This window comes from Bacillus sp. ISL-75, from assembly GCF_018613095.1.
This window is the reverse complement of record NZ_JAGGQX010000005.1, coordinates 1-46,538: the sequence shown is the minus strand read 5'-3', so window position 1 is coordinate 46,538 and position 46,538 is coordinate 1. Positions and strand designations below refer to the sequence as shown.

The 46,538-nt window shown below is 38.3% G+C and carries 47 protein-coding genes and 3 pseudogenes; 13 read left to right on the top strand and 37 right to left on the bottom strand.

What is annotated here, in order from left to right; genetic code table 11:
• Positions 1 to 92 precede the first annotated feature (92 nt).
• A complete protein-coding gene (locus J7E63_RS01770; protein ID WP_215010016.1) occupies positions 93 to 560 on the top strand; it encodes a phage tail protein in 468 nt (155 codons plus the stop codon).
• A 207-nt stretch (positions 561 to 767) separates the two neighbouring features.
• Here the strand turns inward: J7E63_RS01770 and J7E63_RS01765 are convergent, their stop codons facing one another.
• The 6 genes and pseudogenes from J7E63_RS01765 to J7E63_RS01740 form a co-directional block, all read right to left on the bottom strand.
• Positions 768 to 1,046: a hypothetical protein gene (locus tag J7E63_RS01765; protein ID WP_215010015.1), complete on the bottom strand. Its 279-nt coding sequence runs from the start codon at positions 1,044 to 1,046 to the stop codon at positions 768 to 770.
• 200 nt (positions 1,047 to 1,246) lie between these two features.
• A complete protein-coding gene (locus J7E63_RS01760; RefSeq protein WP_215010014.1) occupies positions 1,247 to 2,158 on the bottom strand; it encodes an AEC family transporter in 912 nt (303 codons plus the stop codon).
• 139 nt (positions 2,159 to 2,297) lie between these two features.
• Complete coding sequence (locus J7E63_RS01755; protein ID WP_215010013.1) at positions 2,298 to 2,738, bottom strand: YaiI/YqxD family protein; 441 nt, start codon at positions 2,736 to 2,738, stop codon at positions 2,298 to 2,300.
• Between the two features lie 359 nt (positions 2,739 to 3,097).
• A complete protein-coding gene (locus J7E63_RS01750) occupies positions 3,098 to 3,325 on the bottom strand; it encodes a hypothetical protein (RefSeq protein ID WP_308161877.1) in 228 nt (75 codons plus the stop codon).
• Between the two features lie 113 nt (positions 3,326 to 3,438).
• Positions 3,439 to 3,876 (bottom strand): annotated as a pseudogene (locus J7E63_RS01745) (aminotransferase class I/II-fold pyridoxal phosphate-dependent enzyme); the annotation flags it as partial.
• A gap of 27 nt (positions 3,877 to 3,903) precedes the next feature.
• Positions 3,904 to 4,950 carry a YeiH family protein gene (locus J7E63_RS01740; RefSeq protein ID WP_215010012.1) on the bottom strand — a complete coding sequence of 349 codons (1,047 nt, stop codon included), beginning with the start codon at positions 4,948 to 4,950 and terminating at the stop codon, positions 3,904 to 3,906.
• 131 nt (positions 4,951 to 5,081) lie between these two features.
• Here J7E63_RS01740 and J7E63_RS01735 point away from each other — a divergent pair, with 131 nt between their 5' ends.
• Positions 5,082 to 5,975: a LysR family transcriptional regulator gene (locus tag J7E63_RS01735; protein WP_215010011.1), complete on the top strand. Its 894-nt coding sequence runs from the start codon at positions 5,082 to 5,084 to the stop codon at positions 5,973 to 5,975.
• Between the two features lie 230 nt (positions 5,976 to 6,205).
• Here the strand turns inward: J7E63_RS01735 and J7E63_RS01730 are convergent, their stop codons facing one another.
• Positions 6,206 to 7,390: a sulfite reductase subunit alpha gene (locus J7E63_RS01730; protein ID WP_215010010.1), complete on the bottom strand. Its 1,185-nt coding sequence runs from the start codon at positions 7,388 to 7,390 to the stop codon at positions 6,206 to 6,208.
• A gap of 146 nt (positions 7,391 to 7,536) precedes the next feature.
• On the opposite strand from J7E63_RS01730, the pseudogene J7E63_RS30450 reads away from it, so the two are divergent.
• A pseudogene (locus J7E63_RS30450) lies at positions 7,537 to 7,677 on the top strand (IS3 family transposase); the annotation flags it as partial.
• A 218-nt stretch (positions 7,678 to 7,895) separates the two neighbouring features.
• On the opposite strand, the pseudogene J7E63_RS01720 reads toward J7E63_RS30450, so the two are convergent.
• The 7 genes and pseudogenes from J7E63_RS01720 to J7E63_RS01690 all read right to left on the bottom strand — a co-directional run.
• Positions 7,896 to 8,387 (bottom strand): annotated as a pseudogene (locus J7E63_RS01720) (sugar ABC transporter substrate-binding protein); the annotation flags it as partial.
• 267 nt (positions 8,388 to 8,654) lie between these two features.
• Positions 8,655 to 8,864 (bottom strand): hypothetical protein, encoded by a 210-nt coding sequence (locus J7E63_RS01715; protein WP_215010009.1) that lies wholly within the window; start codon positions 8,862 to 8,864, stop codon positions 8,655 to 8,657.
• A 633-nt stretch (positions 8,865 to 9,497) separates the two neighbouring features.
• Positions 9,498 to 9,662 (bottom strand): hypothetical protein, encoded by a 165-nt coding sequence (locus tag J7E63_RS01710; protein WP_215010008.1) that lies wholly within the window; start codon positions 9,660 to 9,662, stop codon positions 9,498 to 9,500.
• Between the two features lie 186 nt (positions 9,663 to 9,848).
• Complete coding sequence (rbsK, locus tag J7E63_RS01705; protein ID WP_215010007.1) at positions 9,849 to 10,724, bottom strand: ribokinase; 876 nt, start codon at positions 10,722 to 10,724, stop codon at positions 9,849 to 9,851.
• A 42-nt stretch (positions 10,725 to 10,766) separates the two neighbouring features.
• Positions 10,767 to 11,888: a M20 metallopeptidase family protein gene (locus J7E63_RS01700; protein ID WP_308161876.1), complete on the bottom strand. Its 1,122-nt coding sequence runs from the start codon at positions 11,886 to 11,888 to the stop codon at positions 10,767 to 10,769.
• A 137-nt stretch (positions 11,889 to 12,025) separates the two neighbouring features.
• On the bottom strand, positions 12,026 to 13,207 hold the full coding sequence (locus J7E63_RS01695) for a M20 metallopeptidase family protein (protein ID WP_215010006.1): 1,182 nt from the start codon (positions 13,205 to 13,207) through the stop codon (positions 12,026 to 12,028).
• 26 nt (positions 13,208 to 13,233) lie between these two features.
• Positions 13,234 to 14,493 (bottom strand): MFS transporter, encoded by a 1,260-nt coding sequence (locus J7E63_RS01690; RefSeq protein WP_215010005.1) that lies wholly within the window; start codon positions 14,491 to 14,493, stop codon positions 13,234 to 13,236.
• 1,091 nt (positions 14,494 to 15,584) lie between these two features.
• Here J7E63_RS01690 and J7E63_RS01685 point away from each other — a divergent pair.
• From J7E63_RS01685 to ppnP, 4 genes are all read left to right on the top strand, one after another.
• Positions 15,585 to 16,823, top strand: coding sequence for a saccharopine dehydrogenase family protein (locus tag J7E63_RS01685; RefSeq protein WP_215010004.1), 1,239 nt, complete (start codon positions 15,585 to 15,587; stop codon positions 16,821 to 16,823).
• A gap of 1 nt (position 16,824) precedes the next feature.
• Positions 16,825 to 17,952 carry a carboxynorspermidine decarboxylase gene (gene nspC, locus J7E63_RS01680; RefSeq protein ID WP_215010019.1) on the top strand — a complete coding sequence of 376 codons (1,128 nt, stop codon included), beginning with the start codon at positions 16,825 to 16,827 and terminating at the stop codon, positions 17,950 to 17,952.
• Between the two features lie 200 nt (positions 17,953 to 18,152).
• On the top strand, positions 18,153 to 18,404 hold the full coding sequence (locus tag J7E63_RS01675; RefSeq protein WP_215010003.1) for a DUF2535 family protein: 252 nt from the start codon (positions 18,153 to 18,155) through the stop codon (positions 18,402 to 18,404).
• 53 nt (positions 18,405 to 18,457) lie between these two features.
• Positions 18,458 to 18,772: a pyrimidine/purine nucleoside phosphorylase gene (gene ppnP, locus J7E63_RS01670; protein WP_215010002.1), complete on the top strand. Its 315-nt coding sequence runs from the start codon at positions 18,458 to 18,460 to the stop codon at positions 18,770 to 18,772.
• A gap of 124 nt (positions 18,773 to 18,896) precedes the next feature.
• On the opposite strand, the gene J7E63_RS01665 is transcribed toward ppnP, so the two are convergent.
• The 14 genes from J7E63_RS01665 to J7E63_RS01600 all read right to left on the bottom strand — a co-directional run bounded on the left by J7E63_RS01665 (position 18,897) and on the right by J7E63_RS01600 (position 30,205).
• Positions 18,897 to 19,067 (bottom strand): hypothetical protein, encoded by a 171-nt coding sequence (locus J7E63_RS01665; protein WP_215010001.1) that lies wholly within the window; start codon positions 19,065 to 19,067, stop codon positions 18,897 to 18,899.
• Positions 19,068 to 19,153: 86 nt separating this feature from the next.
• Positions 19,154 to 20,626 carry an alpha-ketoglutaric semialdehyde dehydrogenase GucD gene (gene gucD, locus J7E63_RS01660; RefSeq protein ID WP_215010018.1) on the bottom strand — a complete coding sequence of 491 codons (1,473 nt, stop codon included), beginning with the start codon at positions 20,624 to 20,626 and terminating at the stop codon, positions 19,154 to 19,156.
• Between the two features lie 133 nt (positions 20,627 to 20,759).
• Positions 20,760 to 21,932, bottom strand: a complete 1,173-nt coding sequence (locus J7E63_RS01655; RefSeq protein WP_374193692.1) for a UxaA family hydrolase — start codon at positions 21,930 to 21,932, stop codon at positions 20,760 to 20,762.
• Positions 21,919 to 22,224, bottom strand: a complete 306-nt coding sequence (locus J7E63_RS01650) for a UxaA family hydrolase (RefSeq protein WP_215009999.1) — start codon at positions 22,222 to 22,224, stop codon at positions 21,919 to 21,921. Before J7E63_RS01650 ends, J7E63_RS01655 begins: the two co-directional genes overlap by 14 nt.
• A 26-nt stretch (positions 22,225 to 22,250) precedes the next feature.
• On the bottom strand, positions 22,251 to 23,153 hold the full coding sequence (locus tag J7E63_RS01645; RefSeq protein WP_215009998.1) for a fumarylacetoacetate hydrolase family protein: 903 nt from the start codon (positions 23,151 to 23,153) through the stop codon (positions 22,251 to 22,253).
• Between the two features lie 58 nt (positions 23,154 to 23,211).
• On the bottom strand, positions 23,212 to 24,495 hold the full coding sequence (locus J7E63_RS01640) for a TRAP transporter large permease (protein ID WP_214997785.1): 1,284 nt from the start codon (positions 24,493 to 24,495) through the stop codon (positions 23,212 to 23,214).
• Positions 24,492 to 25,022: a TRAP transporter small permease gene (locus J7E63_RS01635; RefSeq protein WP_215009997.1), complete on the bottom strand. Its 531-nt coding sequence runs from the start codon at positions 25,020 to 25,022 to the stop codon at positions 24,492 to 24,494. Before J7E63_RS01635 ends, J7E63_RS01640 begins: the two co-directional genes overlap by 4 nt.
• A gap of 143 nt (positions 25,023 to 25,165) precedes the next feature.
• A complete protein-coding gene (locus J7E63_RS01630; protein ID WP_215009996.1) occupies positions 25,166 to 26,173 on the bottom strand; it encodes a C4-dicarboxylate TRAP transporter substrate-binding protein in 1,008 nt (335 codons plus the stop codon).
• A gap of 69 nt (positions 26,174 to 26,242) precedes the next feature.
• Entirely contained in the window at positions 26,243 to 27,184 is a 942-nt protein-coding gene (locus tag J7E63_RS01625) for a fumarylacetoacetate hydrolase family protein (RefSeq protein ID WP_215009995.1), read from the bottom strand.
• Positions 27,185 to 27,208: 24 nt separating this feature from the next.
• Positions 27,209 to 27,982, bottom strand: coding sequence for an SDR family NAD(P)-dependent oxidoreductase (locus tag J7E63_RS01620; protein ID WP_215009994.1), 774 nt, complete (start codon positions 27,980 to 27,982; stop codon positions 27,209 to 27,211).
• A 16-nt stretch (positions 27,983 to 27,998) separates the two neighbouring features.
• Positions 27,999 to 28,772, bottom strand: coding sequence for an IclR family transcriptional regulator (locus J7E63_RS01615; protein WP_215009993.1), 774 nt, complete (start codon positions 28,770 to 28,772; stop codon positions 27,999 to 28,001).
• A 354-nt stretch (positions 28,773 to 29,126) separates the two neighbouring features.
• A complete protein-coding gene (locus J7E63_RS01610; protein ID WP_215009992.1) occupies positions 29,127 to 29,693 on the bottom strand; it encodes a glycosyltransferase family protein in 567 nt (188 codons plus the stop codon).
• Between the two features lie 27 nt (positions 29,694 to 29,720).
• Positions 29,721 to 29,993, bottom strand: a complete 273-nt coding sequence (locus J7E63_RS01605; RefSeq protein ID WP_215009991.1) for a glycosyltransferase — start codon at positions 29,991 to 29,993, stop codon at positions 29,721 to 29,723.
• A 14-nt stretch (positions 29,994 to 30,007) separates the two neighbouring features.
• The gene (locus tag J7E63_RS01600; RefSeq protein WP_251033310.1) at positions 30,008 to 30,205 is read right to left on the bottom strand and encodes a phosphodiester glycosidase family protein; all 198 of its coding nucleotides are present in this window, start codon (positions 30,203 to 30,205) and stop codon (positions 30,008 to 30,010) included.
• A 369-nt stretch (positions 30,206 to 30,574) separates the two neighbouring features.
• Here J7E63_RS01600 and J7E63_RS01595 point away from each other — a divergent pair, with 369 nt between their 5' ends.
• Entirely contained in the window at positions 30,575 to 31,738 is a 1,164-nt protein-coding gene (locus J7E63_RS01595; RefSeq protein WP_215009990.1) for a Gfo/Idh/MocA family protein, read from the top strand.
• A 41-nt stretch (positions 31,739 to 31,779) separates the two neighbouring features.
• Here J7E63_RS01595 and J7E63_RS01590 read toward each other — a convergent pair whose 3' ends face one another.
• A complete protein-coding gene (locus tag J7E63_RS01590) occupies positions 31,780 to 32,343 on the bottom strand; it encodes an LOG family protein (RefSeq protein ID WP_215009989.1) in 564 nt (187 codons plus the stop codon).
• Between the two features lie 226 nt (positions 32,344 to 32,569).
• Here J7E63_RS01590 and J7E63_RS01585 point away from each other — a divergent pair, with 226 nt between their 5' ends.
• Positions 32,570 to 33,403 (top strand): RMD1 family protein, encoded by an 834-nt coding sequence (locus J7E63_RS01585; RefSeq protein ID WP_215009988.1) that lies wholly within the window; start codon positions 32,570 to 32,572, stop codon positions 33,401 to 33,403.
• Between the two features lie 73 nt (positions 33,404 to 33,476).
• Here the strand turns inward: J7E63_RS01585 and bioB are convergent, their stop codons facing one another.
• Both bioB and J7E63_RS01575 read right to left on the bottom strand, forming a co-directional pair.
• Positions 33,477 to 34,475 (bottom strand): biotin synthase BioB, encoded by a 999-nt coding sequence (gene bioB, locus J7E63_RS01580; protein ID WP_215009987.1) that lies wholly within the window; start codon positions 34,473 to 34,475, stop codon positions 33,477 to 33,479.
• Positions 34,476 to 34,833: 358 nt separating this feature from the next.
• Positions 34,834 to 35,694 carry an alpha/beta hydrolase gene (locus tag J7E63_RS01575; protein ID WP_215009986.1) on the bottom strand — a complete coding sequence of 287 codons (861 nt, stop codon included), beginning with the start codon at positions 35,692 to 35,694 and terminating at the stop codon, positions 34,834 to 34,836.
• A gap of 333 nt (positions 35,695 to 36,027) precedes the next feature.
• Between J7E63_RS01575 and J7E63_RS01570 the strand changes: the two genes are divergently transcribed.
• Positions 36,028 to 36,423, top strand: a complete 396-nt coding sequence (locus tag J7E63_RS01570) for a hypothetical protein (protein WP_215009985.1) — start codon at positions 36,028 to 36,030, stop codon at positions 36,421 to 36,423.
• 79 nt (positions 36,424 to 36,502) lie between these two features.
• Here J7E63_RS01570 and J7E63_RS01565 read toward each other — a convergent pair whose 3' ends face one another.
• A complete protein-coding gene (locus J7E63_RS01565) occupies positions 36,503 to 36,955 on the bottom strand; it encodes an NUDIX hydrolase (protein WP_215010017.1) in 453 nt (150 codons plus the stop codon).
• 187 nt (positions 36,956 to 37,142) lie between these two features.
• On the opposite strand from J7E63_RS01565, the gene J7E63_RS01560 reads away from it, so the two are divergent.
• Positions 37,143 to 38,093, top strand: a complete 951-nt coding sequence (locus J7E63_RS01560; RefSeq protein ID WP_215009984.1) for a TRM11 family SAM-dependent methyltransferase — start codon at positions 37,143 to 37,145, stop codon at positions 38,091 to 38,093.
• An 80-nt stretch (positions 38,094 to 38,173) separates the two neighbouring features.
• Entirely contained in the window at positions 38,174 to 39,241 is a 1,068-nt protein-coding gene (gene rlmN / locus J7E63_RS01555; protein ID WP_215009983.1) for a dual-specificity RNA methyltransferase RlmN, read from the top strand.
• 797 nt (positions 39,242 to 40,038) lie between these two features.
• Here the strand turns inward: rlmN and fabF are convergent.
• The 3 genes from fabF to J7E63_RS01540 form a co-directional block, all read right to left on the bottom strand.
• Positions 40,039 to 41,280, bottom strand: a complete 1,242-nt coding sequence (gene fabF, locus J7E63_RS01550; protein ID WP_168241837.1) for a beta-ketoacyl-ACP synthase II — start codon at positions 41,278 to 41,280, stop codon at positions 40,039 to 40,041.
• A 177-nt stretch (positions 41,281 to 41,457) separates the two neighbouring features.
• Positions 41,458 to 41,739, bottom strand: coding sequence for a phospholipase A2 family protein (locus J7E63_RS01545; protein ID WP_215009982.1), 282 nt, complete (start codon positions 41,737 to 41,739; stop codon positions 41,458 to 41,460).
• Positions 41,740 to 41,951: 212 nt separating this feature from the next.
• Positions 41,952 to 42,152: a hypothetical protein gene (locus tag J7E63_RS01540; RefSeq protein WP_215009981.1), complete on the bottom strand. Its 201-nt coding sequence runs from the start codon at positions 42,150 to 42,152 to the stop codon at positions 41,952 to 41,954.
• Here J7E63_RS01540 and J7E63_RS01535 point away from each other — a divergent pair.
• Positions 42,138 to 42,512 carry a hypothetical protein gene (locus J7E63_RS01535; protein WP_215009980.1) on the top strand — a complete coding sequence of 125 codons (375 nt, stop codon included), beginning with the start codon at positions 42,138 to 42,140 and terminating at the stop codon, positions 42,510 to 42,512. The genes J7E63_RS01540 and J7E63_RS01535 overlap by 15 nt on opposite strands.
• Before the next feature lie 602 nt (positions 42,513 to 43,114).
• Here J7E63_RS01535 and J7E63_RS01530 read toward each other — a convergent pair.
• Positions 43,115 to 44,308: a nucleoside transporter C-terminal domain-containing protein gene (locus J7E63_RS01530; protein ID WP_168241836.1), complete on the bottom strand. Its 1,194-nt coding sequence runs from the start codon at positions 44,306 to 44,308 to the stop codon at positions 43,115 to 43,117.
• A gap of 253 nt (positions 44,309 to 44,561) precedes the next feature.
• Positions 44,562 to 45,881, bottom strand: coding sequence for a group II intron reverse transcriptase/maturase (gene ltrA / locus J7E63_RS01525; protein WP_215009979.1), 1,320 nt, complete (start codon positions 45,879 to 45,881; stop codon positions 44,562 to 44,564).
• Positions 45,882 to 46,538 lie beyond the last annotated feature (657 nt).

The window sequence follows — 46,538 nt, the reverse complement described above, 5'->3', positions numbered from 1 at the left end:
CAACTAAGTGTAACCTATCCAGAATGGCTTAGTTTTTGATGAAATGTGGATCCCTGTTGTTCGGAAATAAAGAGAGAAAAGGAAGGATGGAAATGTCCAATATCGTTGATTTTAAAAATGTGTCTACGGTTGGTTTAGAGTCTTCACCAGTAGTAGAAGCGCTTGCTGGTTTACGTGCTAATGAAGCCCGTTACTTTATGAACAAATACAAGCATGAATTTACGGTTGTACCAGCTAGCGAAAGTCAGGAGACCCTTGATTATGTGAACCGAATTTTGAAAGAAGAACGTGATATTGAGTTTGCTGCCAAACCTTTAGAAACGTCGCGTTTTCAAGTGGAAAATATCAAAATGGCATACGTCTTTTATGAGGATGGTCTTGAGGTCAATGTCATGTATACGGTTGATGGCCCTAAGCCGAAGCGGGCCGTTGGTTTTAAGCTTTCTGAGGGGATGGAGGTACCAAAGGAGTTAGAAGGGAAGTTTAAGTTTGCTAGGCAGAAATCTAAACTAGCTGGAACAATTCGGGGCTCGTTTTTTGTAATTAAAGGAGAATATTAAAGTAAGCAAAAGCGCAAGTGGAGGAATCCAGCCATTGCGGTCTGTGTCATCTACGCTGGAATCAGGCATATATGGATGCGTGGATGGAGAAACAATCTTGACTAAGAAAACAGGTGCTTGACCCCCAATGCGTTAATGTGTTCATACAGCGGGTGTCAGGCACCTTTTCACTTATTCCAATGAAATTTTAACCACTTTATCATTTTTTCAATTGTACACTAACATGAACCAAAGAAAGGCCATAATCCATACCATTGGAATTAAATTAATTATAAAAGCAAGTCGTTTCTTTCTCACTCGGAATACCCAGGCTAAAATGGAACTGATGATTACAGCAACTGGATATAAAGAAACGGCCAGAACAAAAGAACTATTAGATAGGTTCACACCACTGTCGAAACTCATAAACGACAATCCCCAAATTACAAACCAGGGAATCAAAGAAAGTAAATATAAGATTTGGCTAATAATCAGATATAGTTTCATAAATTCCTCCTCTGAAAAAGCCTGAAACCATAACAAATTAATCAATATGAATGATTATATGAGGGCAATACAAGAATTATTAATTGGAAAGTGACTTTCTAACTTGAACAACATTCTTCATTTTAGCATCTTTTGATAATGATAAAGAGTGGAACAAAAAAAGCAACAAGAGCCTGTGAAGTTTGTTTTTAATTAAAGATTTATAAAATAAAGTTTGCAAAAATATATAAAATGACAATACTAATTAAAATCGTAATATTTGATATAGTAGCGATTAAACGGGTGCTGCTGGTGCTGTATTTAAATTCAACGGCAAATGTTAAGGCGGATGCTGCAACAGGTAGTAAAAAACCGATCAAGATTGTAAATCGATACATCTGATTGTACGGAAGGATATGGAATAAACCAAATCCAAAAAGTAGACCTAAACCATATCGGAAGGTTAAATATTTCAACATAGGTTTAATCAATTGTTTGTCAAATTTAAAATTCAAATAGAGCCCTAATAATAATAATGATAACGGCATATTTGCACCAGAGATCGTACTTGCAACATTAATGATCATATCAGGTAATTGGAGGTGGCTAAAATTTAAAAGACTAGCAATAAGATACGTCATTAACGGAATAGACTTGGCAAGTTTTTTTAGAATTTCTATTGGTTTAAGCCTAAGTCCTTCTGCTGAAAAATAACTTCCTAAAATATAGGCAATTCCAAAAACGACAAATGATGTTCCAACATCAAACATACTAAAATAGGTTAATCCATCCATACCCCATATTGCATAAACTAAAGGAAATGCAAATAAGCCAACATTAAATCCGGAAGAAAGCATCAGAAAAGAACCTTTCAGTTCTCTTTCCTCATTTTTAAAAACTAAGAAACCTAGACTTGCTGCTATGATTCCATAAACAAGTACGATAACTGGTAACAAAATTAAAGAAGTTTCTATTTTTACAGAATCGAATGTGACAAGAACTAAGGCAGGAAGGGTAATTTTAAAAATAATTTTTGAAATGACTACTCCATCTTTTTCTTGTAAAATATTTAAACGCTTTAATAGATACCCAAGGGCAATGATAATAATAATATAAAGAAATTCCTGATTCATTAAAAAAATACGCTCCTCTATGAAGTATCTAAATTTGAGTTTCTGTAAGTAAGTATAGGTGATAAATTCATCCTGTCATTTCATTATGATGTCGTCTCTGTCTAATAATGAATAGAAGAGTGTTGGCTAAGTCAACACTCTAATTAAAAATAACTTGTTTAAAAAGCCTCCTAAATTGCTCCCGATCTTCTGCTGTAAAAGGCTTGGGTCCCTTTGTTCGCTTTCCGCTTTTTCGAGCCATGGCACTAAAATACCGTGATTGTAATAATTCGTCAATGTTTTCATTTGTATAGCTAAACCCTTTATGGTGAAGGACTGTACATCCTTTTGCTAAACCTAGCGATGCAAGTCCGTAATCTTGCGTAACAATAATATCTCCTGATTCGGCTAACTTCATAATCCGATAATCGGCAGCATCTGCTCCAGAATCAACATAAATGATTTCCACTCCTGAAGGTTGTTCCGCATTAGAATAATGAGAAAAGCTCGTCACAAGGATAACAGGAATTTCTGCATTTCTTCCTTCTGAAATAATAATATCTTTTACCGGACAAGCATCTGCATCCACATAAATTTTCATTTTTATCTCCCCTGTAAAAAAGTTCGAATTAATAGTGATACTATTGCTAAATTAAGCTTTTGTCAAACCATGGAAGCAGAAGGACGGTCCTATACAAAGTTCCTGACTCCCAGTATGTTTAGAAATTATGGTAAGGTTCTTCATGCCTAATCAAATAGAAAAATCCTAATTAACATTAATTTAGTTAATAGGATTTATTAATACGTATTTATGCTGCTTTCTTAACAGTTGTTTCTTCACTAAATTTTAATTTTTCAAAAATACTAATGTGAAACCATATTATCAAATACCTTATAAACTTAGATTGGCCCGGGGGTATACCCTACAAAGGAATCGTGGGCTGAAAAAATACCTTCTTGTTATAAAGGTTGAAATACCCGAAACTTACGGAGTTGTTTTCCATCAACATGGATGGTTATCGCCGTTTGATCGCCCTCCGTTTCAAGGATGTGACAATCCGCTGGGGGCAGGAGTTTGCCAGTCATTTGCTGATTTACAATCAATGTATCAGTTTGCCTGAGTTTTACTAAACTTTCTGAAATCTCATCCAATCGAAGATAGTTCGTCACCTTGATCTGTCCAGCCACAACCCCTTCGCCTCCCCAAGTACCATCGTGATCATGGAGTGAAGTTTTCTGCCCCGGCTTCCAGACAAGTGCAATTATATAGATAAGTTCAAAAAGCAGGTCCAATCAGTTAATTCAACACAGGAAAATGCGATTCGAAGATCCGTCTTGGCTAGGGAGATCGTCCCCACTCCGTACTGCTTGAGCAAGTGGATCCGCAGCGTTTCTGCATTGGAATGCTTGATTTGAAGACACACGAAATACCCTGAGTTGAATGGATAGGGTTCGAATGCATCCGCATATTTCCCGTCTGCTAAGATCTCTTTGACTCGCTTCGCCCTGGCTTCCATTACCTTATTTCTCTCCCAGCGCTGCACTTCAAATTCGGGATTTAACAAGGCATCCAAAATGATTGTTTGGGAAAGATGGGGACTGCATGAAATGGTACTTCGAATGGAACCCATCGTCTTTTTCTCCAGCGCTTCCAAAACCGAAGCATCTTGGATTCCAAATGTGAGAAACCCAACACGAAAACCCCAAGCATATTCTTCTTTGGTTGCCCCATCAATTTTTCAGTTTACTATAATAAACTATCATTTTTATACAATAAAGTAAGCTAAAATTGAAAGACAGATAGATGTAATCCCCATCGCGATTAACGGTTTTAATGCCTTCGTACGGAGATCCCGAAGACATACATTTAATCCGAGTCCGACCATTGCTGCTGTTAAATACCATGGAGTAAGCTTGGAAATACCATTCATAACTTCACTTGATACTGGAATAGTTGTACCAATGACATAACTTCCAATAATGCTCATGATAATGAACCCTATTAAAAACCATGGAAATTCAACCTTCGTTTCAGAACATTCGTCCCTAGATCTTTTCCTTTTCATGATATACATCAAAAGGAAGCACAGTGGAACAAGTAAAAACACTCGGCCTAATTTTGCAAGTAAACCAATAGCTAGTGCATCTTGTCCCCCTGGTGCTGCAGCTAAGGCTACGTGAGCAATTTCATGTAAGCTAATTCCTGACCAAATGCCATAATCTATGTCTGACAACGCTAAGAAGGGCCGTAATATCGTATAAGAAATCGCAAAAATCGTCCCAACTAAAGCAATAATACCAACACCAATGGCGGTATCTTCATCTTTTGATTTAATAATTGGTGCTATCGCAGCTATGGCTGCCGCACCACACACCCCTGTACCTACTCCAAGAAGAAGTGATATATTTTTATCTGCTTTCAACATTCGAGCTAGCCATACTGTTACCAAGATAGCAAAGATAATAACCCCAGTATCTCGAACAAGTAATCCTAAACCATCCTGTAAAACCGTACCTATATTGAGCTTAAGTCCATACAAAATAATCGCAAACCGTAATAATCTTTTCGAAGAAAATTCTATACCTGAACGGAGGAGTTCAGGGTAACCAAAAAATTGCCGATACATGACTGCGATCACAATCGCGGATGCTAATTGACCAACATGATCAAATCCAGGCGTTTTTGCCAATAAGTAGCCCAGTAAGGCAATCATAAAGGTAAAGCCAATTCCACCGATCCATTGGCCAAAAGATGAGGTTTTTTTTAGGGGTTGGATAGGTTCTTTATTTACTCTAGTGTATTGCGCTTCCATCTCATCACCACCTTTATTTATTAACAATCTCAGACTAAACCTTTTCTATCCATAAGAAAAATAATTATTTATGATACTTATCATAAGTAAAACTATATAATAAAAAATAAACTGTAAAAGGGTTGATAAAAATGGATCAACAGTTACAAGTCTTTGTAACGGTAGCAGAGATGGAAAACTTTTCACGTGCAGCAGAAGAATTACATATGACTCAACCTGCAGTAAGCCAATATATTCAATCTTTTGAGCGTACCATGGGGACAAAATTGTTGGAGCGCAGTAATAAATTTGTACGCTTAAATAAAGCTGGGGAAATTGTCTATCATCACGCAAAAGAGATATTAGGTCTCTATACAAAAATGCATTACTTGATAGATGATCTAACCAATAAGACAAGTGGACCTCTTTCAATTGGTGCCAGTTATACATATGGGGAATACGTTTTGCCGCATGTTATTGCAAAAATGTATATGAAATATCCATTAATCACTCCAACCATTACGATTGGGAACACAAAAGAGGTAGCAAAATTAGTTTTGGGGCACCAATTAGATGTGGGAATTGTGGAAGGGGAATTCAAAGATAAAAATTTAGTAATCGAACCTTTTGCAGAAGATTCCATGTATCTGGTGGCATCACCAAAACATAGCTTGGCACAAAAAAATGGTGAAATTAACATATCAGAATTAGAGGAAGAAACGTGGATTGTCAGGGAAAATGGTTCTGGAACTAGAGAAATAACTGAGAAAATGTTCAGATTATGTGAAATCATTCCGAAAAAAACATTGGAGTTTGGAAGTACACAACTAATTAAGGAATCTGTAGAAGCAGGTCTTGGTGTTAGTCTACTTTCTTACTGGGCGATTCGTAAGGAATGTTCAATGGGCTCTTTAAATGTCATAAACGTAAAACAACTTCCAATTATACGGAAATTTTCAGTTGTCTTACGATCCCCATTCCAGACTAAAGCGTTAAGCGTATTTTTAGAACTATTAAGAGAAAGTAATAAGGCCATACCTGATTAATGAAGTGGTTGCAGTTTTGTTGCATTATACAATAGGGCGCCATTCTTTAACAAGAAGGCATCTCCTTCTATTGGACATATGATGAAGTAACGAAAAAAGCCCAATTTCTCAATATTGATGATGAGAAATTGGGCTTTTTATATTGGGATTTCCTTAACGCTGTAATAGGCGGTTATCCCTTCGTCCAACCGGAACGAAGGGTGGCTACTATAGATTTTTGCAGTTTTCTTTTAATACACATCACGTTGATAACGCCCTTGCTTCTGCATATCTTTTAAATACGCTTCCGCTGCATCGCGACTCATCGCACCTTCTTTTTCAATTATGCTAATAAGTGTTTCATGGACGTCTTTCGCCATATATTCCTTATCTCCGCATACGTAGAAATAAGCACCTTTTTGAAGCCAATCGAACAGTTCTTTACTATTTTCTTGCATTTTATGCTGAACATAGACCTTTTGAGCTCCGTCGCGGGAGAAGGCAGTATCTAATTTGGAAATTACCCCACCTTGCTGATATTGTTCCAACTCATCTTGATAAAGGAAATCAGAGGCAGCATGCTGGTCACCAAAAAACAGCCATGACAGGCCTGTTCCTTTATTCACTGCCCGTTCCTGTATAAAAGAACGGAATGGCGCAATACCTGTCCCAGGGCCAACCATAATAATATCAATATCATGAGACTCTGGCAGATAAAAATGTTTATTGGCTTGAACAAAGACTGGAAGCGTATCTCCTTCATTTACACGTTCAGCACATAAAACAGAGCAAACCCCTTTACGCTCTCGTCCATGGGCTATGTAGCGCACTGCACCGATGGTTAAATGAACTTCCTCTGGATTCGCTGCAATGCTGCTTGCAATCGAATAGAGGCGCGGCGTCATTTTTCTTAAGAAGGAGACGATTTCCTGAGCAGTAGCTTTCCATGGACCGAATTCACGTAACATATCAAGCAAATCTCGTCCATAGCAATATTCTTTCAATTGGGCTGCATTTTCAACCAAGAGAAGCTTTTGTAACGCTTCGTTTTCTGTAAACGCAGCTGCCTGCTGTAAAATCTTTTTTGAAAGTAATGTAATTTCAAAATAGTTAATAAGCGCTTTCTTTAGTGGCAATGTCTCACCTTGCTTATTGATAATTACAATCGCTTCTTCATCCCAGTGCATTTCCTCAAAAAGCGAAGCCACAAGCTCTGGATCATTTGAAGGGATAATGCCTAGGGTATCACCTGGTACATAAGAAAGGTCTGACCCTTCTAGTGATAACTCAATATGTCTTGTTTCTTTACTAGAGCCTGACCCATTGATATTAATATTTTTAAGAATTTTTGCTGGAAATGGATTTGTTCGTGAAAATGGTGTTTGAACCCGTTGGTCTTTTTGGGCATTTTTAGTGTTATCCAAAGTAATTTGCATGGTTCTTAACCTCCAAAAGTAATATAGACAATTTTAACATGATTTTGGAAATCAGATGTGTATTTTTTCACAATTTTCTTTCCAATTCCGAGTGAATTTACCAATCAAATTTAAAGTGCTGGAACTATATATAGTTTGTTAAAGGACAACATTTTGATAGTTTAGAAGAATTTACAAGGGAATTAAATGACTATGTCCACTGGTTTAATAACATACGAATTCATGTAACACTTGGTTATGTAAGTCTTGTTGATTTTAAACTTGAACACCTTAATAAAGTTGTCTAGTTTAGTGTTGACAATCCAAGGTAACATTTTATCTATTTGTGGTTAAAATCTCTTTAGATTGGAATACAAGGCCTTGTAAATACTTAAAGCATGATAACTCGTATGTGAATTATCATGCTATTTTAATTGTTATTTCATATGCTTTTAAGATTTTCCATCATTCAAACGTATTTTGACAATCAGTGAAGGTTTTCACCAGCACCCTACAAAATAGCCAATTAAAACCTCATAAATTTAGTTAATACTTCTTTTTTATAAAAGTCTATTCTCGATTTTGCATTATCTTTTGTAATGATGTCAACTCCGCCATCAATTCTTTTTTCTATGTATTCTCCCTTAATTACTTTTAATGCTATATCTACGCTGAGATACCCCGTATCATACGGATTTTGGGATAAGGTAACGTCCAACCTCTCCTCGTCAATGGCCTTCAGCATTTCCCCAACACCTTCCGTTCCAATGATAGGAATCTTTAATTCTTTTTCTTCTATTACTTTTAGTGCATTTAAAGCTATGCTGTCATTTGTGGCAAACACTCCCTTAATATCGGGATAATTGTGCAAAATGTTACTTATTCCTGATTTCATATTCCCAAATTCCTCGTGCCCTTGCTGTTCCATGACAACTTTAACCCCAACACTTTCCAAAACCTCTTTGGCTGTCTTAATCTGATCATTCTCAACAAAATTATCTTTCGTTTCGAAAATAAAAGCTACTTGATCTCCTGGCTGAGTAAGGGAAGATAATAACTCTCATGCTAATGTGCCAAGCCTAAGGGGATCTGTTCCAACAAAGGTAGTTTGATTTTCCCATTGAGCGTCTTGATTCAACATTATCACAGGGATATTTTTTTTTGAAACTCCTTGAACACTGGGATAGCAGCAAATGATTGTGTAGGAGTGACGATTAGTGCGTCTGGTTTTTGCTTTAAAACCTCTTTCAACATAGTAACCTGGTTTGAGGCTGAATATTTTGAATCAGGCGCAATTTACTTTCCCATCTATATCAAAATCTACAAATCCCTTTTCTATTCCCGCTTTAACGATTTTCGAATGATCAGTATTTAATTCTTGCAAAACGACAACAATTTTAGGCTTTTCATCCCTTTTAATAAATTTAAATGCGAAGCCAATCGAGATAACAACAAATACTACCAAAACTAACGGAACCATCCATCTTCTTGTCATTTTCCCTCGCTCCTCATAGCGCTACAGATGAATTAAAACTTTAAATATAACAGAATCTCTGATTGCTTCTGCGGCATCCCTTACATTGATAACGGTTACATTTAACTCCGATTCCATTTCTTTAGCAAACTGTTTAGTTTTTTCTTCATTCAAGTCAAATACTTTAATGTATCCGATTTGATTTTTAACACGCAGTTACTTAACTGTACTCGAATGAAATGGGCCTCGGTAATGTCATATTTTTTCCAAAAGATTTTTGCACATTTTCCCACTTATCGGAATAATCTTTTTGAATGTTATGAAACTCTTTTTTTAAATCAAAGAAGCTTTCATACCCTAATAAGATACGTTGCCAAATAAGCAGAGGAAGTGCACTAAGGTTTTCTTAGGCCACTGTTGTCAATGACGAGTCGATTCACTCCCACAAGTTTTAATTCTTTTTTCTCTTATTCTACTATAATTAGTTCGTAAAAGTATATCTGAAACCAAGAACGTTCATAAATTAATTTTCTAATTTTACGAACTTAAAAAAAGCTGTTTTAAAAAAAACACCCGTTCGAAAAAGTGTACTTTTTCGAACGGGTATTTTAATCATGGCTTTGAAGTGAAAATTCATAATCAAATGGGAGAAATTTACAAATCTCCACAAGATTGTCTCGTCCCTTTTGCTTGTTGTTTTGTTTGTTCCGCTCTTGTTTCTGTTGTAACAGACTCATATCCATAACCTGTAGAACTAATTTCCAAGCTTTCTTCTTGATTCTTGTTTGTAAGATTTTTATCATTATTGTTTGTTTCCATTGTCCTCCTCCTTCCATTTATATAAATTATCTGCAATAATTCGTTTTTTATTTAAATATTTAACATACCTTATGATAGCTAGATTTTTAATTACTAACTCTCCATTGAAAAAATAAACTCTAGTTTATCACTAGAGTTTAACGTGATCGAGCTATAACACCGTGCACCAAAATACGGATCATGATTTCAATGACTTAATCGTTTTTTCACATCATCAAATGACGGCATGCCTTTTTGTGCACCAAGCTTCTCTATAGAGAGTGAAGCTGCAGCATTGGCAAATTGAACGGCCTCTTTTAACTTATAACCTTCACTGATTGCAAAGCCCAAAGCGCCATTAAAAGTATCACCGGCACCAGTTGTATCCACTACAGTTGTCTGATAACCACTGACATGGACAATTTCTGAACCATTGTAGTAGGCTGCACCAGCTTCCCCTAGTGTAACGATTAATTTATTGGGATATTTCTTTAAAATTTCATGCGAATAGCCCCCAAATAGTTCCACACATTCTGTTTCGTTAGGTGTAATAAAGGATGCCATATCGATCATTTCTTTCGTGCAATTAGATGCTGGCGCTGGATTTAAGAGAACAGGAACATTTTGTTGCTGACAAAGCTCAAGTACTTTCTCCACTGTTTCTGGTAGAATTTCTAACTGAACGATGACAATTGCACTTTTTGCTAAAAATTCTTTTACCTTTTCGATATCCGAAGGAAATAAACTAAAATTAGCACCTGGAACGACAATAATACGATTATCATTTTCAGATAATATGATATTTGCCACACCTGTGGATTGATCTTTTACTATATTAATATGTTCAATGCTAATGCCCTCTTTAGTTAAATTCTCTTGGAGTTCTTTCCCAAAAATATCCTTACCGATATTCCCAACAAAATTCACACAGCTGCCTAACCTAGCAGCTGCGACGGCTTGATTCGATCCTTTACCACCGGGTAAGGTTGAAAAGGACTTCCCTAAAAGTGTTTCTCCCTGTGTTGGATTTTTTTCACTTTCAACTACCAAGTCCATATTGATACTGCCAACCACGGTAATCATTTCATCGCCACTAGTAACTGGGGTCAGGCACCAAATGTCATCTTATAATACAGCTAGTCCTTCGAACAGTTCTACAGCTGTTTCAATGAGATTGTCCCTGAAGTCAAATTCGTAACTGTGCAGGTTCGGATAATCTTCACCGTTTCCAATATAGGCGTAGGCACCTTTTGTGAGTTTCGTGTAGTGACCGAAATCTTCGGAACCGCGGAATGCTTCTGGTAACTCCAACATCTGAAGCCCATTTTGTTTGCAGACCTGACGAATCTTGTTAGAGCTTTCTTTGTGATTAGAAGTTTCCGGGAATTCATCCTGATATTCGAAGCTTACTTTCAATCCATACTTCTCAGCTTCAGCCTTCGCAAAACCCTCTAGATTCTTCTGAAGTCTGTCCAGTTCATCCTCGTAAAGTGCACGAATGGTCATTCGAAGAACACCCCTGCTGGCATTGACACCGAATGCTTTTGCACCAATGTCAACCTGAACAACAGTACAGAGAACTAACCCCCTATTGTTTGCAGGATCAATGAATCCAGGAATGGCATCAATTACTTTCGCAATTGCAAAGGATGGATTTATTCCCTTCTCCGGTTCACTGGCGTGAGAAGGAACACCTTCCATATAGATGGTCATACCCTTGGAAGCGCAATGCGCTGTTCCATCGATGACATATGCGGTATTGTATTTAAGACCACTCATACTATGCCAAGCAAAGATCTCATCAATGCTATTTTCCTTTATGAAAACAGAACACTGTGCAGCACCATCACCTGTTTCCTCAGCGTGCTGAAACAGGAAGAAGACGTTATTGTCACAACCCTTTTGTTCAATTTCCAGAGCAAAGCCGCAAAGGGTTGCAGCATGTCCGTCATGTCCACATTTATGAGAAACTCCAGGATATTGGGAACCGTACGGCAGATCAATCACTTCGTCTATTGGAAGAGCATCGAAGTCCGCGCGGAATGCTACGTTTCTTCTTCCCCCTTTGGAACGATAGATGGCATAAAACCAAAGGCCTCTATCAACGATCTCAAGATTTGTGTTTGCTTTAAGAAAATTAATCAAATGCTGTTTCGTCCAAACTTCATGATTTGATAATTCTGGATGAGCATGGAGCTCATGACGAAGCCGAATCGCCAATTCAAGATTTTTCTTTTCCAATTTCACTGCCTCCTCTAATAAAAGGTAATCCCTGGCTGTTCTAATATATTACTAGAGAAATTCCAGCAATCATTTTTGATGTAAAATTTTTTTGTTATGGAGTAAAAAAATTTTTACTCCACCTACCTTTTTTAATAGGTTGTTTAATTATTGATCCAATTTATTGCCATATGCACAGCGACAGCTACTCCCCATGGTATAACGCCTTCGTCTAAGACGACATTCGGATTATGAAGGGGATAATGACGATTTTCTAATCCGTTGGCACCCGCCCACATAAACATCGTTGGAACAAGATTACTAATATAGGAAAAATCTTCCGTACCGGATAATGGTTCATTGTTAACTTCGAGGTTATTTTCGCCAATAACTTCTTTTATATATGGTGACATTTGTTCGCATAATTCTGCATTATTATATAACGAAGGTGTTGATAGGGTTTCAAGCTGATAGGTACCACGCATCATTTTCACCGTTGCATCAATGATTTCTGGGATTCTCTTAAATAGATGGCCCCTAACTACAGGATTTAACGTACGTAAGGTTGCATCGAGATGTGCGGAATCAGGAATAATATTTGCAGCCGTACCGCCACCCATCTTCCCAACAACAAGAACGGCTCTTTCACTTGGATCTATTTCTTTCCCCACTAACGTATTTAATTGACTGTAGATTGCGTTGATAATCATCAATGGATCAATGGCTTTTTGAGGTTCAGAACTATGTCCGCCTTTTCCTTGTACTTTTAGGAAAAAGCCATCTAATGATGAAGCAGCAATACCTGGTTTATATCCGAATTTCCCCACTTCCAAGCCTGGGTCAACATGAAGGGCAAGTGCTGCATCTACTTTTGGATTTTCCATTAACCCATTGGCCACCATATCTTTCGCTCCAGCGCCAATTTCCTCAGCTGGTTGAAACATGATTTTGACCGTTCCGTTGATTTCATTTTCTCTTTCCTTTAATAACTTTGCTGTACCGAGCATGAATGTCGTATGGATATCATGACCACAAGCATGCATAAATTCATTCGTCGATTTAAACGGCAAATCGGTATTTTCCTTTATAGGTAAAGCATCCATGTCTCCTCTTAACAAAAGAGTTTTTCCATTTCCCTTGCCAATAGTTACAACTAGTCCTGCTTTCCCGACCTTTTTGGGCTCGAGCCCCATACCTTTTAATGTTTCTTTCACGTATGCGACTGTATTTGGTAAGTCAAATCCAAGTTCAGGATTTTCGTGAAGATGTCTCCGGTGTTTGATTAGTTCATCCTTGATCTCAACTGCGCTTGATAAAGTGTTAGCCATGTTTATCGTCTTATTCATAAAAATACCCCTTTCCCTTTTTTAAATTAGGCTGCATCTTCATCCAATGAATTTTTAGAAAATTTAGGCTTCAATTTAATGGAAACGAAGAACAATCCTAATTGGACAACAGAAAGCACAATTAAAACATCTAGTAATAATTCATAGGAATGGTTCAAATTAAATATCGCACCTGATACGATAGGAGTGATCGCTGCACCTAATGAGATAAATATTGATACTACCCCATATTTTGCACCAAATTCTAGCTCACCAAAAAGCGCTCCAGTAAGATAAGCAGGTGAAACAGTTACAGCCGTTGCACCTATACCTGAAAAAACGGTATAAAGAATGGCAGGTAATAGAATGTTCCCTTTCATCAGGAATATAAAACTTACCAAACTTCCTGCAGAAATAATAAATAAGGTGGTGAATAATCCTAACTTGTCAAATAAGCGCCCGACTAGTAGCTTTCCGATGATCACCATTGCCGAACCTATTGATAATAGCAATACCGCTGTTTTAGCTGTGGCACCTATATCTGCTAAATATGGGGCAAGATTGATCAGCATACTATTAACCACAATGCCACCTACTAAGATGGCGAAACAAAGAGTCCAAAATGACACTGACTTAAGTGCTTGTCCTTGAGTTGTACCTGTTAATACATTCTTTTTCGTAGGATGTAAAGTTTTTGCCTCACCTAATGGCATTAAACCTTTATCAGTTGGATTTAATCTTATTACAAATACTGCAAATGGGATTAATACCACACCTATTAAAATCCCTAGAACAAGATAGGCTGATCTCCATCCGTAGGTTGTAATGAGCCAGTTAACTAAAGGACTCAGGATGACACCGCCGAAACCAGTCCCTGATAACGCTAAACCCAAACATAATCCACGTTTATTATTAAACCAATTTGTGATAAGAACAGATGTTGGAATCATAGCTCCACCTGATAGGGATGCACCCATAAGTACTGCAAATAAATAAAAATGAATTAGTTTTGTTGAAAATGAAAAGCCAACAAATGCACTAGCTCCTATTAAGATAAATAATGTTAAATATATCCTAATGTCCATCTTTTTCATTAGTTTACCTGCTATAGGGCCTACAACCATTGCAGCTAAAGCCATAATCGTATAATACGTCATAAACTGGGACCGTTCGAATCCGAGTTCATTGGTAACAGGCAGAGTAAATAGTGAAACTAAGTTAGCAATCGGAGCATAAATGAACATCATAATCAAAAAAGTTGCTACTACAATCCACCAACCATAAAAAATCTTCCCCTTGTTGTTCACAACATACCATCCCCTTTGTTAATATTGTTAGCTGTACTGCCCTAAATCAATTTTAACTAAAAATAAAATCCCTCCTTTTATCATCTTCTTGTAAGCGCTTCCTAGTATCATCGGCCAAAAAGAGACATTTTTCTTATGATTTTTTATTATGCAAATTTTGTGCCAACTAATCTTTCTTTTATAATTTTGTCTGATTTTTGCTGTTAATTCCTATTATTCTTTAACTTTCAGCACTATAAACTTTATAATTAAAGAATGATAAGAATGTAGATACTGTAAAAAAATTTTTACAGTATCTACATATTATTTTTTGTATATCCTTTTAACCAATCTTTTCTCGGATCCAACGGTGGGTTTATTCGGGACTTTATCTTATTTCTTTAATAAATTTTTATAAACCATCCAGCTCAATGATTTCACCTTTGTTTATCACTAAAATGCGATTGGCATTTTCAATGGTTTTCAAGAGATAGTCGAAATTTGTCATATTTTTTTCTTTTTTACTATTGCCATTATTTTTATATACTGCTAATATAAAAAGTGCGTAATTTGGAAAGCGATTATTCAATATGTCTGGATCTTTCCAAGCAGATAACTTTTGACCACTTCCTCAAAGAAGTTAAGGCCATACGGACAGCCGGGTCAAATGCCGAATGGCAACTTTAGTTGCCTTATTGATTGAGTTAAAAGCTCAAATTTTATAAGTTGGTTACTTTACAACCAGTGCATATGCATACAACTTGTGAAACGGTCAATAAGAGTAGTAAAAGTGATTATTTGCTATATAGACTCTGATCCTATTATGATATATTTTGAATATTATAGAGCTTCCTTACAAATGTCCTCGGACCTTTATGGTAAAAGTATACATATGATTTTTATTACGGTATACTTATGCTTTTTTAATATTGATGATTATATCGAAAGCAAGTGTTGTGCGCGATTATGCGCTTTGCACTTGCTTTTTTTGTTGCGTTTCGACAGTTTTTTTAGGGGTTATGACAATAATTATTATCGTTCAAACCATTGAAATATTGTTATAGAACTCCTCTTTGCACGGTCAAAAGTCTATTAAGTTAGGAGATAGGAAAATGGGAAAAGCGCTTATTATTGGTTGTGGTGGAGTGGCATCAGTAGCCATCCATAAATGTGTTCAAAACAGTGAGGTATTTGAAGAGATTTGTATCGCAAGTCGGACAAAATCAAAATGTGATGACTTAAAAGCCAAACTAGATGCAGGCAAAACGAAAATTACAACTGCACAGGTTGATGCAAACAATGTTGATGAGTTGATTGCTTTAATTGAAGAAGTAAAACCAGATATCGTGATGAACTTAGCATTACCGTATCAGGATTTAACGATCATGGATGCTTGTCTGGCTACAAAAACAAACTATATGGATACAGCAAACTATGAGCCAGAAGATACGGCGAAATTTGAATACAAATGGCAATGGGACTATCGCGAACGTTTTGAAAAGGCTGGTATTACGGCTCTTTTAGGAAGCGGCTTTGACCCTGGTGTAACAGGCGTATTCTCTGCCCATGCGCTTAAACATCACTTTGATGAAATCGAGTACATCGACATCCTTGACTGTAATGGCGGGGATCATGGCTATCCTTTCGCGACTAATTTCAATCCTGAAATCAATATCCGCGAGGTTTCTGCTAACGGAAGATATTGGGAAAACGGTGAGTGGATCGAAACTGAGCCAATGGAAATCAAACGCGTCTATAACTTCCCTGAAGTTGGCGAGAAAGATATGTACTTGCTTTATCATGAAGAACTTGAATCTCTTGCTGTAAACATCCCAGGCATTAAGCGGATCCGTTTCTTCATGACATTTGGCCAAAGCTACATTACTCACCTAAAATGTCTTGAGAATGTAGGCATGACTTCCATTGAGCCCATTGAATACGAAGGAAAACAAATCATTCCACTTCAATTCTTGAAGGCTATGCTACCAGATCCAGCTTCACTTGGACCTCGTACAGTTGGAAAAACAAACATCGGCTGTATCTTTAGAGGTAAAAAGGACGGAAAAGAGAAATCTTATTACGTTTACAATGTTTGTGACCACCAAGAATGCTATAAAGAAGTCGGTTCTCAAGCAATTTCTTATACAACAGGTGTTCCTGCAATGATCGGTGCGATGATGCTGATGACTGGTAAATGGAATAAACCAGGCGTATTCAATATTGAAGAATTTGATCCAGATCCATTTATGGATGCATTGAACAAGTGGGGACTTCCATGGCAAGAAGACTTATATCCAGAGCTAGTAGATTCTGAGCCTATTAAGGTAAAAGAGCCGGAGCTTGTTCGATAAGATGCGGTTTGAGGAATTACCAACACCCTGTTATGTAGTCGATGAAAGTCTTGTCGAAAAAAATCTAAAAATCCTGAACGGAGTCATGGAACGGACAGGAGCAAAGATTGTTTTGGCGCAAAAAGCATTTTCTATGACAACCATGTATCCTCTCATTGGAAAGTATTTAAGCGGTACAACAGCAAGCGGCTTGTACGAGGCTCGTCTAGGTTACGAAGAAATGGGCAAAGAGAATCATGTCTTTGCCCCTGCCTATCGTGAAGATGAAATCGATGAAATTGTCTCCATTTCCGACCATATTATCTTTAATTCCTTCTCACAGTTGGAAAAATTTAAAGATAAAGCCCTACAAGCTGGTTGTAAAGTAGGATTGCGCATCAATCCTGAATGCTCTACACAAATTGGACATGCCATCTATGACCCATGTTCACCAGGTTCTAGGTTTGGTGTTACAAAAAAGCATTTTCGTCCCGATTTGCTTGATGGCGTTTCAGGGCTGCATTTTCACACTCTTTGTCAGCAAAACTCTGATGACTTAGAAACCACTCTTCATGCAGTGGAAGAAAAGTTTGGTGAATGGCTCCCGCAAATGGAATGGATCAACTTTGGCGGCGGTCATCATATTACAAGGGAAGATTATGATACCCCGCGCCTAGAAGCTTGTATTAAGAGAATGCAAGATAACTATGGTTTAGAAGTCTATCTTGAGCCGGGAGAAGCGATTGCTTTAAATGCAGGTTACTTGATAACGTCTGTTCTTGATCTCCATCAAAACGGATTGGAGATTGCGATTCTTGACACTTCTGCCACCTGCCATATGCCTGATGTATTGGAAATGCCTTATCGTCCCCCTCTTTTTGGATCAGGGGAAGCTGGAGAAAAGCCATTTACGTATCGACTTGGCGGGCAAACCTGCCTGACAGGCGATGTCATCGGAGATTATTCTTTTGATCAGCCATTAAAGAGCGGAGATCGCTTAGTTTTCGGTGATATGGCGATCTATACGATGGTCAAAAACTCTACTTTTAACGGCATGCCATTACCGGCCATCGCTATTCAAGATAAAGATGGAGATTGTCGTGTCGTGCGTGAATTTGGCTATCAAGATTTTAAGATGCGACTAGCTTAAAAAGACTACTATCTATGAAGAGAAGCACGATTACGAAGTTGTAGCTTCTCCTTCCTGAATATCTATTGAAAAAACCAGATTCTGAAAGATGAGTCTGGTTTTTATTAAAAAGTCTGAATTATTTTTGAACACTTAATATTTAGATATTAAGTGGATAATAGGTTATAATTGAAAGAAACTCGTAAAAAGAAGATGATATTTTGTTATGTAAGAGCCTAGAGTTCAAAAATGTTTTTGGACAGAAGATAAAAGTCATTGAAATTCCTGTGTTAGAAACAAATAATCGCTATTATTTTATGATACAAGTTCGTTTACAAATGTTTATTTCTTATCTTTATAATAAACCTCACGAAAAAAGCTGCTATTCTTTTCGTGAATATTTGAAACGAAAAATGAGTTGGCCCGATTACCAAGATTTATTTCGTATGATGGAGTTTAGAAATAACGCTTAATTTTTTTAGAAACTTTGTTTAAATGATAGCAGTAAAACGAGAGGATGAATTCAATGTCACACTTTACAAATGCAACAATCACCAAAAAGGCAAATATATATTTTGACGGAAAGGTTACAAGCAGGACGATCCAATTTCAGGACGGAACCCAAAAAACTTTAGGTGTTATGCTTCCAGGCGAATATGAATTCTCTACATCTCAAAAAGAAGAGATGGAAATCCAAGCGGGAAAACTGGAATATAAATTAAAGGGTCAGGATTGGGAGCTAATTCAAAATCAAGGTGTATTTTATGTGCCTGCAAATGAAAGCTTTTTATTAAAGGTTCATTCTATTGTTGATTATTGCTGCTCCTATCTACCTGAATAGCAATCAAACATTCTATTATTCGCAGCAAAGGAAAAATACGTTCTTCGATTATTAAACGAACTCATTATGGTATATAAATCTAAAAAACCTCGATTAGATCGAGGTTTCTTATTGTTCATTATGATCATCTAATTTTATAACATAACATGTCAGGTATACTGATTTTCTTTAACATAGGTCCATCCATTGTTCCAAGCAGTACCGGTTTTCCTCCTGAAGCAGCATATTCACTTAATGAAAAGGCGCCCTCCATCTCTTCAATCTGAACGTCGACGTGAACCTGGATTTTTTTCAATTCCGCTTCTATTTCTCTGGCAAACCTAGTCGTGAACCCTTCTAAAAAGCGAACCGAGCTTCACATTCCTGAGCATACCAGATCCCTTAAGCATCCCCTTTTACAAACACCGTCTTAATGGCGGTAAAGAACTCTTTGGCTGCTTCTCCTTGTTCGCGGGAACCTGTACTTGATGCTTTCATTCCACCGAATGGAGCTTGGAGTTCAACACCAGCACTTTCTGCATTGATTCTTACGAGACCTGCTTCAATTTCATCGACGAAGCTCAATATAGAATTGATGTTGGATGTAAAGATAGAGGCACTTAGCCCATATTTTGTATCATTTGCAAATTCAATCGCTTGCTCTAATGAATAAGCTTTGATTAACGCGATGACTGGGCCAAAGATTTCTTCCTGGGCGATAGCCATTTGTGGGTTTACATTTTCAAAAATAGCTGGAGTAATAAAAAATCCGTTCTTATGTTCTTCTCCTTGTAAAACTTGGCCGCCTAAGATAAGGGTTGCACCTTCTTCTCTACCTATCCCAATATATTTTTGGACAGTGTTAAACTGACCTTCACTTGCACATGGCCCCATCCAAATACCATCTTGTAAGCCATTGCCCACTGTTATTTTTTTGGTTTCTTGGATCAGTTTTTCTTTAAATTCATCATAAACCGCTTTTTCCACAATAACCCGGCTTGAAGCCGTACATTTTTGCCCGGATGAACGAAAGCCTCCACTGATTACGCCTTCAACCGCCAAGTCGAGATTAGCATCTTTGGTGACGATAACTGGGTTTTTTCCACCCATTTCCATTTGGAATTTAATTCCTCGCTCTGTTGCTGCTTTGGCTACATTTTTACCAACGCCTTCAGATCCAGTAAAGGTAATCGCATTTAATAGGGGATGTTCAATTAACGCCTGGCCGATCACAGACCCTGAACCTGTGATAAAGTTCAAAACGCCTTCAGGAAGACCGGCTTTCGCCAAGCAATCCACTACCTTAGCAGCAGTCACTGCTCCTTCCGTCGCCGGTTTAAGTACAATCGTGTTTCCATAAACAAGTGCAGGTGCGATTTTCCAAATAGGAATAGCCACTGGAAAGTTCCAAGGAGTAATGACCCCCACTACACCAAGCGGTGAACGTTTTGTAAACATCAATGCATCTTTGTCTGAAGAAGGAATAACATCTCCTTCTTTACGCATACCCTCGCTGGCATAATAGCGAAGAATGGCCACACCCCTGGCAGTTTCCCCTTTTGCTTCTGGAAGTGTCTTGCCCATTTCTCTTGTCATCGTTTCAGCCACATCGTCAAGATTTTCTTCCAAGATATTAGCTGCCTTAAAAAGCAATTGTCCTCGAGCCGCTTGACCCAGCTTTCGCCACACTTTTTTTGCCCGATGTGCAGATTCTACCGCTTTGTCCAAATCCGCTTTTGTAGAATTTTGTACATATCCTACGATTTCCTCTTTGTTGGCAGGATTAATACTTTTAATAACTTCTTGTGAGTCAGATTCTACCCACTCGTTATTGATAAAGTTTTTATATGTTTCTGTTTTGTATATTGTTTGCATCATTTACACATCCCCTTTTCTGTTAGCACCTTTTTTTTCAAAACTATTTTTTTTCGTTGATGAGGTATGTATGTTCGTTGTTAAAAATATTTATCCGGTGATAAACCGTACTCCCACCAACTCCAAAAACCTATTAGAAAGTTGGACCGATTCTCCAAATGCCGAAATCATGCTGTTTCAAAACTTCAGCCTTTGTTAATTTACCTGAAGAAACCTTTGTAATTTCATCAAAAATCCGCTGACCTACAGAATCGATTGATTCTTTTCCCTCGATAATCGTTCCTGCATTCATATCAATGTTTTCTGACATTCTTTCAAAAATACCGGTATTGGTTGATATTTTAATAACTGGGGCAATCGGAGAACCTGTAGGCGTTCCTCTTCCAGTTGTAAAAAGAACAACCTGAGCCCCTCCGGCCACCATTCCTGTCAACTGTTCAATATCGTGTCCTGGGGTATCCATCCAAACTAGACCTTTTTTTGTTGGCTGCTCTGCGTAGTCTATAATTTCTTGCAATGGTTTGCTTCCTGCTTTCGTGGCTGCACCTAAGGATTTTTCCTCTAGTGTGCTTAGACCGCCCCTTTTATTCCCAGGGCTCGGATTTCCTGTTCGAATATCGACACCCATTTTTAGTGATCGGTTTTCCATCGCATGAATGATCTGATACGCCTTTTTGGCGATTTTATCATCGACAGCCCGCTCTGCTAATAAATGCTCAGCTCCAATTAACTCTGTCGTTTCAGCTAAAATAGCTGTTCCACCCCGCTCAATAATCATATCGCTGACAGATCCAACGGCTGGATTTGCTGATAAACCGGAACAAGCATCAGATCCGCCACATTCTGTTCCAATGATAAGTTCACTAATATCACATAGCTCTCTCATTTGTGCAGATGCATCCTGAACCATTTTGGCAGCAATCTTTGCTCCCTCCGCAATCGCGGATAATGTACCTCCATGGTCTTGAATGGAAACTACTTGAACAGGTTTACCGGTTTTGGCTAATTCTCCTGCTACACTTCGAGCTTGGTGCGTTTCACAGCCGAGACCTAGCACAACGACTCCATATACGTTGGGATTGGCTCCCATCCCTACATACGTCCGAAACGTTTGTTCATAATCGACACCGACTTGAGCACAGCCATGCTGATGAATAAATGATACCGTTCCTGAAACCAACTCTGTAATCTGTTTGGCCGCCTGGGTAGCACAAGTAATGGTTGGTAAAATTAACACATGATTCCGAACCCCAACTCTTCCATCCGCTCTTCTATATCCCCAAAATTTATTGTTAGTTAATTCCAACTTGATCACCTCTTCCACGTATTCCTTCAATATTATGAATATGAACATGTTCTCCTGGTTCAATATCCTTAACGGCTTTGCCAATCACTTCACCGTATTTTACGATATTCGCTTCTTTTGAGATCAGCGTGATGGCAAACTTATGACCAAATTCAATATCCTTCTTTACTATTACGGATACGGTCTTATCTTGACAAGTGAGCGTTACGGTTGCATTAGCAGGAATATTCTCCATGGCAGTTGCCACATTATCTGTTGGTCTAATCATCACAGCTTTATAGGTATTCTCCATTTTGTAAAGGCTCCTTCTTCCACTTATTAATAAAGAGCAGCGTGCTTTTTTACCGGTGCTTTGACCGGATTGCTTAACACTCCAATTTCAGGAATTTCAATTTCGATTAAATCGCCATCCTGCAACGTAAATTCATTGGGCGGAACAATGCAGGTACCGGTTAATAGGACTGTTCCATCGAAAATCTCATTATCTCTTAAAAGATAGGAAACTAGTTCGTCATATTTTCTTTTTAATTGGCTGGTGTTGGCAAATCCCTCCACTACCTTTTGGTCCTGACGATAAATTCTGCAAATAATATCAAGCTGGTAAGGGTCTGCTACTGCGTCTGCAAGCAAAAGAGCTGGACCAATAGAGCATGAATTCTTCCAAATTTTTGCCTGGGGAAGATACAGCGGATTTTCTCCCTCAATATCCCGAGAGCTCATATCATTTCCAATCGTGTAAGCAAGGATCTCACCTTTCTTATTGATGACTAGCCCCAGTTCTGGTTCAGGTATCTGCCAGTTGGAATCACTGCGGATATACACTTCTGTATTAGGACCTACTAATCTAGCAGCTGTCGATTTCATGAATAGTTCTGGGCGGTCTGCATCATAGACTTTATCGTAAAACGTCGTGGCATCTAGTTTTCCAGCTGTCGCTTCATAATTTCTTGCTTCTTTACTTTTTTCATACGTGACGCCTGCTGCCCATACTTCCGGGGCTGCGATTGGCGGCAGCAAGGTAAGAGACGCTAGCTCCAACTTTTCTGGCTGTTCCGTTTTGATTACTTCTTGAATGAGGGACAATGGTGTCTGCTTGGTATTCTGCGCATACTCCACTAGCTCCATAAAATCCTGATATGCAAGAGGGTAAACCTCCGATTGATTAGTTAAAGCTGCTAATACAGGTGTTCCCTTTTCATTTTGGTACCGAATAACCCGCATATTCATTCTCCTTTTTCTACTCAATTTCTAATCATTTTAGATTGAATGTTCTGTAAAATTACATCATTAGACCTGGTAACCACATGGAAATCGTCGGGACAAAGGTAATAAGCAATAACGCGATGATTAAAACTATATAAAATGGGATGACTTCTTTTAAGAATGCCTCTATCTTTACATTAGCTGTAGAGCAAACTGTAAAAATGGCTGTTCCTAGTGGCGGGGTAATCGTCCCGATTCCAATATTAAATAAGAAGATCATTCCTAAATGGACAGGATCAATTCCATATGCTTGACCCATTGGTATAATCAGCGGTGTTAAAATAACAATGGCGACATTTCCTTCGATAAACATCCCTAAGATTAATAAAAAGACGTTCAAGATTAATAGAAAGGCAATTGGTGTACTTACCATATCTGTTACATATTGAGTGGCAATATGCGGGATTCTTTCCCAAGTAAGTATCCAGCCAAAAGCAGAACCTGCAGCAATAATGATTAATATAGAGGCAGATGTAGAAACAGATTCTTTAAGAGCTTCTTTTAAATGAGGGATTTTCATTTCTCGATAAAATAAGAATCCAATCAGTAAGGCATAGACGATTGCCACAGCTCCTGCTTCAGTGGGTGTAAAAACACCGATTCGGATCCCGCCAATGATGATGACTGGCAGTAATAATGCAAGAATAGCGTTCTTCGAAGCAACAGCCACTTCTTTCGGCCGTGCCATCTTTTCTCTAGCGGGAAGATAACCCCTTTTTTTAGCAACGAAATGAACGGCAATCATCATGAGCACACATGTCATCAAGCCAGGAACAACTCCGGCCATGAATAGCTTACCAATCGAAACATTTCCGATATAACCATATAGGATCATACCAATCCCCGGGGGAATTAATGGAGTGATAAGGGACGATGCGCCAATGACAGAGGCAGAAAAGCCTGGAGCGTATCCCTTTTTAATCATTTCCGGATGCATGATTTTCGCTTGCATCGCTGCATCTGCTAAACCGGATCCTGATAGGCCTCCCATGATCGTACTTAACACGATACTAACCTGAGCCATTCCTCCAGGAAGATGTCCGGTAATCACTTCAGCAAAATCTGCGATTCGGCGCGTAATTCCCGTATAGTTCATTAAAACGCCGGCAACGACGAAAAAGGGGATGGCTAGAAGTGGGACAGATTCTATTCCGGCAATCATTCTTTGAGCGAGCAGCATTGGCTCGATATCTACAGAAAGTAAAAAATAGAGTAAACAGCTTCCGATAATCGCGTAGGCGACAGGAATACCAATCAAAAACAAGGTGAATAAGGAGATGGATGTAATCGCGATTGTCATAGTTTCGCCTCCTTGTGGGATGCAGTTTGATAATCTTTTATTTGCTCAGCATTGATTTTAAATTTCTTCCTCATCTTACTGATACGGGAAGTAATATGTATCGCTGAGAATATACCACATAAAACAACAGCCACATCGATGTAGATATAACTAACTCTGAGTACAGGAGTTAATCTCGATGCCGCCTGTGCTGTCAACTGACTGCCTAAGTAAACAAAGACGAATAAACTAATAAAAGTTAGAACAATTTCCCTAAACAAATCGGCAATTATTTTTAATGAAGGATTTAGTTTTTCGACAAAATATTCGATGCCCACATGTCCATTTTCTTTTTCAACAACACTTGCGCCGAGGAAGGTAAACCAAACGAATAAAGCCAAGGTCATCTCTTCAGTCCATTGTAATGGTTCCCCTAATACAAACCTCATAAATACCCCGACAACTGAAACGCTAATAATTAAAACAAGGGAAATGGAGGCGAATACGCTATCTAGATTTACTATCCAACGACCTAATCGTTTCAACATTTGTTTTGTCACCTCTTTATTTTGCTATTTATGCTGCTACCTACAATCAGCATGATCCATTGATAAGAAACAACAGGGTTAGATATGTGGGATGGGATAATTGATTCCATCCCTCATAATTAACACCTTAGCCTCGCTATCTATTATTCTTTAATAATCTTTTGAACCTTGTCATACAGTCCTGGACTCCACTCGTCCATTTCTTTATAGACTGACTTTGTAGCTTCTTTGAAGGCTTCTTGGTCTGGCTCAATAACTTCTACCCCAGCATCTTTTAAGTCCTTCAGTACGGATTCCTCAGATTCTTTAACTTTTTCTCCCATGAATTTACCGGCTTCGTCCCCGGTTTCCTTTAACACTTTCGCTACATCAGCAGGCAGTGTGTCCATATAAGACTGACCGGCAACCCACTGGATAATCATATTCGTATGTGCTGTTAAAGAAAGAAATTTCGCTTTCTCGTAAACTTTGGACCCCTGGATAACAGGAAGCGGGTTTTCCATTCCGTCTATGACACCTTGAGCGATAGATGGATAAACCTCTCCAAGTGGCAGCGGAGTAGCCGTTGCCCCCATTTTTTCCATGATTTTAATCGATAACGGATTACTCGGGACACGTACTTTAAGCCCTTTCAAATCCTTCGGTTCCTTCACTGGCTTCGTCGTGATTAAGTGACGGTCGCCGTATATCCATTTTGTCGAGACGATATGGAGGCCTTTACCTTGTAAATCCTTTTCTAAGCCTTTAAACCAATCACTGTCCGTTACTTTAAACAAATCGTCATAGCTGTCAGTTAAATATGGAGCGGAAAGAATTCCGATATCTGGAACGTAATCCATTAAAAAGCTAGCATCTGCAATATGAATAATATTGGCGCCTGTTTTCATCTGTTCAATAACATCTGCCTTTGAACCAAGCTGGGAACTAGGATAAAGCTCAACCTTAAGTTTACCCTTACTCTTTTCCTCAGCAAGCCTTTTCCATTCCTGTGCAGCTAAATCTACCGGCTCACCAGGCTGATTTTCATAGCCGATTTTAACGGTATAGACATCTTTTTCCTTTGAGGCAGTTTTTGATTTCCCACAGCCCACTAGCACCATCGAAATACACAAACATAAAACTAATAGAATAGCTGAACCTCTTTTTTTCATTGCTTCTCCCCCTAATAAAATAATAGATTTTCGTCTGTAACCCCTTACATTCGTTCGGTAATGAAACATTTAATTCTGGCTAGTGACTGATTGATTTTGCTCTTCAGTTTTGACGCATGGTAATGTCAACTGGTTAGTTAACACACCAAGTTTTTCGATTTTGATTGTTACTTCATCTCCATCTTTCAGCCAGACCTGTTCTTGTTCCGGAAGACCAAATATTACTCCTTCTGGTGTTCCCGTGATAATTAAATCTCCTGGCTCTAAGGTCATATAGGTAGAAATATAACTAATAATTTCATCGCAATAAAAGATCATGTCAGATGTATTGGAAGATTGTCTAACCTTCCCGTTTACAAACGTTTCGATCTTCAACTGATTTGGGTCGCCGACTTCATCAGCAGTTACGAGATATGGACCAACTGGACAAAAACCATCACAGGCTTTTCCTAAAAGCCATTGATTCGTACGGAATTGAAGATCCCTTGCGGATAAGTCATTAGCATTGCAATACCCTGCCACATAATCTAACGCACTTTCCTTCGGCACCGCTTTGGCCTTTTTTCCAATCACAATTCCAAGTTCTGCTTCAAAATCAACTTTCTTCGCATCCGCGGGAATCTCCACTTTTTCGCTATGACCGGCAAGAGAATTGCCATACTTATTAAAAAGTACAGGGGTTTTAGGCAGTTCCATTTTCGATTCTTCCGCGTGCTTTCGATAATTTAAGCCCACACAAATGATTTTTGCACTTTTCGGTACACATGGATCATATTCAATCTGATTCTCTTGAAGGGTTAAATGGCTGTTATTCTTGTTGTAATTCACAAAATGTTGAAAAAATTCTTTAGAGTCTTCATCTGCTTGGAACCACTGTTCTAAAGAAAGAGGAATATTATGAGGTTCATTAGCTGCTTCCCACGCTTTGACAATGTCTACTATCCCCGCATCTGTTTTCACACCAAATTTAGATTCATCATTCGAACTAACTTTATAATTTACTAGTTTCATATTGATCACCTTCCCATATTGGTATCAAGCATTTTTTCCAAATGTCACGCCACCATCAATATACAGTGGGGAACCCATCATAAACTTCGATTCATCCGATGCAAGGAATAGAGCTGCTTTTGCCACATCATCCGGACGACCTAAATCTCCACTTAGCTGTCTTTTTCTAATGCCGTTTAATCCTTCTTCATAATCGTCATAAGAGTTTTTCAAAAAGTCTTCAACAAATGGTGTTAGGATTGTCCCTGGTAAAAGAGCGTTCACTCTAATGTTGTATGGGGCATAATCGACTTGCATGGATTTTGATAAAGAGAGAATGGCTCCTTTTGTTGCAGAGTAAGAGGCTCTGCGCGCTAGGCCAATTTCAGCAATACAAGAGGACATGTTAATAATAGTACCCCCTTGCTGCTGCATCATGTGCGGCAGCACATACTTACATGGCAAGAAGACACCTTTTATGTTGACATTTACCACCCGATCCCATAATTCCTCACTTGTTTCATGCACTGCCCCAACACCGGATATTCCAGCATTATTAAATAGAACATCGATCCTACCTTTGTCTTCCACCACCTGACTAATCATTCGTTCTACATCCGTGGCATTTGTTACATCTGCTTGCATAAATGCTGCTTCACCACCTAATTCGATGATTTCCTCCACAGTCTCATTTCCTGCATTACTCGATAAATCATTCACGATTACATAGGCGCCTTCTTTCGCAAAAACAATAGCGGTCGCTTTGCCAATCCCTGAACCAGCTCCGGTAATTAAAATCACTTTATTTTTTAATCTCACTCCGATCCCTCTTTCATCAAAATTTAATTGAAGCCACAAATCCAGCTCTTAAAGAAATTTCTTTTGCTAAATTTATAATTTCTGCTTGAGCTTTCTCCTTTTTCTCGTCCCACTTAGAAATCGGCACCGTCGCACTAACGGAAGCAATCATTCTGTTTTCATGATTTAGAATCGGAGCGGCGACACAATAGAAATTCTCCACAGCCTCTTGGTATTCCATAAAAAAACCATTTTCTTTGACACTCATTATTTGTACCCATAGCTCGGCTAAATTTCTAACTGTATATTGGGTTTTCGGTTTCAAGGAATCTTCCGGATATAATCCTTTAAATTCCTCGTACGTAAATTGGGAAAGCTGAACCTTTCCCATAGCAGTGGCATGGGCTGGGTATCTCATTCCTGGGTTGGTGGTAATACTCACGGGAGATGATCCCTCTTTTTTTGCAAGGTACACAATTTCCGTTCCATCCAATATGGAAAGCTGAAGGGTTTCATCCAACCTCTCGAGAGTTGGAAGCGCTGTCAAATTAAACGTATCAATAAAATCAAACTGTTTAAAATATAAAGGAGAAAGCATTCCTAGTCGTGTTCCAAGAGAATATGTACCATCCTTCTCTTTCTTCACCCAATTTAATACCTCCAACGTATTTAATAGGGAAAAGATCGAGCTTTTATTAATGTTTAATTCATTTGCGATATCAATCAATCGATATTTTTCCGGGTGGTGAGCAATCATATCGACTATGTTATCGACACGTTCAATAGCTGGGACCCAATACTTTTTCTCCATGTCACCAAGATCCTTTCAACTTCGCTGGTTTATTATACTAAACCAGGTTTTATAATTAATCTAAAAAATATACTTGGTTTATTAGGATAAACCAAGTTTTATATTTTCTATACATTTAATATATCATGGAGGTTTTAACTAGGCAAGAGGTGTATTTTAAATTTTCCGAATTTTTTAGTACCTCTCACACCTCTAAGTTTGCTAGATTTTGTCAAAATATAAAATGACGCTGAGCATAATAGCTGACAACAAACAAAATCCCTTCTGTGAAAATTTTACTAGTAAAGAGTGAAAAATTGCTTGCATGCGTAAAGAATTCAATCATCAAATAATTTCCAACTAGGATCAATACAGCTAACCATAATATTTGATGATTGTTTTTGAATGGAAGTACTTCTTGGCTTTAAAGACAAGATTTTTATTCAACAAGTAATTACCGAAGGAGCTGATTATTTTTGCTCCTATTACGGAAATAATCAAATTACCCGTCAGCAAATTGATGATATAAAAGAGGAATAAATCAATAATCCCACATGAAAAAGAAGACAAACTAAATTTTAAAATTGGAAAATAAATTCTAATAGAATCATATAAAGGGTGAAAATGACTTCCTCTATTATTATTCTCATAAAGCGTTTGAATCGGAATACTGAAAACCATATAGCCAGCAGCTTTTGCTTCTAATAACTGATTCATTTCATATTCATACCGTTCCCCTTTTATTTGGATCAGCCACGGGAGCATATCGATTGAAAAGCCTCTGAGCCCTGTCTGAGTGTCATTGATTTTATAACCGGATACAAAAGAGAAAACGCTTCTGGTTATGGTGTTGCCAATTAAACTTTTTAGTGGAACCTTTCCTACAAATTCTCTGCTGCCTAAAAGAATCGTTTTCTGATGCGAGGAGAGATCCACAGCCACTCGCTGAATATCCTCCCAGCTGTGCTGTCAGTCACAATCCGCGCAGACGACACCATCTTCGTCTGGATGATGTTTTAATATATAGGAAAAGGCTGTTTTTAGCGCTGCTCCCTTACCTTGATTCCTCTCATGGGACAATACCCTACAGCCTTTTTTTGCTGCTTGCTGAAATATAGAGCGGCAGCTTTCAGTACTGCCATCATTAACAATGAGAATACTATATTGGGAGTTTTGCCCGATTTCATCTATAAGCAGCAGCAACCTTTCATTCGGTTCATATTCGGGAATGATAACCATCATATAATTCACCTCTTTTAATTAATGTATAAAATATCGCTTACTCCACGTTCTTGCCCTTTACCGAGCGGGTTATTTACCACTCTTCCCTTAAAATACATCGTAGATGAACCGCCGCCATCAAGGTTATATGCCTTTGTACAGCCCAAGTCCTCAAACACTTGAGCAAACTCAGTATTCGGGTCAAAGAGAATGACATGAGCTTCATTAATCATATCTCAGCCATCGAAGGAGTAAAATCCACCATTATGTTAAGCTATGATGGCAATTTTACTGCTTAATTCCTCATCCATGTCGAAGCTGATTATATTTGATCAGCTTCTTTCCTTTTTCCTTTTTCCTCAATTCCTGATCGAAAAATTACTTTTTCGATTCAATGCTTTTTATAATAACAGCAAATAAATGGATAAAGATATTCATTGACATCTGTTTCTACCATTCATTATACTAAGGTTAGAAAAAACGATACAACTGTACCACAATGCGGTTAATTATTTCATCATCATACTATATAAAGAACATTTTCAAATAAATCCTCGGATTTTCTATTAAAAAAAGAATCTAATAAAAGATGAGGGATAGAGATGGGTTTAGTTAAGGTTGGCGTGATTGGAATAGGAAATATGGGCAGTTCCCATGTGCAAATGCTGGATCAAGGACAAATCAAAGGAGCAACTTTAACGGCGATTTGCAGTAGTAATGCAAGTCGAACCGATTGGGTGAAAAATAATACGCAAGGTAATGTGCAAATTTTCCGGGACGTAGAGACCTTTTTTAATGAGTCGGGAATTGATGCCGTCCTTATTGCCACACCACATTACAGTCATCCGGAACTCGCCAAAAAGGCCTTTGCGAAAGGAATACATGTCCTCATTGAAAAACCGGCAGGCGTCTATACAAAAGATGTACTGGAAATGAATGAGGCAGCGAAGTCTAGTGGAAAAGTATTTGGCATCATGTATAACCAAAGGGCCAATCCGCTTTATCAAAAATTACGGGACCTTATTCACTCAGGTGAACTTGGCGCAATAAAACGGATCAATTGGATTGTTACGGATATTTACCGTTCACAAAGCTATTACGATTCAAGTAAATGGAGAGCCACATGGCAGGGTGAAGGCGGCGGTGTTCTATTAAACCAGGCACTACACCATTTAGATATTTGCCAGTGGACAACTGGGTTCCTGCCAAAGAGCATTCGTGCCATGTGCAGTATAGGAAAGTATCATGATATTGAAGTAGAAGATGATGTAACCGCATTTTTGGAATATGAAAATGGAGCGACAGGTGTGTTTATCGCTTCAACAGGAGAAGCTCCGGGATCGGATCGCTTTGAGGTTGTTGGCGATCGCGGGAAAATCATTGTTGAAAATGAAGAACTTACTTTTTACCGATTAACACAATCTGAACGTGAATTTAATGCTTCGTATAAAGGCGGTTTCGGTAAGCCTGAATGGCAGAAAGTCGATATTCTAGTAAAGTCTGAAAATGCGAATCATTCAATGATTGTTCAAAATTGGATCGATTCGATTGAAACAGGTTCATCATTATTGGCACCAGGTGAGGACGGAATAAAGGCGCTGGAAATTTCAAATGCCATATACTTATCTTCTTGGTTAAACGAAAGGGTAGAATTGCCAGTCAACCCAGACCTTTATTATGAAAAATTACAAGAAAAAATCAACACTTCCACATTTAAGAAAACGTCCGTCACCAATACTACCTTAGATGTTTCTGGGACACATTAAGTACTACAAGGCGAACAGTACCTGTCACTGTTCGCCTTTTCTCAGTAGGTTTTTATCGTCGGAGGTATATAGTCTAAAAATTTATCTATTAATACGTCGGGTTGTTCTGCAATAATTGCCATCGAACGGAATTTCTCTTGGAGGAATCTTTGTTCGATCATATGGTCAAACAGGCTAATCAATGGGTCATAATAATGATTAATATTTAGAAGACCACAAGGCTTTTGGTGCAAACCAATCTGACCCCAAGTAAACATTTCAAAAAACTCTTCAAGTGTACCGGTTCCACCAGGCAAGACCACATATCCATCAGACAAATCAGCCATTTTTGCTTTTCTTTCGTGCATTGTTTCAACGGTAATTAACTCCGTTAAGCCTTTATGAGAAATTTCACGTTCCTCCAATACTTTAGGGATCACACCAATCGCATGACCGCCTTCATTTAATACTGTATCAGCAACTGCACCCATCAAGCCGTTACTCGAACCGCCGTATACTAAGGTAATATTTCGTTTGGCTAACTCTTTCCCTAATAGAATGGCTCCTTCTCTATATGCCTCAGAAGCACCGAAACTTGAACCGCAAAAAACTGCTAATCGTTTCATAACCTGCCTCCTTAATTTTTTATCTATTATACAGTATATATTTGTCCTATCGAAATTAGAATATTTCAATGAGTATCCCCATAGCTGAAGCTAGGGGTTTTACGCTGCTTTTTGATAATAGTCCAAGCACTATCCAAATAAATAACTGAAAGAAACGTTCTAGCATGTTTTTGAGAGGACAAGAATAAAATCGAAGAAAGGACAAATCACTGGAAAGGTGATAATAGTGAAAGAGATTACCTTTAAAGCATTTGCCATTACGCATGAAATTGATTTGAACAAAATCGCCATCCATTGCGGTATTCCCAAGAAATTCACCTGGGAACAGCCATTAATCCTGAGAGGCGATATTCTAGAATCGATCCTCCATCAAAATGTAGATGATTCGCAAATGGTATTAGTCTTTTCTTTTGGCAGCATTGTCTTCATTAATCACTCACACGCGGATGAGATAACAGTCCTACTTCACTACATCCATTCCTTTGAACCAGACTTTGAAATCGAACAAGCCGACAGATATACAGACGACTACTGCATTCATATTACTGAAACGGAGAACCTTGAATTAACCGATGAATATGTGGTCGTGCCAGAATATGAGGATTTTTACCCTGAATTGATTTCTACTGTCATCGCAAAATCAGTGGCGCTTGAGAAAACAGAGGAACAACTCGGGAAAATCCACGACAAACTTGAAACCATGATCGATAGGCTGGAGAAAGGCAGACTGAGAATCGGCAACAAGGAATTGGCACGTACGACCGCGAAAATCGTGCGTCACGAGTATAATACACTTGCTTATATCATGATTTTAGATAAGCCTGATATTACATGGACGAGCAGCACGGCCAGCGAATTTTACGACAAGATGGTCGAGTTTTTTGAGTTAAATGATCGCTATAAAATTTTGAAAAGCAAGACGGACATTTTATATAACATCATGGATGGTTTTTCGACGATTAGCCATTCGATCCGGGGACTATTCGTGGAATGGATCATTGTAACTCTAATTGTTGTTGAGATTGGTCTGACGATCTTAGAAATTGGCGGATGGTTATAAGGTATATACTAAAAAAAAGACACCTAATGACTTCGGTCAGGGTGTCTCATGCTTTGATTTGGTAATAAAACCTCTAGCTAAGGCTAGCTTTCATTTCTTCTACGGATTCTACTTCAAATCCTAAATCAAGTAACATTTTGTGATCTTCCGTTTCATCTTGTCCAGCAGTTGTTAAGTAATCACCGACAAAGATGGAATTGGCTGCATATAAACCCAATGCTTGGAGTGAACGAAGGTTGACTTCTCGTCCACCTGATATTCGAATTTCCTTTGTTGGATTGATAAAACGAAATAACGCCAAAACCTTTAAACAATAAAGTGGGTTCAATTCTTTTACTCCTTCTAACGGAGTACCATCAATCGCATGTAAGAAATTAATGGGAATTGAATCCGCATCAAGAGCTTTTAAGCTGTTAGCCATATCGACTACATCTTGCTTGGTCTCCTTCATCCCTACAATAACACCTGAACATGGGGACATTCCGTATTCTTTTACCGTTTCCACCGTAGTGATTCGATCATCGTATGTATGTGAAGTTGTGATGTTTGCATGATTGCTCGCAGAAGTATTGATATTATGATTGTAACGATCTACCCCGGCTTCTTTTAGTCGCTTTGCTTGCTCAGGTTTTAACAGCCCTAGACAGGCACAAACTTTCAATCCATATGTTGTCTTTATTTCTTTAACTGCGTCCACAACGTGATCTACATCTTTATTAGATGGCCCTCTACCACTAGCAACAATACAATACGTCCCTATATTTAAATCATGTGCACGTTTTGCACCTTCAATTATAGTATCCTTATCTACCATTCTGTAAGAATTAATCGGTGCTGTCGAAATCGAAGATTGAGAGCAATAGCCACAATTTTCGGGACACAGTCCAGATTTTGCATTCATGATCATATTAAGCTTTACTTTTTTCCCATAATAGCGCTTTCTAATTTGAAAAGCAGCATGCATGAGTAAAAGTACGTCATCATCAGGACAATCTAAAATTGAAAGGGCCTCCTGATTTGTTATTTCCTCCCCATCTAACACACGATCTGCAAGTTCCATCCATTTATTCATCTTTATCCCTCCATTTTATTTCATTTACCATGTCAATCCGATAAATTCCGAATATTCCAAAGTTCCGAAGTTCCAACCATATCCCTTTTAATTGTAAACCAAAATTACGATGAGGTTAACATTTAAATAATAGAATCGATAAATTATTCTGTCAATGGGTTTTGGAATATTTATCTTTTCTAGACAAAAAATGCCTTGTCTTATGACTGGGCATCATACACTTCCTATGGTTACCGCTGGACCGATTATGTCTTCATATACGAAAAATATCACAGCATTATGTACTGTAGTAACAAAAAATTTTATACTATCTTATAAAATAAAGTCCACCTCCTCATAAAATAGCTGGAAATGGACTTTAAATGATCTCTCTATATAGCACCTTTTGTTTTTTATCCATCTGTTTGTCTAACCAGCCACCCAAATCTCCTAAAAACTTCTCTCTTCCCACTCCATCAAAGGGGCGATGCTTGACTAAAGGGTATTCATATAGCTGTTTATCCTTGGAGGCCACTAGGTGAAAAAATTGGCTCAGCTTTGCTGGTGGTGTAATCTTATCGTCAAGTCCGTATTGCAATAAAAACGGAAGCTTAATCGACGTTGCTTTATTTACTACCCGTGATGTCGTTTGGATTAAGCCTTGTCCCAAACCAGGTGTAACGATATTGTGACGTAAACGGTCGGAATAATATTTAGCACGCACGGCTGAATTTTTCCTCTGCAATCGAAAATTTCGAGATTTATTGATACTATAGTCTGGTTTAACCTTCCCCATTAAGCTAATTCCTAACTGCTCAATCGGTGTCACTTCGTAAGAGATGGCAGGAGAAATCGCAATAATTCCTGAGATACCTGCACTATGATCTAAGCAATAGTCGAGGGTAATCAGGCCGCCAATGCTATGTCCGACAATATACAATGGTAATTCGGGCTGATCTAGAGAAACGAGCTTTCGAAACTCGTGTAAATCCCCTCTAAATTCATCCCAAGACCGTATAAATCCCCTTTTACCAGTGCTTTTTCCATGACCGCGCAAATCAAAGGCATAAACAATATATTCTTTTTTAACCAAGCTTTCGCTAAGATTCTGGAGCCCCCCGCTATGGTCGCCATGTCCGTGAACTAAAATAACTGCCGCTTTTGGAGCCGATAATGGTTCGATCACTTGAAAAAATAGTTCTGTTCCATCGACACCATTAAATGTCCCTTCTGTTGTCATGCTATGTAATCCTCCAGTTGCAAACAATATTAAAACAAGTCTTTGTCATTTAGAAATCTTATTAAGTTCATTTTATTATAACACAAAGCAAAAGTACCATATTCCGGTTCCCCTGCCAAAACCTGTGCAGTCTCTAGCAAAAAACTCGACCTATATAAATCGCTTACAAATCTTAATACTTTGAATATTTTAAAGTATATATACAAACCTTAGAAATTGTATTATTATTTCAATAATATAAAAATTAAAGAAATTTCGACAAAAATATAAGCAGCAATTTGATAGGAAAAAATGTCCAAAAAAATTCGACAGCATATACGGGAGGTGAGTAAGATGGAAATCCTTGAAAATAAGCGGTATTCAACAAAGGGTATATGTACGGTAGAGGGATGCGATGAACAAATAAAAGCACGACAGTTATGTAATAAGCATTATGTACGAATGAGAAGGAGCGGAAAAACTGACACCATTAGGGTTGAAGCTTGCTCAATTGACCATTGTCTGGCTGTAGACTGTTCTAAACCCTATTTTGCAAATGGATACTGTGAACATCATAACTACATTTACAATAAATTAGGCTACCCACATATGCCAAAAATAATAAAATTATGTGGAGTTAAAAAATGTTCAAATCACCACTTTCTTAGAGGTCTATGTGAAAGCCACTACAACGAGTGGATATCAAATCTAAAAAAAATACCAGCTTTTGCTGCGAATGAGAAAATGTAATTATTCTGTCTATATGATGTCCATGGAGACGAATACTATGATTACACTATACCTACAAATAGACCTTCTTATGAAAGGTCTATTTGAGCATATTAGGATATTGTTGAATCATCTTCCTGACTAACGGACTGGTTTGTTCCGGTAACTCGTGTAACGGGAAAAATCCAGCATCAATCGACTCTTTCCCATCAATTTTGATCGTATTCTTTTTAATATCTTTTGATACATAGGCAATCGTGACTGGATAGAATTCATCGCCATTTGACAACTTTCGAAAATACTGCTTACCTGAAAATACCTCTACTAACTGAAGTTGGCCAATTTCAACGCCGGTTTCTTCAAACACTTCTCTTCTTCCGGCCTCCTCGACAGACTCCCCTAATTCTAATAGCCCGCCTGGAAGTCCCCAAATGCCTTCAGGTCTTTTTTGTAAAAGAATTTTTCCCTGATCATCAATTACGCACACCATAGCACCTACTAAAATAAGTGGCCGGTTCCCGACTATTTTTCGTAAATCTTCAATATAGCCCATCATTAACCTCCATAAATTGCCTCATTATAATTATAATCTAGCGAATTGGTGCCTGACACTCATTTCTACACCCAATTAAAGGAAATTTTTAAAAATGCGTCTTTTCTTGGTATAATAGATTATGTTTTTCAGATAAACTTGAGGTGAAGAAGAAATAAATAAATTAAAGTATGATAACGATTTGGATATGACTCTCCAAAAAGGTACGACCTATATATATACTTACGCCTTTGCTGAGGATGAACGCTCTTTATGTGCTTTGGAAATGCGCTCATTATTCGGTGAGGTGTCTCAATCTAATGTCTTGGAAAGTTTCGTAAAAATCGATCCAAGTCGAAGCCCGTTTATTAAAGAAAGAATCACGGTGTTAAATAAGGTGGAAAGCCTTGAGGATCTTTTTATACAGGTAGAAACTTTGCAACTAAGCGGAGCAACGTTTAAAGTCACCTATGTGAAAAGTAGTGGTCAGGCAAAAAGTGAACAAGAAGGATTCGAAAACCGGCGTGCCATTGAACGAGAGCTTGGCTTACACATCAATGGTCAAGCAGATCTTCGTCATCCTGATCGATTGTTTGGCGTCATGAATATAGACGGAAGTTGGGTCTTCGGTGAGTATGTAAAAAGTGCGTCGGTTTGGTTTCGGCATCAAAAGAAGCCAAATGGTTATTCCACAGCGCTCAACACACGTGTGGCTAGAGCAGTGGTAAATATCGCCATCCCCAATCCAAACGGAATTAAGGCCATCGATCCTTGTTGTGGAATTGGAACCGTCCTAGTTGAAGCTAGGTCGATGGGAATTGATATTGTTGGAAGTGACCGCAATCAGCTTATCCTTCCTGGAGCACGAGAAAATATGATACACTTTGGTCTTAGCGGAGAAATACACTTAGCTGATATTCGCGATATCACCAATCATTATGATGTAGCCATCATTGATTTGCCTTATAATTTGTGTTCGGTGATAACCCCTGATGAGCAGCTGGAAATGCTCCAAAGTGCACGTAGGCTTGCTGACAAAGTGGTCGTCGTTACCGTTGAACCTGTCGATGAAATTCTTTTAAAAGCAGGTTTTGCGATTTTTGATCGTGCTGTTGCTAAAAAAGGGTTATTTATACGAGAAGTGATAGTATGTAATTGATAAGGCTCCATCTTTGCCTATTCATTAATAATATAACGTAATCTTTATTAAGTTTTATCGTTACGAAAAGAGGGGAATGTATGAATAAACAGTCCATATACGGATTAACTATAGATCAATTGGCTACTTGGCTTACCGAGCACGGTGAGAAGAAGTCGAGAGCACAAAAAGTATGGGAATATCTTTATCGAAAGCGTGTAACAGCTTTCTCGGAAATGACAGAAGTAAATCAAGCGTGTCTTCAATTACTGTCAGACAACTTCGAAATCCAAACCTTACAGGAGCATATTAAACAAGAATCAGCTGATGGAACGATTAAATTCTTGTTTAAACTTCAGGATGGCAACTTGATTGAAACGGTATTAATGCGCCAGAAATATGGCCTTTCTGTTTGTGTGACAACTCAAGTAGGCTGTAACATTGGCTGCAGTTTTTGTGCGAGTGGTTTATTAGCAAAAAGCAGGGATTTATCGAGCGGGGAAATTGTCGAGCAGATTATGAACGTTCAATTGCATCTGGACAACAAAGGACAAGGTGAAACGGTCAGTCACGTAGTCGTGATGGGGATTGGTGAACCATTTGATAATTTTATAAACCTAATAGACTTTATCAGGGTGATTAAAGATGATAAAGGGCTTGCGATTGCGGCTAGACGGATCACCGTGTCAACCAGCGGTCTCGCGGAAAAGCTTATTGAGTTCACGGATATGGGGCTGCAGGTAAATCTTGCTGTTTCCCTGCATGCGCCAAATAATGAGCTTCGTACGCGTATTATGAAAATAAACCGTGCGATTCCGATTGAAAGATTAATGCAGGCGATGGAGTATTACGTAGAAAAGACAAACCGTCGGATTACGATTGAATATATTCTGTTGCGTGATGTAAATGATCATAAGCAAGAAGCCGAGCAACTGGCCGAACTTCTTCGCCCTCTCGGACAGCAAGTCTATGTAAACTTAATTCCATATAATCCGGTCGATGAACATAGTCAATATCAAAGAAGTGAACAGGAATCAGTCCTGGCATTTTATGATACGTTGAAAAAGGGCGGAATTAATTGTAAAATCCGCCAAGAACATGGAACAGATATTGATGCCGCGTGCGGACAGTTACGAAGCAAACAAATCAAAAAAGCTGAAGTACAGTAATTTCATAAAAGGTTATGTTAAACAAGGTGTTGGTTTAACATAACCTTTTTAGTTTTATCCGCATTTTATGTCTGTGCCGATTTCGACATTCTTTTCTCCATTTCCCGGGAAAAAATCCTGTTGATAAAAGGGTTTATATAGAATCTAATCAAACGTTTGGTTAGTAAGGAATTATCGGGAAACCTGTCAAAGTGTGATTTATTACCGATAAAAGTCCTTTTATCGACTTGTTTTTTCTTTTAATAGCGGAAAAACATACCTGGGCCGACCAAGTTTTGCTTCAATAAAAGGTTGAAATCCTTTATTTATAGGGTCCCATGGCTATTTAATCAAACGTTTGGTTAGTTTTATTTTTGGTGGAACTAGTCGAGACATGTAAAAGATTTAAAAGGAGAAAGGGCTCGTTAGTATAATAGCTGTTTATTTTTAATACGCTGATAAAATCTAATTTCCCGCTGATAAAGTGTGTGAATTCGCTGATAAATAGACCGGAATCGCTGATAACCCCCTCAAAACCGCTGATAAAAAAATGAAAGGATCTTTATTAATATATGAACCTCACTTTACTAAGAGAAATCCCTATGTTAATGGCAGACCAAATTGGTTTCGCAAATAAATTCTACTTTTTCGCAAATAAAAATCAAGTGTAGTTCTAAACCTTCGATTTGGTAGGTAGAAATATTTCAAAAAGCATAGTTTTTTAAATAAATCATCTTCTTTTAACGTGTAAAGTCATCTCTTTTTGAAAAAACATACAAAAAAGGTATCTAAATAAGATTTAGACACCTTCGTTTTAGTTATTCAGTAAATTTTTTAAAAATCAATGTGGCATTATGACCGCCAAATCCTAATGAATTTGATAAAACCACTTGAACATCCTTCTCCTTTGCCACGTTGGGGACATAATCTAAGTCAAGTTGTTCATCAGGTGTTTCATAGTTGATGGTTGGAGGGATGATTCCTTCCTTGATCGCTAAAACAGAAAAAATGGCTTCGATGGCCCCTGTCGCACCTAACATGTGGCCTGTCATCGATTTTGTGGAACTTACAGATAAAGTATAGGCATGTTCCTTGAAAACCTCTTTGATGGCTAACGTTTCATACAAATCATTATAATAAGTCGACGTCCCATGAGCATTGATATAGTCGACTTGGTCAGGGGAAATCCCAGCATCATCTAATGCTAATTTCATTGCACGCTGGGCACCTTCTCCGTCTGCTGCAGGTGTGGTAATGTGATGGGCATCACCTGTAGCTCCATATCCTATCAATTCTCCATATATGGCTGCACCACGGGCGATAGCGTGTTCTAATTCTTCTAGTACCACTATTCCTGCGCCTTCCCCGATGACAAACCCATCACGATTCTTATCAAAAGGCCGGCTTGCCGTGTTCGGGTCTGGATTTTTTGAAAGGGCAGTCATATTAGAAAATCCGGCAACGGTCATCTCTGTAATCGTTGCTTCTGTTCCGCCAGCAATCATCATATCCACATCCCCCTTTTGAATCACACGGAATGCATCACCGATTGAATTGGCCCCTGAGGCACAAGCCGTAACCGAACAATTGTTGATTCCTTTTGCTCCAAGTGCAATCGAAACTTGTCCTGCCGCCATGTCTGGAATAAACATTGGAATAATAAACGGGTTGACTCTTCTTTGACCTTTTTCAATAAACTTCCGGTGTTGTTCCTCGAACTCAGCTAAACCACCGATTCCTGAGCCAATCCAAACACCGACTCGTTCAGGTTGAATATTTTCACCGATTTGGATCCCTGCATCATTGACAGCCATTTGACTTGCAGCCACAGCAAATTGACTATAACGCCCCATTCTTCTCGCTTCTTTTCTATCCATAAATTCTTCTGGTGCAAAGCCCTTTACTTCCGCGGCGATTTTGATATCCACTTTTTCTACATCAAATATCGTTGCTGGACCAATACCTGAGACACCACGTTTAATCTGTTCCCATGTTGAATGAGCATCATTCCCCAAAGGAGTGACTGCTCCAATACCTGTAATCACTACTCTTTTATTCATTTAATGCTCTCTCCCACCCATTATTCAAAGTTATTTACCGACGAATTATCATCCTTTATAGTTTAACTAATTTAGAGTGGTTGGACAAATTGATATCGAACTATCTTTAGATTTATGTTTAGTTTGTGTAAACAAATGGATGTCGTTTAAGCATATCAAGGTTTAACTACATATCACCTATTTTGGACAAGTGAACGTTGTTTTCAGTTTCATGAACCCGTACATTAAGCGTGCATTTCTACCTTTTTGGGTATGAGGATTCATTTTTGACTCAAGGCATTTCATAAATTGCTTATCACAGTAACACGGGGAATTCCCTCGGCTCAGACAACGATCATGCTGGTAGCAGCAGCCATCCACATCATTAATTGGTCTTCCCGGCCCGCTGCACCCCGGTCCACACCATCGATAACCTGGGAAAAGGCAAAGAGACAGCAGGCTCTTTTTTCTCCGTTTCAATCATTTACACCTCCTATAATTTTCCTAATATATTAATATGTAAAAATATAAAACCTGATTAGACATGTATTCTAAAAAGGGTACCCACCCACAGTGTGCTGAGATAATATGTCGGGAGACAACCTAAGTGAATGAGTTAAACCTATTAAAAAAAGCGGAACCTTTTAAGAAGGACCGCTTTTGTAGATTATTCAATTCGGAAAATTACTCTATCATTTTCCTCTATACTTTTCACACCACTTTATATACATTCGTTCATATTCAATTCCAAATTCCACAACCGAGATACTCGAGGCAATCGGGTCATTCGGGTTGGATGGATCAAGCATTTGGTGGAGTTCTGCTAGTTTCTCCAAATAGACGGCTAACACCCGGTATATCGTGAGAACTTCATTAAAATGATAATGCAGCATAGCATCAATGCGCGTTGGGCCATAGAAAACGGAATGTTTACATTCAATGCGAAAAACATTGATGAGCTTTTGGAGAAAACCGAGTGTTTCACACTAGACGGTGTGGCCGACAAAATTACTTGTCCAACCTTAGTGTGTGAAGCTTCTGCAGACCACTTTTTCGCCGGCCAGCCTAAGCTGTTGTTCGATGCTCTTGCCTGCGAAAAAACCTATATGATTTTTACAGAAGAAGATGCTGCTGAGGAACACTGCCATTTCGGCGCCCTCCTCTTCTTTAACCAAAAGGTTTTTGATTGGTTGGATGTAACGCTGGAATTCAATAGTGACTTACAACTTTCTGAAGGAATTATAGTAAAGTAGATAGAATTTCTTAATAACTCCATTGGTATCTGGATGATGTTAAAAGTGGAACAAACGATGAATTTGTTTTTAGCTATGCAGTAACAAGGTTCTCTAACAAGCTATCGTTGAATACAATAAACATAATAGGTTTTTTACGGCTTATATGTTTATTAAAAATTTTCACTTGAAAGGGGAATCTATACCTATGGATGTTTGCATTTCCTGTGGAAGTGAATTGTCGAAGTTTGAAAGGAATAGAAGTGAATGTTGGGAGTGTATGGATACAACCACTGAGGCCTATGCAGAAGAGGAATAATATCTCAATAACTATCCTTTTATAATAAAAAAACGGCCCTATTCCTCAAGACAAACATTAGGAATGGGGCCATCTTGGTTTTGGTTACTATCTCCACTGTGCACCGGCATAACTTTCGCCAATAGTGTTAATTGGATACATTTTTCACTACTTTCATTTCATTTTTGTAGCCAATTGCCAGGATCACATCACTACTTTTCATTCAAAAAAAAAATCCCTCCAAGTTAAATTCTTAATGGGCAATCTGAAATCTTGTATAGAAGGCACATCATACATTCACGATTCACCCTCTCCTAGCACTCTTTTACCAAACAAATAATCCAACAATCATCGCACTTAATAAAGATACTCCCACTCCACTGACCAACAGCTTCCAGACATTTTTTCCGATGATACTTGATTTTTCCTCACTAAGGATCGAATTAAACGTTCCATAAATCATACCAACTGTACTAAAGTTTGCAAAGGAAGTTAAGAACGTGACGGCAACAGCGACTGTATGCGGAGCAAGTCCACTTATTTTACCTTTGAGGTCCAACATCGCAACAAACTCATTGGTCGCTAGCTTTATTCCCATTAATTGCGCTACATACATGGCATCATCCCCAGCTAAACCAAGCAAGAACGCGAATGGGCTAAAGATTATTGAGAAGATTTTTTGGATGGTCAGCCCTTTCACCACGAAACCTAAAATTCCATTTATACCAGCAGTTAAGGCAACATAACCGATTACCATTGCCATGATGACAATGACCATCTTCACTCCGACTAACATACTGTTTGATATGGTTGAAAAGAAATCTTTTCGCTCCTCCTTCGAAGGAACATAAACGATATCTTCCTCTTTACTCACCTCAACAGGGTTCAGCATGTTTGCAATCAAAAGCGCGTTCAAGCAATTCAACGGAATCGCCACAAATACATATGTCGCTGGAACCATTGTTAAGTAGGCCCCAATGATCGAACCGCTGATGCTGCTCATACTCATGATTCCAAACGTTAGCAGGCGATGTTCTTTTAATACGGTCAGCTGCTGACGAATAACGGCCAGGGCTTCTGTATTTCCAAGAAACATCATCTGGATTGAAAAGAAACTCTCTAGCTTTGGCAATCCAGATACTTTTGAAATGAGCCAGCCCACTTTATCAATGATCCATGTTAAAATTCCGAAGTACGTTAAAATATCAAAGAATGTAATAATGAAAATAATTGGCATTAACGCACTAAAAAAGAAATCCACATGCTCATTCGCCATCACGGATGGGAATACAAATGAAGTCCCTTCGTTCGCACAAGCAATTAACCAGTTAAAAAACGATGCTATTTTATTAATAATCCATGACCCGATTTTCGTCGATAACATAAACCAGGTGATAGCTAATTCAACAACCAACAACGTCAAAATCGATTTCCACTTAACGTTTCTTTTATTAGGCGAGCAAAAATAAATAAGAACGAGCATTACTAATACTCCAAGTACATTAAACAAAAAATACAAGTAATCAACTCCTTTGGTTTAATATTCCCTAAATATTTTTTTGTATAGAAAAATCCCTCACCTTTTTCACACTTTCCACCGCTGGATATCATTAATTAAATTTGTAGAGTAAGAAACTGATTTCAATGGGATAGCCTCACGGCTGTCTCTTTTACTTTCAGTTCTCCGGGTAGAAAGGTCGCCCATTTGGCGACTCAAACCCCCACAGAACCCGGCGTGCGGATTTCCCGCACCGGGCTCTTCAGAAATTGCTTCACAGTTTCGCGTACATTTTTAATTCCGAAAATGGAATTAAAAGTTTAGGACGCTTTAGAGGAAAAATCGACTTAATCTTATTGAACTTTTCCCACGTTATATAGCTCTTTTGGCTTCTACTACTTAACATTCTTCTCCAATAACGTTCCGTAATTTTATAGATTTTTGTTATTGACCGAAGATTGCCAGCCATACCATAGTAATTGTAATGACCTCTAAGAATTTGATTTATCTTCTCAACTTGGTCTTTTATAGACCAATGTCTGATAGTACGAAGTACTTCTTGGATTTTATTTACACTTCGCTTAAATCTGGTCTTCTCGGTTTTCCTACCTACCATGAAATTACCCTTACGGTTTTTTGTACAATAATGTGTAAAACCTAGGAAATAGATCGTTTCTAATTTCTTTCCTTTTTGCAGGGCATGTTTACTGGCAAACCGTCCAAACTCTACTAACCTAGTCTTATTAGGTTCAAGCTCTAATGAGAATTTCCTTAATCTTTTCACAAGGACTTTCCCAAACCTTATTGCATCTGAACGATATTGAAAACACACTACAAAATCATCGATATATCTTATTAGATATGACTCTCCTTTGAGTCTTGGTTTTATTGCTTTCTCAAACCACAAATCCAATACATAGTGAAGATAAATGTTACTTAACAGTACACTAATTGAACCACCTTGCGGTGTTCCAGTTTCACTGACATAAATATCCTTACCTTCCATTACACCTGCTTTTAACCATCTTTTAATCAGACTAATAATTCTAGGATCACCAATCCTATGTTGCACGAATTTAATTATCCAATCATGGTCTAAGGTTCCAAAGAAGTTCTTCAGGTCAGCTTCCAGTACCCAGCTAACTTTCTTCCCTGAAATAGTCTCATTAAGTGTAGCTAAGGCATTATGTGCTCCCCTATTTGGCCTACCCCCGTATGAACAATTTAGAAAGTCTTGTTCATAAATTGATGAAAGTACGGTTGCCGTACTTCTTTGTAAAGCTCTATCTGCCACCGAAGGTACTCCGATTGGTCGTTTTTCGACTTTCCCAGGTTTAGGTATCCAGACCCTTCTTACTGCTGGAGGTTTGTAGCTATGTCTGTGGATTGAATTCAGTATATCTCCAACCCAATTTTCAAACTCAATTATAGCCATATCCCTCGTGATACCATCAATTCCAGGTGAAGTGTTCTTTGGCATATGGTTTAAACTAGTCCAAATCAACTCTTTTGTAATGTGATGTGCTACTGATGTAAATTGTAGTTTTGCATCCAGTTGAGCTTTTACTGCTATTCTCTCTAATCCTGTTGTCATGATTGGTTTCTCCTTACTTTGAATTAAGGACCGAAATCTTCCATTGAATGAAGCTCATGTTTCCTTAGATTGATTCAATTTCCGCTAACCGCTTCCCCGTGTAATAGGCTCTCCCTATCTCAGAGTACTATCAGTTAGTAAGACTTCCAATAAACCATCGAATTCTCCTTGCTTTGTAGGCTTGTTGAATTCTTATCTACATCCTGTAGAAGTTCATTGGATCTCCCTTGTTCCCAAGGAATCCATTGATGACATGCCGTAGGTACGAATCCCGGGAGTAATGAGAATGACCTAGCCTTTGGCGGTTATTTCATTATTGCCTTCCCCATTGAGAGAAAAGGTCGGCTACTCCACATCACGTTTAATTTCGGGACTAATTATCCTTTTCACTTTATTCCGGCCTACCATCTTCCTGTCTACGCTTCGCAGTACACGTTACCGTGTACCACGCAAGACTCGGTACAAGACTGCTGGCTAAGCATTATCTAGACGACTATCTCAAGTCGTATGTATTCCTTGAGCTTTCAAGGCGCAACTCCTCATCAAACCGTACGTGAGGTTTTCCCTCATACGGCTTTCCGACGTTCTTCTTTCTTTGGCTTTACGGTAACTAACTAGCTAATTTCACTAAAATATGTTCAATTTCTTTTCTTACAT

Excerpts from the sequence above, each read along its gene's own strand:
- J7E63_RS01540 (WP_215009981.1), bottom strand. The coding sequence starts at position 42,152 with ATGCTGCATTATCATTTTAATGAAGTTCTCACGATATACCGGGTGTTA.
- J7E63_RS01590 (WP_215009989.1), bottom strand. The coding sequence starts at position 32,343 with ATGAAACGATTAGCAGTTTTTTGCGGTTCAAGTTTCGGTGCTTCTGAG.
- J7E63_RS01770 (WP_215010016.1), top strand. The coding sequence starts at position 93 with ATGTCCAATATCGTTGATTTTAAAAATGTGTCTACGGTTGGTTTAGAG.
- J7E63_RS01735 (WP_215010011.1), top strand. The coding sequence starts at position 5,082 with ATGGATCAACAGTTACAAGTCTTTGTAACGGTAGCAGAGATGGAAAAC.
- J7E63_RS01710 (WP_215010008.1), bottom strand. The coding sequence starts at position 9,662 with ATGGAAACAAACAATAATGATAAAAATCTTACAAACAAGAATCAAGAA.
- rlmN (WP_215009983.1), top strand. The coding sequence starts at position 38,174 with ATGAATAAACAGTCCATATACGGATTAACTATAGATCAATTGGCTACT.
- ltrA (WP_215009979.1), bottom strand. The coding sequence starts at position 45,881 with ATGACAACAGGATTAGAGAGAATAGCAGTAAAAGCTCAACTGGATGCA.
- J7E63_RS01765 (WP_215010015.1), bottom strand. The coding sequence starts at position 1,046 with ATGAAACTATATCTGATTATTAGCCAAATCTTATATTTACTTTCTTTG.
- J7E63_RS01535 (WP_215009980.1), top strand. The coding sequence starts at position 42,138 with ATGATAATGCAGCATAGCATCAATGCGCGTTGGGCCATAGAAAACGGA.
- nspC (WP_215010019.1), top strand. The coding sequence starts at position 16,825 with ATGCGGTTTGAGGAATTACCAACACCCTGTTATGTAGTCGATGAAAGT.
- ppnP (WP_215010002.1), top strand. The coding sequence starts at position 18,458 with ATGTCACACTTTACAAATGCAACAATCACCAAAAAGGCAAATATATAT.
- J7E63_RS01640 (WP_214997785.1), bottom strand. The coding sequence starts at position 24,495 with ATGACAATCGCGATTACATCCATCTCCTTATTCACCTTGTTTTTGATT.
- J7E63_RS01575 (WP_215009986.1), bottom strand. The coding sequence starts at position 35,694 with ATGACAACAGAAGGGACATTTAATGGTGTCGATGGAACAGAACTATTT.
- J7E63_RS01645 (WP_215009998.1), bottom strand. The coding sequence starts at position 23,153 with ATGCGGGTTATTCGGTACCAAAATGAAAAGGGAACACCTGTATTAGCA.
- J7E63_RS01685 (WP_215010004.1), top strand. The coding sequence starts at position 15,585 with ATGGGAAAAGCGCTTATTATTGGTTGTGGTGGAGTGGCATCAGTAGCC.
- J7E63_RS01715 (WP_215010009.1), bottom strand. The coding sequence starts at position 8,864 with ATGACAAGAAGATGGATGGTTCCGTTAGTTTTGGTAGTATTTGTTGTT.
- J7E63_RS01560 (WP_215009984.1), top strand. The coding sequence starts at position 37,143 with ATGACTCTCCAAAAAGGTACGACCTATATATATACTTACGCCTTTGCT.
- J7E63_RS01595 (WP_215009990.1), top strand. The coding sequence starts at position 30,575 with ATGGGTTTAGTTAAGGTTGGCGTGATTGGAATAGGAAATATGGGCAGT.
- J7E63_RS01635 (WP_215009997.1), bottom strand. The coding sequence starts at position 25,022 with ATGTTGAAACGATTAGGTCGTTGGATAGTAAATCTAGATAGCGTATTC.
- fabF (WP_168241837.1), bottom strand. The coding sequence starts at position 41,280 with ATGAATAAAAGAGTAGTGATTACAGGTATTGGAGCAGTCACTCCTTTG.
- gucD (WP_215010018.1), bottom strand. The coding sequence starts at position 20,626 with ATGCAAACAATATACAAAACAGAAACATATAAAAACTTTATCAATAAC.
- J7E63_RS01760 (WP_215010014.1), bottom strand. The coding sequence starts at position 2,158 with ATGAATCAGGAATTTCTTTATATTATTATTATCATTGCCCTTGGGTAT.
- J7E63_RS01615 (WP_215009993.1), bottom strand. The coding sequence starts at position 28,772 with ATGGAGAAAAAGTATTGGGTCCCAGCTATTGAACGTGTCGATAACATA.
- J7E63_RS01625 (WP_215009995.1), bottom strand. The coding sequence starts at position 27,184 with ATGAAACTAGTAAATTATAAAGTTAGTTCGAATGATGAATCTAAATTT.
- J7E63_RS01755 (WP_215010013.1), bottom strand. The coding sequence starts at position 2,738 with ATGAAAATTTATGTGGATGCAGATGCTTGTCCGGTAAAAGATATTATT.
- J7E63_RS01600 (WP_251033310.1), bottom strand. The coding sequence starts at position 30,205 with ATGATTAATGAAGCTCATGTCATTCTCTTTGACCCGAATACTGAGTTT.
- J7E63_RS01570 (WP_215009985.1), top strand. The coding sequence starts at position 36,028 with ATGGAAATCCTTGAAAATAAGCGGTATTCAACAAAGGGTATATGTACG.
- J7E63_RS01650 (WP_215009999.1), bottom strand. The coding sequence starts at position 22,224 with ATGGAGAATACCTATAAAGCTGTGATGATTAGACCAACAGATAATGTG.
- J7E63_RS01630 (WP_215009996.1), bottom strand. The coding sequence starts at position 26,173 with ATGAAAAAAAGAGGTTCAGCTATTCTATTAGTTTTATGTTTGTGTATT.
- J7E63_RS01730 (WP_215010010.1), bottom strand. The coding sequence starts at position 7,390 with ATGCAAATTACTTTGGATAACACTAAAAATGCCCAAAAAGACCAACGG.
- bioB (WP_215009987.1), bottom strand. The coding sequence starts at position 34,475 with ATGAATAAATGGATGGAACTTGCAGATCGTGTGTTAGATGGGGAGGAA.
- J7E63_RS01565 (WP_215010017.1), bottom strand. The coding sequence starts at position 36,955 with ATGGGCTATATTGAAGATTTACGAAAAATAGTCGGGAACCGGCCACTT.
- J7E63_RS01740 (WP_215010012.1), bottom strand. The coding sequence starts at position 4,950 with ATGGAAGCGCAATACACTAGAGTAAATAAAGAACCTATCCAACCCCTA.
- rbsK (WP_215010007.1), bottom strand. The coding sequence starts at position 10,724 with ATGATTACCGTGGTTGGCAGTATCAATATGGACTTGGTAGTTGAAAGT.
- J7E63_RS01605 (WP_215009991.1), bottom strand. The coding sequence starts at position 29,993 with ATGATGGTTATCATTCCCGAATATGAACCGAATGAAAGGTTGCTGCTG.
- J7E63_RS01695 (WP_215010006.1), bottom strand. The coding sequence starts at position 13,207 with ATGAATAAGACGATAAACATGGCTAACACTTTATCAAGCGCAGTTGAG.